Below are 57671 nucleotides of genomic sequence, written 5' to 3' on the forward strand. Positions count from 1 at the left end.
ATCCACAATGACACCGTTTATTACACCAGCGTCCCGGAAAATCTGGACGATGACGCTACGGCGCAAACCGCCAACACCTTGGCCGCTATCGATGTGCTGTTGGAGCGAGTGGGTTCGGACAAGAGCCGGATTTTAGACGCCACCATTTTCCTGGCCAACGGCGATGATTTTGCCGCCATGAATGCCGCCTGGGATGCCTGGGTGGTTGCAGGCAGCGCGCCGGTACGTTGTACCGTAGAAGCGCGTCTGATGAATCCTAAATACAAAGTTGAAATCAAGATCATCGCGGCGCTGTAAAACAAAAACCGCAGGTCATACCCTTAAACCAAGAGTAGATACCTGCGGTTTTTTATTTGGCTGTTAAGCCAGTTTGATAATGACCATCCCCGTCAGTAACAGGGCCAACCCCATCCAGCCTTTGGCATTAAGCCGTTGACCGAACAGGATCCAACCGGCGGCGATAGTGGCCGCGATACCGAAACCGCCCCACAATGCATAAGCCACCGAAAGATCGATCCCCTTTACCGCCTGCGCCAGCGCGCTGAACGCCCCTAATACCGATACCAGAGACAGCAGCCCCAGCCAAATTTTGCTAAAACCGTTAGACATCTTCAGAAAGATGTTGGCCACAATCTCCAGTACGATGGCCAAAGCCAGAAACCCAATATGGTACAACTCAAGCTGTTGCATGGTTGTCACCTCGTGGGCTGACCTGTTTTCGTGGCTTGCGGGTGCCAGATTTCACCAGCAGGATCCCGGCAATCAACGCCACCAGACCCAGCACTTTCAGCGCAGAGATTGGCTCATCAAACAGCATCACGCTAAACAGGGTAATAAACAGGATACCGATCCCTTCCCATAAGGCGTAAGCAACGCCCAGGGCCACGCGTTTTACCGCTAATGACAGCATGATGTAAGACAAGGTGATCATCACGTACATGACGATGTGTCCGGTCATACCGCCGCTGACGCTAGCGTATTTCATGGACAGGGTGCCGATAATTTCGGCGGTAATGGCAAAGCCTAAAAAGATCCAATAAATCATAATTTTTCTCCCAAACGGCGAATCACGCACGCTAAGGCGTATTTATCCCAATCTATCTCATCAAACAGGCGCACGGCGGCGCTTGAGATATAGAAATCTCTGGGGATAAACCTACCCAAACGTATTAAAGAAGTTTGCCCGGCAACACCAAACGACGGGATGCGAACCCAGTCATCAGCACCGGTTAAGGGAGAAAGACGCTATAGCTCGCTGCACCAGTGATGCTCACTGGCAAGAATGGCAGAAAGGAAAAGTTGGCAACAAGATGTTCTGAGAGGCGTTCCATTAAGTTTCATCATAATTATTCTCTATCTTCAGCCGCACACCGTGCGATTTGCCCAATATCCTCATGAATGTAAAATTTTCAACTGCATTAGTTTTACCATAGCGAAAATCAGAAAGCAAACCGCCGTTTTCACATTTAGTGAAAAAAAATGAGTTATAAATAAGAGCCTTAATGTTTTTAAAAATTAAAAAAAGGCTCGGGTTTTCACCTGAGCCTTGTGAGAATTTCGCTAGCCGGCAAGTTCGGCAGATTCAGGCACCACGCACCTTAGCGCAGGATCTGTTTGATGCCTTCCAGCAGCAACGCGACCTCTTCGGCACGGGTCTCTCCACTGTGCGGATCGATGATGGAACTGTAAACATGTGGCATTACCTTGGCGACTCCGGCGTCAAGGCAGGTTTCCAGTATTGGCAGGAAGTTTCGCGTATCGATCCCGCCGGTGGGTTCGATCATGGTCATGCCATTGCGCACGCAACTTTCTGCCAATGCGCGCAGTTCTGCCAGCGACGATAAGCCGCCCATCGGGAAGAATTTGGCCGCGTGACCACCCAGATCGAGGATCATACGCACCGCGCTGTCACAACTCACCACGGCAGGCTCGCCCTGGCTGCTGTGAACCCCGGTGGAAATGATCACCTTCCCTGGCGTGCCGGTCGGCGAGATCAAGGCATTAATGCAGGTATTGCTGATGCCACGGGCCGCCAATGCACCTGCTGCAAAACCACAGCCGGTGAAAGTTTGGTTGACGTGTGCGGGCGCGGTGGCCGCCGCAATCATTGCCGCCTTATAAAACTGTGCCGCTGACCCCGCCCCCAAGCCAACGGAAATCGCCGGGATGTGCTCCATCCAGCGCTTCACCTCGGCCACGCCCTGTTCAACGTTGGTGAACTGCGCCGAGATCACACCGATAGCAGCATGTCCTTCGGCGGCATGGTGTACCTGTAATGCGTTAGGGATATCTTTGGCCAGCACGTTGATGGCCACGCGTCCCCGGTAAAAATCAAGCTGTTGCATGTTATCCCCTGGCTTGTTGCACAATTTCCGTCAGCCGCGCCACAATCAATGCAAAATCGTCGTCGCGCAGCGCCCGTGGATCGAAGCTGAAGATGCCTTGATTCAGCCAGTAATGACGGGTGTAAATCGCCACCTCGCCAGTGCGCAGTTGCTCTTCCACCTGATAGGCGGTTAATCCTGATCTGGAGGCGTCCACGCTTACCCGCACCCGATAAATCGCTCGCCCGGCTTCATCCTGTTCGATCTCCGCCTGTAGGCCGGGCAACGCGGATATCTGCTGTGCCAATTCGCGCAGCGCGGGTAATTGGCGGCTCCAGTCCGGCTGATGCTGCTGATAATGATCCAACGCCATCACCAGCCCCACCATGTTCTCTTTACCGATCTTCATCGCTCGCGCAATGCCGTTATGCTGAGCTTTGCAACAGGCGATCCATTGCCGGTCGCCGGTAACAAAACCAGAGGTCGGTGCATCCAACGCTTTAGCTCCGCTATACACCACCATGTTGGCCCCGGCTGCCACATAAGCCCGCAAATCTTCCTCTGCGGCCGCATCAACAATCAGCGGCAACCCGGCATCACGGGCCACGGCGACAAAATCGCTCAGCGCAACCATGCCCTTTTGCACACAGTGATGCGACTTGACGTAAAACAGTGCCGCCGTCTGCGCCGTGATGGCTTTTGCCAGTTGCCAGCGGGCAGCCAGATTGCTTTGCCCCACCTCTACCACCTTACCTCCTCCTAGCCGGATAGCGGTGGTGATCGGCGCGCCGTAGTCAATATTGTGGCCACGCAGCATGACGATTTCATTCGCCAAACCTTCACTGCACGGCATCTGCGCCACCCGCTCCGGCTCCCCTTGGGTGATGGCTGCCGCGACCGCAATAGCCACCCCGGCGGAAGCGCAGGAGGTCACATAACTGTCTTGCGCACCGGTATGCTGAGAGATGAGTTCGCCAACGCGATCCACCAGCGCATCAATCTCCACAAAGGCTGACGCCGCCTCGGCCGTGGCCGTCATCACGTCTTTCGGCACCGAAGAAACACCAAGGATGGTCATCTTGCCGCTGGCATTGATCACCCGTTTCAGCCCGAGCCGTTGATAAATATTCATCGTTGCTCCGTTACAAAATGCCTAGCAGGGAACACACCACGCTCAGTACCACCACCGAAAGCAGAATGGTGGTATAGCGCGGCCCTTTTTTGACCAGATAGAAGTAGATTGAAAACACCGCAGCCAGCGGCAACAGGCCGGGGGCGATGGAGTCCAGGATCTGTTGCACCACCACTTCGGAGCCTTCCAACGCGCTGATTTTCAGCGGCGAGGTGATCTTGACGTAGCTGGCAGACAGCGCCCCCATCATGATCAGCCCGAGCACGTTGGCCCCGTAGATCAGCTCTTTTATCTTGCCCCCTTGCAACAGCCCGATGATTGACTCCCTTCCCAGCGTGTAACCTTTGTGGGCCAAGCCGTAGCTGATCGCCATGGTGATCACGGTATACAACACCACCGGCATGATGCCGCCCATGGCGCTGCCGTTAGCCGCGAAGGGTATGAAGATGGCGATCAACAGCGGCATGATCGCCGCCCAGACCACCGAGTCACCAATCCCGGCCAGCGGCCCCATCAGGCCGGTTTTAATCCCGGTGATGGACGAATCGGAAATCGGCTCGCCACGGGTCTTCTGCTCCTCCATGGCAATGGCTACGCCCTGGATCACCGCCCCGAAAGTCTGTTCGCTGTTGAAGAAGTTCAGGTGGCGTTTCAGCGCCTCAACCTGCTCTTCTTTCTGCGGATAGAGCTTTTTGATAATCGGCGTCATTGAGGCGCAGAAAATCAGGCTCTGTAAACGCTCGTAAGAGTTGGAGACTTCGGCTCCCAGCCAGTAAATAAACCAGGCCTTGGTGATGTCCCGCTTGGTCAGCACGTTGGTTTGCCGTGCTCTTTCTACCAGCTCGTGTTGCATGATATCGCTGATCATGATCAGGCTCCTTCACCTTTGGCCATGTTTTTAACCAAGAATGCCGCACAGGTACCGAAGATGGCCATCGCCATGATGTCGACCTTGAGATACAACACCGCGAAGAATCCGGCAATAAAGTAAGGCAGCAGGCTTTTCTTGCCGATCACCATGATGGTGATCGCAAAGCCCAGCGCTGGCAGGATGCCGCCCATGATTTCGAACGAGTGGGTCAGCCAGTGTGGCATCAGCGCCAGGAATTTCTCGACCACGCCCTGGCCGAAATAGTTGGCGGCAAACACCACCGGGAAGCGGATCACCAGGCCAAGCAGTGCCGGATACAGGAAGGCACAGCGCATGATCCCGCTGATATTGGCCTCTTCCGCGTGCTTATCGGCCATATGCACCCAGACGGCGTTCACGGTACGGCGTAACTGGTCAACGAACACGCCGATCACCCCAAACGGGATTGCCAACGCGATCGCCAGATTGGGATCCATTCCCGCTTTCACGGCAATCGGCAGCGCGATACAGGCCGCCAGCGCCGGATCTGAAGGGACGTTCCCGCCCGGCGTAGAGGTGACGCCCAGATACACCAACTGCATCCCGGCACCGATAATCATCGCCGTTTTCATGTCTCCAAGCAGGAAGCCGACGAAGACCGCGATGGCGATGGGTTGAACCAACATCCCCGAGAGGGTGTAGCCCAAGCGCAGGCGGGCAAACCAGTAATACAGCCCCATACAGATGGCAACGGTCAAGTTATCCATGTTATTGCTCCTAATCGATCAGATGCCGAATATCAGAACTTCTTCAAAATATCTGCCAGTGCCTGCGGCTTGTCTTCCGGGATGGTCTGGAAAAATACCGTCACGCCGCGTTGCTGCAGATCGCGCAGGATCGTCACATCAGCCTCATCCAGCGTAATGTTCTGGAATACCGCTTTACGGTTCGGCCCACCACCCAGGCCACCTACCTGAATATTTTTGACGTCAAACCCGTCAACCACCGCTTGTTGCACCGTAGCCAGGTTCGGGAACAGCACCAATACGTTGCCCTCTCCCAGTTGGTTCTCCCGCCAAGCAGCCGCAAAGCTCTGGTTGCTATAGCAATCCACTTTCACATTCGGCGGAGCGGCCATCAGATAGATGCTTTTCATAAACGGATCGGCTTCCAGCTCATCACTCACTACCGCGATACGGTTGGCTTGTGACTGCCCAACCCACTTGGTGACGACCTGGCCGTGGATCAAACGGCTGTCAATGCGACATAAAACGATGTTGGCCATGATTATTTTTCCCCTGATGTTATTGATTTAATTTGTTTAACTACATCGAGGCAGCTGTTGCGCCCCAGTTCAACCAACTCATCGAGATGGTTGAGAAGATTGCCCTGTTCGCGTAAATCGATGGCGGCCAGCAGCATGGTGGCGTTCAGGCCGGAAATCACACCGATGGCGTAGTCACGGCTCAATCGTGCCGCCACGTTGGAGGTAGTGCCGCCGATAAAGTCGGTGAGGATCAATGAGCCCTCCGGCATGGTTTTTACCTGTTGTTCAACGCGCTCATGGAACTCCGCCAGCGTGTCGACCGGCATCAGCGCGATATCGAACACCCCACTGGTTTCGCCAATCACCATGCGGACGCTTTCGCGCAGTTGTTGGCCCCAGCCACCGTGGGTCAGTAGTAAAATCTGTGGTAATGCAGCCAAAATGGCCTCCTGGCAATCTATTGAAAGTCATTGAAAATTTCCGCTCCCTAGAGATATAGCAATGCCTGTGCCAACTTTGTGGCACGCCGGGAAGAGGTCAGTGGATAGTGGGCCATCAAGGCCCACCAGGGTGGGGTTTAGCGGTAGAGGAGCTCGTAGATATAAAAATATTCCGCATCAGACAGGCGGATAGAATAGGCACGTTCAATCGGCGAAAACGCGTCTTTGATGACAGAAAACGCCTGCTGGTCGATATCCTGCTGAGCATCCAGGGCAATCTGTAACGGTTTGTGGCTTAAAACGATACGCTCCACCATGCAACAGCAGTGGATCAGGAAGCGAAGTGTCACTTGCCTTGAGGGCTGTAGATCCAGTGTGCGGCAAATCTGATGCAACACCGCTTCGATCTCTTGCAGAATACGTTGGGGATTGAGCACGGAAATATGGTTGATGATGCTCTCCAGCGTCAGCGCGCTGATGAAGCGCATTGAACAACGCTCCACTTGCAGTTGGCGTTCGGCGCTGCCAAGGTCCGGGTTTAACAGGCTGAGCACCAGTTCCGGCCCCTGTTCGGAGAACAGCTCTTCCAACGCGATAAACGGGATATCCGGCAAACCGGGCTGGAAGGTGCCCACGATCCCCACCAGCCGCTCGTTACCGCCTATCGCCTGACGCAACCGCTCTAGGCTGCGCACTTCGTTGTAATCCACCAATACCATGCGGGTATCTTCCGCCATCAGCTCACCGAAGCTTTCCTCCAGCACTTTTTTGATCTTCACCGCCGTGCCCATCCCGGTGATACAGGAGATTGCCAACACCTTGCCGGTCTCATCTTCCCGCTGGTCGTAAAGCTGGTGGGCAATCCCTTTGCTGGCCATCAGTTCCATCAAGGGGACGAAATCACTGGTTTCATAGGTCAGATCCAACCCAATCTCCAGCAACGCCCCCATGGTGATGTTCTGGATCAGCAGCACATCGATATGGAACAGTTTGCTGACGGTGCTGGCAAAGTGCACCAACGAGCCGATATCCACAATCAGGATCAAACGCTGATAGCGTTTTTCCCGCAGTGTCGCGATCAGTAATTCCAATGTGTCATGCACCGACTGCTCGAACGGCATATCGATGGCGGTAAACAACTCACATTCCAGCACCCGATTGACATAGTGCGCCATGCTGCTGGCCGTGGTAGTACCGTGGCCGATCAACATGGCACCGCAGTCAGGGTTAACCTCCTTGCGCTGGCGGAAACTACGGCACTCCTTCAAAAACAGGCACAGGTAGACGATTTCCGTCGACGGGCACTGGATGTGGAAGATTTCATTGATTTTACGACATAGCTGGTTGGCGTTGTCGTACTCATCCTTGCAGTAATCCAGGATCAGGCTGGAGGAGTACAGGTTAGGGATTAGCCCTTTCTGCACATAGGAAAGCAGTGCCAGCAGGTGTTTACGCAGATGGCCGGCCATATTCTGTGGCAGCGGGAAACCCAACACCTGTTCAATGCAGCCGATTAACAGGGTGATGCGTTGCTCAACCTGGCCGCCATAATAGCGTTCCTCGCTTTCCCCTCCGTTGCGGCTGTACAACCCATATTCAAAAATGGTGCGTAGCTTGTTCTTCAGGATTGACAGGGTTTCCTGCGGCGGCACGTTGCTGTTGCGCAGGTTGACGTATTCGCGCGTCAGATAGGTGTAAAACAGATCGCTGTCCTGCTCGCTGCTCAAGGCGCTCAGATGCTGCTTGAGCTGCTCCATAGGCTGTGAGCTGATGTCCAGATACTCCTGCTGACCAAATAGCGCATCCACCAGCAGGCGGCTGCTTGCGCTGGCTGAGTGCGGTACGTCCATCAGCCGCTTATCCAGCAGCAACCTTGGGCTACTGTGTCCCATCCCACTGGCCCAAGCCTGGGCACAAAGGAATTGGATATCGCTTTTGAGTTGGCCGATGTTGCCGCTCAGTGGCTTCTCCAACAGATAGAGCAGTAATCCCTTATCCAGGCGGATAATACGGCCAATTTTGCGGCTCTCGAGCTGTAAGAAACCGGTAATGATTTCTACCTGTTCCTCCAGCGAGCGTTCCCGCAGCGCCGGTATGGCAATCGACACCTGAATACGCCGCAGGAAAGTGCGTAGCAGCGTTGAGTCTGGGCTTTCGGTGGTAGCACAAATCAGCCGTACGCTGATGGGGCGGGCTTTATCGCTTGAACCCAGTGGACGATATTCACCTTTATCGAGGATCGAAAACAGTTTCTCTTGCCCTTCGTAGGGCAAGCGATGAACTTCATCGAGCAACAGAAAGCCACCGTCCGCCTGTTCGATCAGGCCACGTTTGCTTTCGATCGCGCCGGTAAACGCGCCCTGTTTATGACCAAACAGATGGGACGAAAGCAGCTCCGGGTTATGGGCATACTCGGCACAGTTGAAATACACCAACGGGATTTGGCGCTGTGGCTGTTGCACCGTGGCGAATTGGTGCATCACCTCGGCAAAGAAGGTTTTCCCCACCCCGGAAGGCCCGGTAAGCAACACATGCAATCCACCGGGATAAAGCACCGCCGCCTTGCCCTTCTCTACTGACAGCCGCAGACTGCGGTCATAACCAATTACCGTATGAAAAGGGTCATCACTGGCTGGCTGCGGCAAGGCTTTGGCGGGTAATAGATCCAGCAAGTCTTTGGCTTCCAGCCTGTCATCTGGCAGCGACTGCTCAATCAACTGTTCGCAGACTGCCCTGTGCAAAAACAGCACGGGACGGGATTTAATCTTGATGACCAACCGATCACCGTGCAACTCGTTGAGATCTTTACTAACAGAGTTACGCGCCAATCCCAGGTTGAAAGCGATGGTTTCCGCGGCGAAACCGCCAGCACTTTGTTCCAGCGTTTCCCGGCTAAGCGTAAGGGTAAGACGTTCCAGCTCCTGGCGAACTGCATCTTTACGTTTCATTTTAACCTGTTGTTATTATTAATTATAAAGAAGAAAAAGACGGTAATTGGCAAGTTTACGGTCCATCTCGCCACAGGTCATCCTAATACAGGGGTGTGGAAGACGGCCACAGCGAAATGGAGTGTTGTGGCATTTGCAGGCAAAAAAACCAGGTTTCTGTCTGAGCCTTTGGACAACTTCAGCGACTTTTAAATGCGAAAAATTCAGGTAGCATGCGCCTTAACAAGTGATAGAGAGTTCCCCTAGCTATTCGACTTGCTATATTCCATGCACTCATGGAGTGATATTTACCCTTGAGGGAATGTTATTGCCATTGCTCCTTTCATCAGAACCCCAATCGTCAACAATTATAGATACTGATTATATTTAGAAGGATTACCCCTTCTTTCATCAATACAAAAAGCCAGCATTAACTACCTGCGGAAGCCCTTATGGTGGGATATACAATTTTCCAAGCGGACCTTGGGAATAATTATGGAAACATCTATTGACTTTTCAGTTTAATCGCTGTAGCTTTTTCATAAATGATTATCATTAGCATTTAATATTTTATACTATTGCAGCAAAAGAAAGTCATTAAATACGCGATTGGACTTATAACATCGGCAATTTATGGTTCTACAATGGCATCTTTTTTGTATGTCACCATTCACAAGGATGGAGTCTACATGAGAGCATTAACGGGCATTGAACTATCATTCCTCCATGATTATGAAGGTAATAACTCATATGATCCGACATCTTTTATTTTCGATATTACAAGCACAATAGGATAATCACCTACGGCAATTTCATTAGCAGTCGAATTTCAACAGAAACGGCTGCCTAGGTGTATTTTCAGATGATGGAAAAATGATAATAAGGAAATTAAAATGATCAGCCTCTCTGCACTTAATGAGTGTCTAGTTCCCTTTACGGCAAAAAAGATAGATACCCAACTACTTTGGAGCAATGTTTTAGACGATGATGAATTGGCAGAACTGAAAACGGCAGCCAGTTATCTTATCAAAGATAATAAACAGCATTCTCTTTTCGATACCTGCACCCCGCTTTTAGCAGATGAAAAATTATTTTATGCCGAACGCTACGGCGGAGGAGCTATCTCACGCAACGGCGGCGGTGCTCGCTGCGGTTTCGATGGTCGCTGGCAGGTTAAAGGCATCGGTGCCAATGCATTGGTCGGTAGAGGGTCCAAACAGGTCGATGGTGAACTAACGTTGACGGGGGCAGTGCTAGAAGCGCTATGGGGAAACTTAATGGCCAAGTTGCTTCCATATGGTGCTGTACCCAATAAAGCGATATTACTGGCTGACAATATCAGCGTTAAAAATGCGCCATCGGCGTCGTCAACGGTGCATGAGCGTCGGGCTTTATTGGTGCGCGAACCCGTGATTCGCCCCGCCCATTTTTGCCGCGCTCCGTACTACCAACCCCATGCAGCAATGCTCTCGCAGCCAGCGGATGCTATCCGAGTGGAGAAATTGATCGCGGTCGTTCCCTCTCTATTACCGCGCCCTTTGACGCTAGATGAAGAACAATGGCTTACGTTGCCGCAAGAAGAACGGGCCTTATATGGCCTTTGCGAACTGGCCCAACGTCTTGCTACCCAGATCGCCTATTGTCGCAGCCGTCATCTGGTGATGATGACATCGCCATCCAATTGCGATATGCAAGGTCGACTGCTCGATTTTCACGGCATGCGCAGCGTGTTTCCCGGTGAACGACAAGAGGCTGGCCGCAGCTATATTCAGCACAAAAAGCTGAACGAGGATGCGCCGTTACTGCTGCAAGGCGTACTGGATCTTGGCTTTTATCTGGCCAAGTACCGATTCGGCCCAGAATTTCTTGCTGCAACACAACAGGGTATTAATGCTTCTTTCAACTTCACCTATGGGCAGACTTGTTTGCTAGAGAACCTCGCAATAGCGGGTTTTGATAAAACGTTTTTACAAACTTTGATACTTACCGATGACTTGATAGCCTTCGGCGCTCGCCTGCAAAACATATTTGACTTGTCCGCTGGCATCTTCACCCAGCGGCAAGGTCTGGGCCAGGGAAATACGCATCCGGCTATCACCCTGCTACACCAGTTGGTCGACGCTTCCGCAAACGGCGTTTCTACACAAAATTCTGCGACAGTGGAGGAGCGATTCTCGCAAACTTTCCATCAGCTATGTGAGAAATATCTCCACGAATCGCGGTCAAAGGGCAAAAGCAGTACTGAACTGCATAAAGAGATGAAAGATACTGTCAGCAGGAGGCTGGGTTCTCGTGCCTTTATGAACCGTGAAACCATCTATCAGGAAATAGCAGGTTGGCACGGTGAAACAGATAAGATCACCGAACAATTGCAGACATACCAAATGCGCTTCGAGCGCCAGGCGATAAATGTGTTGCAATAATAAGTCTAAGGAGAGATTTAGTGAGCTTTGTCAAAGAAAACTGCCACGCTAGAAGTGAATTCAACCAATATGAAAACTTAGGTTTTGCCCTTAGTTGCATGCTGATGAATAGCAATTACAGTTTGTATCATGTCAAAACACTGCAACTATGGACTCAACAAGCCATCAATCAGAACCAGTTCAAGATCCTGTTCGATCATCTGGACAACCCTTTAGGATATATTACCTGGGCCTATTTTAGAGAAGATACATTGGCACGTTTCATCAGCGAACCATCATTCATCCCCCATAACTCCGAATGGAACGAAGGAGGGGCACTATGCATTTTGGACTTTTGTTGCCAACCTGGTAGTGCCCGACTGTGCATGGACTATCTTGCAGGCATAGCACCGATAATAGATAACGACACCGTTTTTTGGCGTGCAAAAAGATCCGGAAAGCTGATGGTTGTGAAAAAATAACAACGACAAAGTCGGGGGGAGGAGCCATGATCAAAAATAAATTACTGGATCCGCAGGTTGGGTTTTATTACGGCAACAAGGTCAGCAACGACAAGTCTATTTATAACATCGCTGAATATGTTGAAATAAGTCACCCGCTAGATATCGCGCGAATGAAGGACGCCATTGATTGGGTGTTCAGCCAAACGCCAACGCTTTATACAATGTTTGCAGAAGATAATGGGGTTCCTTATCAATGCACCACAGTGTGTAACGCTGTGGTGGAGTTAGTGGACCTATCGCATCATGGCGATAGCATGGCCGTTGCTCTTGCGCTAATGGAGGAAGATGCCGGGCAGCCATTTTTGTTGAATACACCACCACTATTCAGACAAAAAATCCTGTCGCTGGGTGAAAACCATTTTCTATGGTACTTCTGCAGTCATCATCTGCTGCTCGATGGCTATAGCGCCTATCTGCTGATTCATCAAGTCGCTGAAACCTACAGAAATTTGCCCTTGCAGCTACAGAGGTTATCCGAAACTCCGACACTCGATGAACTGCTCAAAGCAGAGTCCGAATACAAAATTTCAGCGGGCTATCAGGCGGACAAACAATTTTGGCATAAGACCTGTTCCCAGCTACCAGTCCCAACGACACTAGCTCGTACCAACATGCCGTCGGGGAGGGTTATCCGTCACACAGAGTCTTTTCTGTGCTCGGCTAGTCTCTTCTCACTGCAAACCAACCAGCCTTCCTGGATGGCGAGGATCCTGGCTGCTGTGATGGTCCATCTGTATTTTTGCACTGGCGAAAACGCACCGGTGATCGGCATCCCCATGATGGCGCGCAAGGGGCATCTTGCACGCCAAGCATTAACCTGCCAAACCAACGTACTCCCGCTGGCCATAGACATTAAAGAAACCACCACCGGGCTACAGTTGGCGCATGAAGTAGAGCGCAAACTTAAACAGATCAAAAAACATCAGGCATTTCGCTATGAAGAGATAAAAAGCATGCGGGGCAACGCCAGCCACTCGCCGTTGTTCAATATAGTGGTCAATATCATTCCCTTCGAGGCATCGGCTTCGTTTTCTCCCACGCAGCGCAGCGTAGTACGCAACATACGCTCGGGAGGCGCTCAGGATCTGGTATTCAATTTACGTCCCGATATCAATAGCCAGACACTTCGCTTGGAAATCGACGCCGACTCGGGGCTTTATGATCGAGCTAGCCTGGCACGACACAGCCTGGCGATACAAAAACTGTGCTCATTGCTGCACAGCGAACAAGAAAACGCCTCTGTTCGACAACTAAGGCAGCATTTCCCACTTTCTTTGTACGGTAAAGAACACGATAGCGATGTCGTTGATGTCATGCAACGCATTGAACGCACGGCTACTCATGCACCACAGAGCCTCGCTATTTGTACGCCGGAACATCCTTCAAAGTCTCTTAGGGAACTGTCTTACGCGCTTTTGCAGCAGCAAGTGATCATCTGGTCCAATTTGCTGGCCTCTGTCCGCTCAACAAATACGGCTCTGTTGATCGACCTACCCAAAGGGCCAGAGGCCGTGATCTTTATGCTGGCTTCACTGCAATTGAATATGCCGTTCGTTAATCTGAACTCGAACGCCGATGACGCAGAATATCGCCGTTTGCTAGAGCAATTTGACGATGCCATTTTGATAACCGAGCGCACGTTGAATCGCCATTCACTGCTCCGCGCCTCGTTCCACTGGCAAAGTTTGGCGCTGGCTGTACCAAAGGATTACACGCATTGCGCCCTTTTCCATCGTCGGATGCCTGCCAACAATACCGAGTTTCCCGCCGGGATCGGCTATATCATGTTTACATCCGGCACCACCGGGGTACCCAAAGGTGTTATCTGCGGCAGATGGGCGCTTAACGTTTTCACCGCCGCTGCAATCGAACGCTACAACATTGAAGCGCACGATCGCGTCTTGCAATTTGCTCCTTTGCATTTTGACGCCAGCATAGAAGAAATTTTTATGACGTTAGCAGTTGGCGCCAGTCTGTATATAGCTCCCGACGCCTCAGCGCACAGTTTTCCTGACTTGTTAGAATTCTGCGCAACGCATCGCCTTAGCCTGTTGGATCTCCCCACCGCCTATTTTAACGAGTTACTGTTTGCACTCGGAGGAGAACTGCAATTGCCGGCAACGGTCAAAACAGTGATCGTCGGAGGGGAAAGCCTTTCGGCGCGCGCCAAGGAGCTCTGGTTCTTACAGCCTCCCTGCGGTAGGCGGTTAATCAATACCTATGGCCCGACCGAGGCAACAGTGGTGGCTACAGCCGCAGAGGTCAAAAACGATGATGCCGCCATTACAATCGGCTCCCCGCTCAGCGGCGTATTCGTAGCGATCGTCGGCGAGAATCTCGCAACGGTTCCACTGGGGTGCAGCGGCGAACTGTTAATCGCCGGGGCTACTGTCTGCTTGGGGTACCTAAATCAGCCAGCACTGAGCGCGGAAAAATTCGTGACGATTGAGATGGGCGATCGACAAATACTCGCCTATCGCACCGGTGATATCGCCTGCTTGGATCAGGACCGGCAGCTATTATTCCTTGGGCGCAAAGTTCACGAAACAAAAATCGCAGGCAAGCGAGTCAACATGCGCGAAATAGAAGCTTGCATCGGCAGGCTCCCCGACGTTGTCGAAGTCGCCGTGTTGGCAAAAAGTGGCGACACTGGCGCAGTACTTTACGCGCATTATCACAGCCCGCAACCGCTGGATGAGCTTAGCCGACGCACGCTGTTCGGGATGCTGCCCAACTCGCACATTCCCAAAAGCTTCATACATCATCAAACGCCACTGGTAAAACTGCCTAACGGCAAGATCGATTATCGCACGCTTGAACGGCACTCCGTGGAATCAACGCTGAAAGATGAGTTGCACTCAACGACGTTCAACGCATTAGTCCAGGAAATTTGGCTGAGGACGTTGGGCAGTGAAGATGGCGATTTTTTCACTCTCGGCGGTGAGTCCTTGCAAGCGATAAAAATCATTAATGCACTTAACGTTTACTGTCAGTTCGATTTGAACCTGCGGGATATCTTTGAACACCCGAGCCTCGCAGAATTTTGCCAACATATTACACAGCTGGCACTCTCACGTTATGGGCTAAGTCAACACCATCTGGATATTCGCTGCGCCATCAGCCGCTGTCTATCCGTCAATGCGAACTCGTCGACAAGCCCCGTGCTGTTTTTCCAACAGCCCGAAGGCCCAGACGAACGCCGTTTGCTGGAGACCCTCCCCTCCGAACATAACGCGCGCATTCTCACATCGCAGGAAGATGCTCATTGCTATACAGGGCAATTGCTGGCCGCCGCAGTATTTAACGTGCCGGAAGCACCTCTGCAATATGCAAGCTGGCTCAACACCCTACCTCCATTGTTGCACGCACTGGCGGGGAAAGTGCAAAAAATGATCTTTCTGTGTAACGCTTCAAGCAGCACCAAGATCACGCAAGATCTATTGAACGGATACCGGCACGAAAAGCTGCTGTTGCTGCGCAAAGCCGATCACAGTCTTAGGTTCATCGATGATGGCTTAGTCGAACTGATCGCCCTTTCAGCACAGTTGGGATACTTTCCCCATATTCGATTTGATACCTCCAATGAGAGGCTGCGAGGTTGCGTATTTAAGAGTCTTGGCATCGACGATGGAGAGAGTACCGATCACCAAACCGCTTTCGCTGCGGTACAACAAAGGAACCCTGGGGTACAACTTTGCGACTTGTCTTACTGGCTCAATTTAATTGCCGCGAACAGCAAGCAGCAGCCATGTCATGGACGCAGTGACAAGCTAGACGTCCCCCCCCTTAGGGAAGGAGTGAGTTTATGAGCGTAGCAGGCCTTATACATCTGATGAAAATGGCAAAAAAAGGGGCCAACTTCGGCAAGCTATCGCCACAGCATCTGGAAATCGGCAATATCTCCGATGCCGAAATCAATGCCGCGCAACCAGACATAGCAGCATTTCTGTCTACATGCACACCGGCTAAATCCGCGCAGGACGAAGGGAAAAAACCGAACTATCTCGTCAACCGTTATGCGGGACAATACCTCTGGCTATACGAAAACTTCACGAAAAATAGCCCCATGTATAATATCCCGATAGCCAAGGAGATCATCGGAACCTTTGAGCCCGCACGCTTGATTTCCGCGTTGAAAAAAATGCTTAAACGTCATGCTGCGTTATGCGGCCACTATCAACTTGACGGTGAAAACATCGCCGTCGATATCGTTTCCCCCGATACGACCATTTTTGAACATTGCCTGCAAGATATCAACACGCTTGATGAAGAGGCGCAGCAAAACAGCGTGATGTCCGCTCTGGAAGCACAATGCAGCGTTCCGTTCAATCTTGGCGCAGAATTCCCACTGCGTTGCCGTATCCTGAGAAAAAACGCGCAGCACCACTATCTGTTTTTGACCTTCCACCATTGCATAGTGGATGGCTGGACTGCCAACTTACTGGTTGACGAACTCAGCAGTGACTACTGTTCTGATGAAGAACATCGTCCTCAGTATGACGACAGCCATGCTTTTTTCCGCTTCCTTGAAGATCCTTTTCTAACCGTCGCAAACGTTAATGAGAGCCTTGCGTTTTGGCTCGATGAGCTGCGCTATGCTCCGGAAAAACACTCATTGGGCTATGACATCGCCATTGCTGCAGCGGATAAAGCGCAAAACATCGTCAGAGAATCGCTGGCGGGCGATTTGCAGCAAGCTTTGGCGCAACAGGCTAAATTCGCCGGTACGTCACTGTTTACATTGCTACACACAGCCTTCGCTCTGCTGATCGCCAGGGAGTCGGTTTCGGAACGCGTGGTCATCGGCAGCCCTGTCGCCAACAGAAACGAACCGGCATTAAACTCTGCCGTCGGCAGTTTCGTTAACACTGTAGCTCATCAATTTCATATCACTACTGACGACAACTTCAGTACTTTATTGCAAAAATGTGCCGGTAAATTTGCCCACGCATTTAAGCATCAGGGACTGCCTTTCTCCTATTTGGTTGAACAATTGAAACCTGCACGCGGCAAATTTCATCCCATTTTCCAGATCATGTTCGTTTGCCAACATCGCAAAAACAACGAACTGATTTTTGGTTCAGCGCAGGTTGATACGCTGCCGAGAAATTATGCCCCGCCTAAATTTGATCTGGTGCTGGAAGTCATCTCCACCATGGACGGCATTCAATTTGAATGGCAATACAACGCCAAGCTGTTCGCACCTCAACGCATCAAAGCATTGTCGCAGGCTTACGCGCTACTGCTGGAGCAAATTTCACACGATCCCATGCAAGCCGTCGGCCGTTACTCCCTAACGCCAACTGACGATATCGCGCAATTGCGCAAGCTTTCTATGGGCGCGGAGATGCCGGAGTTTCTTCACCAAAACCTTTCGCAGCAGCTGTGGCGCGCCGGTAACGAACATGCAGCCCTGCCAGCATTGATCGAAGGTGAGCGCGTGTGGAACTACAATGAACTGCTGCATCATGCTAGTACAGTCGCATATTGGCTGGAAACTCATACTGTTCAGGAAGCACTGATCGCTATCGATCTCCCTCGCGGTGCGCTGCAGGCCATCGTGGCGCTCGGTATCCTTCTGTCAGGCCGCACTTATTTGCCTCTCGCAGAGGGACTGCCGGACGCACGCGTCGCTGACGTTATCCGGTTGTCGGGCTGCAATTGGGTTATCAATACCGCATCACATCGGCACTCTCGCTATCCGTTGGATACCCATTATCAGGATCTGGATACGATATTTTCCACATTCCACTTGCATGATGAATTTCATTTCACTCCAGGGAAAGCGCATGATCTCGCTTATGTCATTTACACCTCGGGGACAACAGGAACGCCGAAAGGCGTGGCAATCGAGCATGGTGCCGTCACCAACACCCTGTTAACTATGAACTGGCTGTTCCATGTTTCTCCTCGGGACAACATATTAGCCATCGCGGATTTGGCTTTCGACCTGTCGGTTTACGACCTATTCGGCAGTTGGCTAGCGGGTGCCACGGTCATCAGTTTGTCGGCGCAAGACGCAAAAGAACCAGCCTCATGGCTGATCGCAATACGGCAAAACCAGATTAGCATCTGGAACTCTGTCCCCGCCATATTGCAAATGCTGCTGCAATATTGTGAGCAGGAAAACATCGCTTCCTTGCCTGAATTGCGACAAATCTGGTTGAGCGGAGATCGGATTTCGCCACGGTTGATCGCACAAGCGCACAGACTATGTCCCAACGCGTGCATCACCAGCTTGGGCGGTGCGACTGAAGGGGCGATCTGGTCGATCTATCATCCTCTTACGCGAGATACACAATACAGAAAAGCAATACCTTATGGTGTAGCTCTGCCCAACCAGAACATGTGGATATTGGATGAAAATCATAAGCCGTGCGGCTATGGCGCAACAGGTGATATCTATATCGGTGGCACTGGGGTAGCACGCGAATATTGGCGCGATCGGCAAACCACCTCCGACAGTTTTATTGCGTGCTCAGAGCTCGGTGGCCGTCTGTACCGCACAGGCGATCGCGGTCGTTGGAATCGCTGCGGCTATATCGAATTTCTTGGCCGCGAAGACCAACAGGTTAAATTACAAGGATTCCGTGTTGAACTGGGCGATATCGAGTTCGTTATTAAAAACAACGCACTGGTTTCGGAAGCATGCGTAGTATGCTGCAACGATCCAGACAGTGGCATACGTCACCTAGAAGCTTATATAGTATTGACGCCAGAGGGAAAATCGAGTGCGCAAGCGGAAGTGCAACTGCGAGAACATGTGGCCTCCGCGCTACCTGCCTATATGGCGCCAACGCGATACCACGTGATCGAACACTTCCCACTCTCCCGCAATGGGAAATTGGATCGTTCATTATTATCCTCGAAAGATGCTCTATTACAGGCACAACCTGGCCCCATCTCTCCAACGATCACGGCTGAGTTGCAGCATCTACAAATGCTACTGGCAGAAACGCTGGGTTGCGAGCCCAATCAGATAGATCCCAACGCTAATTTCTTCGGCAATGGCGGCAGTTCGCTGTCCGGCATTACCTTCTTGGGGAAAATTAAGCGAGCCTTAAACGTCGAACTGACGCTGGCGGAAATTCTTGGCTACCAACAGTTAACGTCTCTTGCCGAACGCATTCATCAGAATAGCCCGTTAGCGCTGTCGGTACTGTCCGAGACGGTAAACAGTCCTTCACTGCCTACACTGTATTTGGTACATGGTGCTGGTGGACAAATTCACCAATACAGCAGATTGATACAGAAGTTGTCTCCTTATGCCAACGTCAGAACGATCGCCAGTCCGGGATTGGCGGGGCCAGGAGACAGCGTCTCCGTGACCATGCAGCAGTTGGCTGCCGCGCATTTAGCTAGCATTCCACAAAGCGAACGTGCATCGGCAGTGATCGCAGGTTGGTCGTTGGGCGGTCAATTAGCCATCCATATGGCGGCCTTAGCCACACAGCAAGGCGAGTCATTTGCGCATGCTGTCGTCATCGACAGCAGTTTACCGTCGTCGTCCCCGTCGAAGAAACGTCACTTTAGCGTCGCACAGTGTTATCTAAACCTTTTCGATTCTCTCGGTATAGCTCGTCGTTTATACCAGCCTGGAAAAACGCCACCTCAGAGCAATGCTATCGACGAAGTCAGGGGGCACTTCGTTTTGAATCAGTCTGTCCTTGCTGAAAAAATTACGCTTGAGCATGCTGAAGCCTTTTGTTTGGCGATAAAAAAATCGTTCGAACTGACTGATAGCGCAGGTGAACTACCGAAACTCAACATTCCGTTGACGTTATGGCTTAACCAGGAACGATTACGTAAACAACCCGACCTTTCACAGAAGTGGAGAGCACAATCATCTCATAATGTTAGTATCACCTGTTGCGCAGAAACGCATTACAACATTCTTGACAGCACATTGCTTCATAATATGTTGAAATCTCTATTGCTCAATTTGCAATGTCTGATAGAAAAAATGCGATAGAGAATATACCAAATATTTAGCAGCTATTTTTATTTTACACATTTGGTTTTCAACATTATCAAATACTATCTTATAACAGGAGGTGTACCAAAAAAAATTAATCCTATCCGCATCTGATTTTGCTTGGTTTTTGCTTAATTAGATAAAATCGAACATTCGATATATCTAATCCTTATGTAAAAAACAATTCAGTCAGAGCATTGCAACATGCGGGTTATGCACACCAACCCACGAAATAACACACTAAATATAGAGAGATTAACATGAAGGAATTAGATAAGGAATTTCTTGAAAACGTTTCTGGTGGTTACAGCGGTATTCTTGCTGGAGCATCTGGTTTAGGCAATAACAGCCCAAGCACAAATGCTGGCACCATTATAGGTTCAAGAGTACCTAGTAATAATGGCTCTTCAAATAACAGCCACTTTAACCAGAACTGAACATTTAACCATTGAGAATGCCCTCCTTGAAGGAGGGCATTATGACAAATGAAAAAGCTAAGCGATAAAATAGCCACACTGCGAGAAAAAATTTTTTATAGCTATGAAATCAAACCTAATGAAATAAAAGGGAAACACAGCAATGAACTATTAATCCTATTAGATATACTTAAAACCGTTTACGCTGAAATAATATCTAAGTCATCGTACAACAGTAAAGAAGCCAACATAAACTCCATCGCCGAAACATTTAGCCATGCAGCTATCGCTTATGAGTCAGGGATCGCCAGCAATATTTTGAAAAGTCTTATTTTTATCGATGAGTTACTTATTTCTATAGAAAATAATTTTCATGGCATCCCTATGTACATCCTGAAAAAAAAGCTATTAGCCTTATACCAACTCGCGTTTAACTCAAATAAACACAAAAAATTAAACAACAAATTAATTCACTTTATCTGGATTGGTGAAATATCAAAAATGCAACTCAAGCATGTTGAGTTATGGGCAAAGCGTAATAATGACTATCGTGTTATGTTATGGATGGATCCCAAAACACTCTTAGCAGGTGAGCTATTGAAAGCAAAAAAAGCAACATTGCGTTCCGATGAAACCTCAAAGGACGAAGCATTGCGAGTACAACGCCAATGTTGGTGCTTTTCACAGGAGAGAAATATATTTAATGACGAAATAATAGCAGAATATCTTACTGATGTATCAGGTAAAAAATCCCTGAGCCGTTATATAAATAAAGCACGTAAGGAATTTACTAACATCAAGTCAAGCTATCGCAACATAAAAATAATGGATATTAACACCCTAACTAGTAAATATAAAAACAGGGGGAGACTTAAAATTTACAATTTTGAAATATTCTATAGAACTAATCTCGCTGCAGCATCGGATGTGATAAGACTACTGGTTCTATCAGAGTTCGGTGGAATTTACATTGATATCGATACGTTACCTAAAATAAACATTGATTTCCCACATACTGACAGATATTTAACTGATAATAATCTGCATGATCAACACAATGAAAAAATAGAGGCAACAAAAAACACAATGGCATTTGAAAAATTTTGGCAGATAGAAAATAAAGAAAGGAAAACGTTTGAGAGCAATGATTGCTTCGATAATTCAGCATTATTCAATGCCATAAAAAAGGATTTATGCAGCACTGGAAGCAACAGTGTATTCTGCAGTTTGAAAGAAATAAGAATCCCTTTCGATATACCTCTACTCAGTAGACATAAAAAAAATATCAATGTGTTTTTTAGTAACGTTATAGTCACCAACAGTAATTCAACAACAATAGACCTATCGCTAAAAATTATAAATGAAAATTATAGAAAAATATTTAGTTTGGTAGAAAAAAACATCCAGAGTGACTTTATTTTCAATTATGCTCTTGATGGATACAAAAACAATTCGAGGGTAACGTTGAATATCTCAGGCCCTGGGGTTCTACTAAGAGCAATTTTCTTAACAATTATTGACACCTTAGAATTACCACAAGATATACCGGAGTCTGCATTATTAGGCTTTTTAAATACTCATTTATCCTTCACCGAACAGACGATGGAAACAGAGTCAGGCCTAGCTTCATCGTGGATGGAATAGAAAGCAGAGTCGAAAAATGACGACCCTGCTTATTTAGGTTATTTACTATTTAATTTATCTAATCTTTTTTCACAATAATCATATGCGAAGAAAGCGACAACGAACTGTAAGACCATCAGAACTAAAAACATAAAACCTCCATTTCCTATTAATGGAATAGAAAAGATAACATTTTAAAGATAATAGTTCAATAAATAAACCATAGAAAATATGTTACTTAGAACACTTACATACGTTTAAATGTATTATAGATAATAGCCAAGCTCAGCCGTTATTGGCCAACAAGCTCAATGCCTCACCCGCAACACTGGCTAGCATAAATGACACCGCTTGTATTATCAGGATTATGTGAAATTATTAATGCATAGGATTTCATAGCTTTACGCCATCTTAAATTAACATTTACACATAGAGATAAAAGTATTTGATCACACCATACCTATTTTCACACTAACGTAATGACTCTGTCCGCTGAGGCAATCGTCGAAGGGCGATGCGCGATGATAACGCGGGTAATATTCATTTTCGCAATAGCATCATTGATATGCACCTCATTTTTCAGATCCAAATGGCTAGTTGCCTCATCCATAAACAATATACTAGGCCTGCGATAAAGTGCACGCGCGATCAACAATCGCTGCTTCTGTCCACCAGATAAACTGCCCCCCAACTCCCCAATTAACGTTTCGTATCCCATTGGCATATTTTGAATATCGTCATGCATATTGCATCGGCGGGCACAAGCCTCAATACGCTGAAAATCCCACTCAGCATCAAATCCCGAAATATTTTCAGCAATCGAACCTGCCAGCAACTTGTCATCCTGCAACACACAGGCAATACACTGGCGATAATTATTCACACCGATATTGCTGATATCCAAGCCATCAACCAGAATCGCGCCTTCATCCGGCGTCAGCAATCCGCACATCAATTTCATCAACGTGGTCTTGCCCACACCGGATGGACCGACGATCGCTACACTTTCACCCGCCGCGATGCTGAGGTTTAAGTCGGCAATAATAGGCTTGGCTAGACGATCGTATTGATAACGTAGACTTCGAATCTGAAGTTCCACCGCCTGGCCTTTAGCAAATAGCTGGCGAATTGGCATTTGCTGTTCCGGCGGCGATAATACGATATCCGCTATCCTTTCATTATGCAAACTTAGCATACGCAACTGGAGCATCATGTCGATCAGGCTGCTGGCACGGTCAGAAAATTGGCCTCGATAAGCGTTGAAAGCAACAAACATCCCGAGCGTCATTTGATTGTCGATCACTAACGCAGCCCCTAACCACAGAATGATCACCTGATCGCAGGTTGCAATAAACGCGCCAAGCCCGCCAAACATCATATTCAGCTTGGTTAACTTGATGCCAGCGTTAATCGTTTCCACATTCAGGTTTAACCAAAACTGTGCCCGAGTCTCGGATAATCCCAATGCTTTTAAGGTACCAATGCTATACAAAGTCTCCATAAAGTGAGAACTTGCCCGCGCGCCCTTTACCAGTTGCTCTTCCGACAGTTGCCGATGATATTGGTATGTCGATAGCCGTAAGATGATGTATACCGCCGTGAAGCCGAGCACCACCCACACTAGCCAACCGCCATAAAGCAACATCATAATAAACACGCCTACTGACATGATGCCATCGATAATACTGCTGACGATGCTGGTGGTGAAGGTGGTTCTGATTGTATCCAGCGAACCGAAGCGGGATTGAATATCACCCAGCTTGCGCTTTTCGAAAAAAGAAAGAGGCAGTTTCAGCAGATGATCGAAAACCCCCGCCTTCCACTGTACGTCTATCAGCGCCCCCATAACAATGGAAATCCACGTTCTCAGCATGGATACGCCAGTACGGAATAAAATGAAGCTCAACAATCCTATGCATATCAAAGCCAAAAGGTCATGATCACCAGCCAGGATGACATGATCCATCACCAACTGCGTGCCAACCGGCAGCAACAGGTTGATGGCTTCAATCACTATCGAAAGACAGAAGATCTTAAACAATGCCCCCTTGAGGCCGTGCACGTTGGCCATGAGCTTGCGAAAACGTAACCTGCTCTGCTGTTTGATTGGTTGAAATTCGCTGTCGGGCCACAGTTCGAGTGCTACCCCGGTGAAGTGCCGCGAGAGCTCATGCAATTCCATCACCTTACGCCCGAAAGCCGGATCGTGGATCACTGCTCGTCCGCGGCTGATACTGACCAGCACAACGAAGTGCTTCATATCCCAATGGAGGATACAGGGCATTTTCAACACCTTAAGTTCGTCGATGTTCAGTGACAGTGCGCGCGATTGTAACCTCAGTGCATTTGCTATATCGATCAATGAGGCCATCGTTGCCCCACGTGAAGAAAAGCCGTAGCGGTTGCGTAGATTGAACAGGTCGATTTGCAACCCGTGGTAATGACACACCATCGCCAAGCTAGCCAAACCGCATTCAGATGCCTCCGCTTGCAGGATCTGCGGCACCTTTCTACCAAGTGCCAAGTTCAATCTTCCAGTCAGCGTCGCGAAATAAGAATCAGTCATTTATCGGTCCCATCAGACTTTTTTTCATATCGTAAAAAGGCGAAAACATCCATTGATACAAGGGCCTTTTCTCCAGGAAAAGCGTCGACTGGGCATACATACCGTTAGTCAACTGCAGCACTTTGCCCTGATAACTGATGTGCGTTTTTTCCAGCGCGATGATGGCCTTGTAATAAGATGCCGTCTGCGCGGCCGTTTGATGCACGGGGGAACTGCTATAAGTGGACATTTCTTGAACGGAGGCAGGAACATAAGCAATGCTTTCGATCTTGCCGGGAAATTGTCCAAATTTTTCGTAGGGAAAAGCGTCATAGCGAATGTTGATGGCATCATTCGCAGAGACATAGGGTACGCTACTGTTCGGCAACCACAGCACTAATTGATAAATCGCATCGCTACGAGGGATAATCTGCACCAAACTATCGCCACTATTGACCATTTGTCCTGGCGTAACGCTTAGAGATTCGATACGACCATCGGTTGGTGCGTTAACTATCAACGCTCCGCTGGCATCTGCTTCAGCCAATTGACGCTGTAAATCACTACGCTGAAACTGGTACTGAGAAATCTGGTTATCAAAATCCGCAGCGCGCGTAACAATATCACTTTCCAGAATAGTTATTTGCAGTGATTCCTGGATATGCTGACTATACAAATTTTGGAACAGACTCTGTTGCTGATAAAATGAATAGGTCTGCCCGTTAAGCTGATCTTTGGTTATCAAGCCGCGTCGTTGATACTCCTTATATGAGCGCATGTTATCTTGAGCAAAATCAACCCCTTCACGTGCGTTATTCAGCAACTGTTTGGATTGCGAATGGGCCGTTTGATACTGCTGCTTTTGCTGGTGTAGATTCTCCAACGTCATACGTTTATTGTCTTGTAGCTTCAAAATAATGCTATCGACATGCTGTACCTGGTTTTCCAGCGCCAAACGCGTATTGGCGCTGACTTTGCCGGTATCCGTCACACGGCTGACATCTAGTTGATATAGGCGCTGACCCTTTTTGACCACATCGCCAATGCCGACAAAACGCTCTGCGATGAATCCCTGTTGTGGTGCAAACACGTTTACCGAGCGAGGAAAGGTAGTTATTTCTCCATACACATTGATGCGGCGGGTGTAGCTACCCAATATAAGGAAGGCAAGAAAGACAAGAAGAAACAATAACGATAAAACGCCGAAGCACCAAGCAGGCATACCCGTTATCAATAACGCTTTGCCAGCCCATTTGGCACGTTGATGTTCTGTGACTTCCTGTCTGAATAAATCCCGCATAAAATCTATTTACCGGAAAAATATTTCAAGCCAATCCTGACCCGAAAATATATACGTTAAGATACTGCCAGAAATGTACCCAGCGGGTTAGACATGCTGACTCATTTTGCAAACAGCATCGTAAGGATAATCATTCTCATTATCATATATAGCAATCTGCCATAATTCAATCTTTTTCACGCCCCATAGCTTTAGGCCCTGCTTCATCAGGGAATCCATTCAGTAAGTTGATAGCAACCACCGCAAAATGTGAAGTTGTGGTATTTACAGGCAAAAAAAATGCCAATCACAGAGGATTGGCATCAGCAGGAGCGAACGCGGGTTTAGGCGGTAGCACCTTTGACGGCTTCACGCGCCAATTCGGTGATGCGAGCATAGTCGCCGCTTTCCAGCGCATCCGCAGGCACTAACCAGGAACCACCGATGCACAGCACGCTTTTCAGTGCCAGATAGTCACGGTAGTTGTTTGGCGTGATACCGCCGGTTGGGCAGAAGCGCACCTGCGAGAACGGCCCGGCAATGGCTTGTAGCGCCTTGACGCCACCGTTGGCTTCCGCTGGGAAGAATTTAAACTCGCGCAGGCCATAATCCATCCCCAACATCAGCTCGGAAACGGTGCTGATACCCGGGATCAACGGAATGCTGCCTGCGGTGGCGGCTTTCAGCAGATCGGCGGTCAGACCAGGGCTGATGGCAAACTGTGCACCGGCCTCGGTCACTTCTTGCAACTGCTGTGGATTGATCACCGTGCCCGCACCAATGATGGCATCAGGAACTTCTTTGGCGATCGCACGAATCGCGTCCATCGCACAGGCGGTACGCAGCGTCACTTCCAACACACGCACGCCACCCGCAACCAGTGCTTTGGCCAACGGCACAGCGTGTTCCAGTTTGTTAATCACAATCACCGGAACTACGGGGCCTGCCGTCAGGATCTGTTCTGCACTGGTTTTCCAGTTTTTCATCGTCATTCTCTCCATTACTTTCGGTTGGTGTTGGCACGCCCCTGCCACAGGGCTCCGCATCGCTGCAGATTCCGATCGCACCGCTAAAAGCCAGCAGACAGGCTGACGCCGGTCACCTAGGCTAATTCTGTTGACGTGTTACCAGCCCCTCACCCCAGGCCTCTCCGATAATAAATCGGTCTCAATCTACCTCTGGCCTCAGAAAGAACACCAGGGTAGCGGAGAGCTCGATCGGTTCCCTCTCCTTTTGGGAGAGGGTTAGGGCGAGAGAGGGAGCTGGTTAACTGCTGCTTATTCGAATTCGTTCCACGAACGGCCATCGCGAGTGATCATCGCGACGGAAGCCACCGGCCCCCAAGTCCCAGACTGGTATGGCTTAGGTGCTTCGTTGTCCGCTTTCCAGGCATCCATGATTGAGTCAACCCACTTCCAGGCTTCCTCCACTTCGTCACGACGCACAAACAGCGCCTGAATACCGCGCATGGTTTCCAGCAGCAGACGCTCATAGGCATCGGCCACGTGTTCCTGGTTAAAGGTTTCCGAGAAACTCAAATCCAGCTTGGTGGTTTGCAAACGATGTTTGTGATCCAGCCCCGGCACCTTGTTCAATACCTGGATTTCGATCCCTTCGTCCGGCTGCAGGCGAATGGTCAGTTTGTTCTGTGGCAGTTGTTGATAGGAGTCACGGAACAGGTTCAGCGGTGGGTTTTTAAAGTACACCACCACTTCTGAACATTTGGTCGGCAAACGCTTGCCGGTACGTAGATAAAATGGCACCCCAGCCCATTGCCAGTTGTCGATATCGACGCGGATGGACACAAAAGTCTCGGTGTTGCTGCTCTTATTTGCCCCTTCCTCTTCCAGATAGCCCGGCACTTTTTTACCCTGCACGAAGCCTGCGGTGTACTGGCCGCGCACGGTGGTTTCCCGGACATTGGTCTGATCGATACGGCGCAGCGAGCGCAGCACTTTCACTTTCTCATCACGGATACGGTCAGTGGTCAGATCCGCCGGTGGTGACATGGCGATCATGGTCAGGATCTGCAACAGGTGGTTCTGGATCATGTCGCGCATCTGCCCGGCCTGATCGAAGTAACCCCAACGCCCTTCAATACCTACCTCTTCCGCCACGGTGATCTGCACGTGATCGATGGTGCGGTTATCCCAGTTGGAGGCAAACAGGGAGTTGGCAAAGCGTAGCGCCAGCAGGTTCAGTACCGTCTCTTTGCCAAGATAGTGGTCGATGCGGTAAACCTGGGATTCGTTAAAGTACTCAGCGACCTGATCGTTGATCACCCGTGAGGATGCCAGGTCAGTACCAAGTGGCTTTTCCATCACCACGCGCGCCGGTTCTTTATTCAGCTTGGCCTCGCCCAGGCCCTTGCAGATGGCACCAAAGGTGCTTGGCGGCATGGCGAAATAGTTGATGGTGGTACGATGTTTCTGATCCAGCATCTTGCCCAACTCGGCGAAGTGCTTGCTGTCGTTGACGTCCAGATTGCAGAAGTCCAGGCGTGCGCTCAGCGTGGCCCAAAGCTCATCGTCCAGCTTTTCTTTCATAAAGGTGCCCAGGGCTTCCTTGACCACCTTGGTATAAGCTTCTTTATCCCACTCGGCACGGCCTACCCCGATGATACGGGTATCCGGGTGGATGTGACCGGCTTTCTCTAACTGGTACAGGGAAGGCAGCAGTTTACGACGCGCCAGATCGCCTTTTGCGCCGAAAATAACCAGGTCACAGGCCTGGGCTGTAGAGGTTACCGCCATGTTCATCTCCTCGATGCAGGATATTTGTAATTTTCTTACATTACTAATGTACTCTCTTTCGCTACGGCCAGTAAACCCGGATCAAAAGCAGAAAAAAAGCCCTAGAAACTACGGCGTTATCCCTGACGTAGCGCTAACGCTGCTGGCAACGGGGGAAACTGTAATTTTCTATCTTTTTTGACACTCTTTTACCATTATGAAAGTTAGACACAGGTCATGTTCTGGTGAAAAAAGCCAGCTTATCCCTTGTCGACACTGCCAACGCTTACCAGCACGTAGTATATTTTCATTAAACCGGATTGATTTCTCCTTTGATTGAAATCGACATACCCTATGGTTCACCAGTGACAGCAGGTGTCCGGCAGGTATAAACCATGAGTGACTCTCGTTATATGAATACGCTGGAAAAAATCCAGAACCATCTGGAGCTCCTGAGCAAATCGGAAAGGAAAGTCGCCGAGGTGATCCTGGCCTCCCCACAAACCGCTATTCACTCCAGCATCGCCCGGCTGGCCAAATTGGCCGATGTCAGTGAGCCGACCGTTAACCGCTTTTGCCGCCGCCTTGAAACCAAAGGATTCCCCGATTTCAAGCTGCATCTGGCTCAAAGTCTGGCCAACGGTACGCCCTATGTAAACCGCAATGTCGAAGAAAACGACACCGTTGCCGCTTACACCAGTAAGATCTTTGAGTCGGTGATGGCCAACCTGGATACAGTAAAGGCAAATCTCGACATTACCGCAATCAATCGTGCGGTTGATCTGCTTACCCAGGCAAAAAAAATCTCGTTCTTCGGCCTGGGAGCCTCTGCTGCCGTGGCGCACGACGCCATGAACAAATTTTTCCGCTTCAATATTCCGGTGGTCTATTTTGACGATATCGTCATGCAGCGCATGAGCTGCATGAACTCCGTCGAGGGAGATGTCGTTGTATTAATCTCCCATACCGGGCGCACCAAGAATCTGGTCGAGATGGCGCATCTGGCACGAGAGAATGACGCCACGGTCATCGCCATCACCTCGAAAGATACACCGTTGGCCCAGGCTGCGACCCTCCCCCTACTGCTGGACGTGCCGGAAGATACCGATGTTTATATGCCCATGGTGTCCCGAATTGCACAGTTGACCCTGATTGATGTGCTGGCCACTGGATTTACCTTGCGTCGAGGGGCTAAATTCAGAGATAACTTGAAGCGGGTCAAGGAAGCGTTGAAAGAATCGCGCTTTGATAAAGGGATCGTCCCCAACAGTTTCGACTGAAAACGGATTTAAAAACCGCCGGTCAGATCACAAGTTGACCCGCGGGATTATAGTTGTACCCTGATAGCTCGTTCATACAGATAACCCAGATGAACATTGGGTAGGCGAAAAACGTCGGCCCCCTCATCCGGTTTCGTTATCTGACGTTCAGCAACACCAATACTTGCGTCACAAGTCAACGGAGTAATACATGACCAGACGGCTCAGAAGAACCAAAATCGTTACCACACTGGGTCCGGCTACCGACCGCGACAATAATCTGGAAAAGATTATTGCTGCTGGTGCGAACGTAGTTCGGCTTAACTTTTCCCACGGCAATGCAGAAGACCATCAGGCACGGGCAGATAAAGTGCGTGAGATTGCGGCAAAGCTGGGGCGTCATGTCGCTATCCTGGGCGATCTTCAAGGGCCAAAAATCCGCGTTTCCACCTTTAAGGAAGGCAAGATTTTCCTTAACATCGGCGATAAATTCCTGCTGGATGCCAATCTGACCAAGGGTGAAGGCGATAAAGAAAAAGTCGGTATCGACTATAAAGGCCTGCCTGCGGACGTGGTTCCTGGCGATGTGCTGCTGCTGGACGATGGCCGCGTACAGCTGAAAGTGCTGGAAGTTCAGGGCATGAAAGTGTTCACCGAAGTCACCGTAGGTGGCCCGCTGTCGAACAATAAAGGCATCAACAAACTGGGCGGCGGCCTTTCTGCCGAAGCTCTGACCGAAAAAGACAAAGCCGATATTCTGATCGCCGCCAAAATTGGTGTCGACTACCTGGCCGTCTCCTTCCCACGTACCGGCGAAGACCTGAACTATGCTCGCCGCTTGGCACGTGACGCAGGCTGCAACGCCAAAATCGTGTCAAAAGTAGAACGTGCTGAAGCCGTATGCAGCGACGAAGCGATGGATGACATCATTCTGGCTTCCGACGTAGTCATGGTTGCCCGTGGCGATCTGGGCGTCGAAATCGGCGATCCGGAGCTGGTGGGCATCCAGAAGAAACTGATCCGTCGCGCCCGTACACTGAACCGTGCGGTGATCACCGCCACGCAGATGATGGAATCGATGATCACCAACCCGATGCCGACCCGTGCCGAAGTGATGGACGTGGCGAACGCCGTGCTGGATGGTACCGATGCGGTCATGCTGTCTGCCGAAACCGCTGCGGGCCAGTATCCAGCCGAAACGGTAGCCGCCATGGCGCGTGTTTGCCTGGGCGCAGAGAAAATCCCAAGCATCAACGTATCCAAGCACCGTCTGGACGTGCAGTTCGACAATATCGAAGAAGCCATCGCCATGTCGACCATGTACGCCGCTAACCACCTTAAAGGGGTTACCGCCATCATCGCCATGACCGAATCTGGACGCACCGCGCTAATGATGTCGCGTATCAGCTCCGGCTTGCCGATCTTCGCCATGTCACGCCATGAGCACACGCTGAACCTGACGGCGCTGTATCGTGGTGTTACCCCGGTCTACTTCGGCAGCCACAGCGATGGCGTTGCCGCCGCTAATGACGCTATCGCCCGTCTGCGTGATAAAGGTTACCTGGTGTCTGGCGATCTGGTGCTGGTTACCCAAGGTGACGTCATGAGCACCGTGGGCACCACCAATACCAGCCGTATCCTGCGCGTAGACTGATTTAGTTATTTCGACACGCTGTTATAAGCCAGCCGGTTACTCTACCGGCTGGCTTTTTTAATACCTGGATAACGTTTTCCGTCTCCCAGGTGCTGACCTTTGAGCTTTTCTTCCATTCCTTTACATAGACTAAAAAGCAGTTCATCAAGCCATCTGTGCGCTAGCTATCATAATTAGTAGCAACAGACAGCTTGAAGAGGTGATAAACTTTAATAAGTATTGGATTAGACAAAGGTTAATCAAAGGACAATCAGATAAATGATACACGCATTTTTTGAATTCCCCTTACTGCCAGCCAAGGTGACCGACGTCAGCAAACTGAAGGAAGTCATTAACAGCGATAGCTCGACAAGTTTCGTCATGGCACCTGAAGTCGCCAAATTTGTCAAAGACGCACTGGTCATTAACACCACCATCGGCAGCTTTAAAAACACCCGTTTTCAGTTTGCGGATGGCACCTATATCGCCTTTGACAGCAAAGGCAAATCCACGCTGTTCCACTCGGATAATCCACCAGATTGGGCGCGGACCAAAAGAGAATATTCACGCACGCAATGGCTTACCAATCATGGTCTGCTCGATGCCCCCGCCAAGGCACTGATAGCCAAAATGCTGGAAATACCGCTAAAAGAGCGGCGCGAGATTGCCGACAATCTGTTTAATCTTGACCTCGACAAGCTGATCCCCTCGGTTGGTGCAAGATCTTCCGCAGGCAATCGCAATGGTAAATCAACCAAACCCAAGATTTCGGACTTGGGTTCGGTGGAGTATTTCCTTAACTTCTTCGCCAGACTGCACGAATGCGTGACGACCGACACCTTCCCCACCCTGCAAAAGCTGATGGATCTTGGCGAGCAAGTTTCGGTTAATCAGGCCCCAACCAGCGTCAAGCAAGCCGTTAGAACCTACTATAAAGCAGTGTGTGGCGAGCAGATCCCTAACAACAAGGTGGTTGAAAAGGGTTACCCTGAACTCTACTGCATGCGGATCAAACCCGCGATTGAAGCGGTTGAGGCGGTTGGCCTTGATAGCTACTATGCCAAGTTATCAGCAGCGATTGGCCTGGCAGGTGACTGCACCATAGCAGACTTTGATTTTCACTATCAGTAAGTCATAACATAGTCAGTTGCGCTGACCGAGGTTTTGGAAACGGTCCGGCGCAACGTGACCTACTAGTCTCCAGACTACCTCTCTCATCTCACACGGCTTCCGTCCCTAGTACACCTAATCTGCCAGACCTTCACAAAATTCATTGCCCATGGATATAATCCACACCTGTTAGCAATCACCATCCCAGCGTAATACACCTCACTTGAAACGCCTTAAGTCTTCGATCGAAAGTCATCAAGTCAACACCTTTATGTAAGTCATTTAAAATTGATAACAGTCAATAAAAAGTCTTTATCAATACATAGAATAGCCAAAATAAAGACTATAAACACAAAACAAAGACTGTGATTGTTTATGCAAAGTCTATAGAAGCAAGAAAGACTATGGATGGTCATATCAAGCTCCCCAACCTTAATGACTTAATGATAGGTAGTAGAAATGACCATCCAGAAAACCCTGCTTGCTTCTTTAATCACGCTGGCCGCAATTAGCGGTATCGCCCATGCGGATAGCTTCGCAGGTGCGTTGACAGAGCTGCAAACCATCCAATCAGGCATGAGTCAGGAAGAAATAAATCAGAAAATTCAACGCTTCATCGAGCGTGCTCCTGAAGGCACAAATATTAAAGGAGTGTTAGAAGACCTCGGCTTAACCTACACCAGCCCGACGGTAAATACTCTCCCCCATCAGGCGCTGATTACCCCCCATCTCGATGCGCCAGTGATTGATCGCTCTTCGCACCTGGACAGCAACGTGACGCAGGAACAGCGCGATACCGTCAAAGCTGCCGCAGAGGAGAGCGCCACCTATCAGCACAACAATCCCGAAGGCATCCCAACACATCAGGCCGCTCCGGCCACGCATCTGGATGGCATCCATCAGGCGCTGATTACCCCCCATCTCGATGCGCCAGTGATTGATCGCTCTTCGCATCTGGACAGCAACGCGACGCAGGAACAGCGCGATACCGCGAAAGCTGCCGCAGAGGAACTCGCTGCCTATCACCACAACAATCCCGAAGGTAATCCGACACATCAGAATGCCCCAGCTTCACATCAGGACGATCGGCAAAACGAACAGAGCACATTAACCGCCGGAAAATATGCCTCGGCTAATATCCCCCGCGACGGTATTGATGGTAAGAACGGTGCCGATGGCAAAGACGGACAATCCATCACTGGTAAGAAAGGGGCTAAAGGCAAAGATGCGGATATGACACTGGTTAACGCCAATGTCGTTGCTCTGCGCGGTGTACGTAACGAACAGGCCGCACAGGGTGCTTACATTCAACAAAATAGCGCCAACGTTGCTCTTAACCGTTCCCGTATTGCCAGTAACAGTGCCGCGATCAATCAGAACTCGCATGATATTGCCGCCAACCGCAAGGATATCGATGAAAACACCAAAGATATCAAACGAGTCGGTGCGATGGCGCAGGCGGTCAGTTCGCTGCATTATAACCGCAATGAGTCTGGCTACGCCGTTGCCGCCGGGGAATATGATGGTGAAGTCTCCATCGCGGGTGGTATGCAATTTAGTACCTCACAAGACAGTGCCGTCACCATGCAAGTTAGCTGGGATGGCAACGCCACGGGCGCCGGAGTCGGTTTCCATTCAAACTTTTAAATCGTAAACCTCTCCAAACCCTCGGGTGCTTTTGGCATTCGAGGTCAACACTGCCAAATTTTTGTTCCCCCACCTCCCCCGCTTGCGTACCATCAGTCGATATCCGCAATTTTGGAGAGTCATTCATGCTGCACCAGCATCACCGGCAACACACTCAGGGTTCGTTGGATCTCGATAACCAGCAGTTGGAAAACCTAAGCGAGGAAAGCCTCAGTGGATCCTCCTTGCAAAAAATCAGCCTGTACAATAATCGCCTAACCAGCTTCCCAGAACGGATATTTCACCACCACGGCCTGAAAGTGCTAAATATTTCCTGCAACCAGATTGTCCTGTTCCCCGCTGAAATCGGTATGTTAAACCAGTTGCAGATGCTGGATTTTGGCCACAATCAGGCAGCAACAATTCCAGCCGAAATCGGCGAGCTGCGTGAATTAAAATATCTGTATTTGAGTGATAACGGCTTTAGCCAGTTGCCAGATTCGCTGCGCCAACTACAAGCATTGTGCTACCTGAATCTGACGGATAATCAACTGACAGAGCTCCCCTCGGCGCTATGTGCTCTGTCCTCGCTACAAGAGTTGCGTCTTTACAATAACGCCATCACCGCGTTGCCCTCAGAGATCGGTATGCTGGAGCAACTACGTGAATTGCACCTGATGAAAAACCGTCTCACTACCCTGCCCAGCGAGATCGCTCAGCTGTCAGAGTTACAGGTGATGGATTTGGAAAACAACGCCATTGCGTACTTACCCGATCAATTCTGCCAGTTGCCCAAGCTGACCACCCTCAACCTGCGTTTCAACCAGTTATCCCGGCTACCTGAAGACTTTGGTGCATTGAGTTCACTGGTTTCATTAGACTTGCGTGCAAACCGATTAAGCGAATTACCGGCCAGCATGGCGCAAATGAAAAATCTGCGGCGACTGGATTTGCGTTGGAATGATTTCGACCATTATCCTGCGGTGCTTGAACCGCTGATCCAACAGGGCTGTATGGTGCATTGTTAAGAGTCTGCCCAAAATCCACAGCGGTTGATGAATATACGGCGCATAGGTGCTCTGGATCTTGGCATCTGAAGCCAAAGTGATGGATACAAAGAGAAAGGCCCCGAGTCGATAACATCAACCCGAGGCCAATTCTAACGCCCACATAACGTGTGGTTAGCTATTACCTGCCGAGAGGCAAGGAGCTGGTCCGTCGTTGCAGATTGTCAAAAGTTGCTGAAATTGTAAGAAACGAAAAGGCTAGACTGTACGGGCGTTACACGTGCTGAGTCCATTTAGCAGCACGTGTAACTCCCCTGGAGTACGAGTCGGTTGAAGTGGAGAACTGCCTTAACGATATAAATCGTCCCGCGAGTAAGGTTCAATCTCACCTTCCTTGCGCGTTTTCAGCAGCTTCAAAATCCAGGTATATTGTTCCGGATTAGGACCCACCAGGTTTTCCACTTCTTCGTTCATGCGGCGCGCAATGCGAACATCGTCGGCTTCGGCCAGATCATCCATCGGCTCACGGATATAAATGTCCAGCATGCTGGTTTTACCGTCATAAACCGGGAATAGCGGCACGATCGCCGCTTTGCAGACTTTCATCAGGCGGCCGACCGCAGGCAATGTGGCTTTATAGGTCGCAAAGAAATCCACGAATTCACTGTGCTCGGCACCGTGATCCTGGTCGGGCAGATAATAGCCCCAATAACCATGGCGCACCGAACTGATGAAAGGCTTGATACCATCGTTGCGGGCGTGCATGCGGCCACCAAACTTGCGGCGCACGCTATTCCACAGATAGTCGACCAGTGGGTTGCTCTGGTTATGAAACATCGCCGCCATGGGTTGCCCACGCGCAGCCATCAGCATCGCTGGCACATCAACGGCCCAGCCGTGCGGCACCAGGAAAATCACGTTGCGGCCTTCCTCACGGATTTTATCCAGCACGTCTTCACCGTGCCAACGCACGCGCTTGAGCACCTTTTCCGGTTTGGTACAGGCCAGTTCTGCCATCAGGATCATCGATTGCGGCGCGGTAGCAAACATCTCATCGATAATATGCTCGCGTTGCTGTTCTGGCAGTTCCGGCATGCAATAGAGCAGATTGATACGGGCGCGGCGTCGTGCCCCTTTCGCAACCTTGCCAGCCAGTTTACCAATCGCACCCAGTAATGGGTCTCGCATTCGAGCAGGGACCAGAGAAATACCGGCCATCAACCCGGTTCCCAACCAAACGCCCCAGTAGCGCGGATGATAGAAGGCTTTATCAAATTGTGGGATGAACTCTACGTTCGATTTCTTCTCGTTTTGCATGACCTGCTCTTTATTCAACGCACCTGCTCGGAAGATATAAACTATATACCTAGTTGCAGTCAGGCGGGTGAGCCAGGTTAAAACCATCACCGTTCACTGACAAAATGCAGCTATCGTTATCTCGAGCAGGCATTAATAAAAAAACATCGGCCCGAAATCAGGCCGATGGGAAATCATAAGGGATAGCGATGGTTAATCCAGCTGCAGCTGCGGCACCACTTCCTTCACCTGTGCCAGATAATCGCTGCGATCTTTCCCCATCAGCCCTTCAGAGCGAGGCAATTTAGCCGTCAATGGGTTAACCGCTTGCTGGTTAGTCCACATTTCATAATGCAAATGTGGGCCGGTAGAGCGGCCGGTGTTACCGGAAAGTGCAATGCGATCGCCACGTTTCACCTTCTGCCCTGGCTTGACCAACAGCTTTTTCAAGTGCATATAGCGCGTGGTGTATTGGCGGCCATGACGGATCGCCACATAGTTACCTGCCGCGCCACTGCGCTTGGCGATCACCACTTCACCGTCACCCACCGCCAACACTGGCGTGCCGACCGGCATGGCGAAGTCGACGCCTTTATGCGGTGCAATGCGCCCGGTCACCGGATTTACGCGGCGTGGATTAAAGTTGGAAGAAATACGGAACTGCTTCATGGTCGGGAAACGCATAAAGCCACGTGCAAGACCGGAACCCTGACGATCGTAGAACTTGCCGTCATCGGCGCGGATAGCGAAGTAATCTTTGCCGCTGCTACGCATACGTACGCCCAACAGTTGGCTTTGCTCGCTCTTGCCATCAAACTCTTCACGCGACATCAACACCGCGAACTGATCGCCTTTGCGCAGCTTGCGAAAATCAAGCTGCCATTGCAGGGCTTTGATCACCGCATTGATCTCGGCACGGGTCAGGCCAGCCGCCGAGGCACTGCTGACAAAGCTGCCGTTCAGCTTGCCGCTCAGCACGCTGTTGCGCCATTCACCCTTCTGGGTTTCCTTGGTTTCTTTAAAGGAATTGCCTACGCGATCGTAGGTACGGGTTTCACGGCGTGAAACCTCCCAGGTCAGGCGCTTAAGATCGCCATCTTCGGTAAGCGTCCAGGAGAGTTGCTGGCCGATTTTCAGGTTACGCAAATCGCGGTTCTGCGAAGCCAGCAGCGAAACATCCGACATTTCGATGCCGTACTGGGTCAGAATACTGCCGAGCGTGTCACCGGTAGAAACCACATATTCATGCACACCCTCCTCTCCGGCGACCTTCTGGTCCAGCTCATCCTCAGGGATGTCATCATCGGGGGTAGGTTGGTCGGCATCAATAGGTTCACTGGCTTCGGGCTGCAATGCCCTTAACTGGTTGGCTTCTAACTCGACGCTTTTAACGATAGGGTTATGTTCTGGGTGATAAACGGAAGGCCGCCAAACAGCGACGGCCAACGTAACGACTGTCAACGACCCTAGCATTACGCGATGGGGCCGAGGCAGGTTGTTATACGCCAGAGTGATAGTTCGGACTATCTTCTGCACTCAATAATATCCTCATAATCTTTACTTCAGGCAGCTCACGTACTGGTTGGACAGCTCTGTCAGGAAGTTCCCGTAGCTGTCTTTCCCCAGTTCGATGCCGGTGCCCAGCGGGTCCAGCGTTCCAGAACGCACAGTGGTACCCTTGGCAACGGCATTAATTACGGCCGGTCTGAATTGTGGCTCAGCAAAAACGCAGACTGCTTTCTGCTCAACCAACTGTGTTCGAATTTGGTGTAAACGCTGTGCGCCAGGTTGAATTTCGGGATTAACGGTAAAATGGCCCAGTGGGCTCAAGCCGAAGTGTTTTTCAAAGTAGCCATAAGCGTCATGAAAAACAAAATATCCTTTACCTTGCACAGGCGTTAGCATCTTAACAAGATTTTTATCAGTTTGCGCTAGCTGATCCTCGAACTGGCGCAGGTTTGCGTCTAATTTGTCCTTCTTTTGCGGCATAAGTTCCAATAATCTGTCGTGAATCGCGATCGCGGTCACTTTTGCCACCTCTGGCGACAGCCAAACGTGCATATTATAGTCACCGTGATGATGGTCATGTCCATCGTCGCCATCCGCATGACTATGCGCTTCGGCTGCATGATCATGGTCATCGTCGTCATCGCCTTTCATCAACAACGGCTGTACCGCAGGCAGTTCACCGATCGCCAATTGCCTATTCGCGGGCAGCTGCGTCAGGGATTTGGTCAGAAAAGCCTCCATATCTGGCCCGACCCAAAGCACCAGGTCGGCGCTACGCAGCCGCTGAATGTCCGACGGGCGCAAGGCGAAGTCGTGGGGCGAGGCGCCGTCCGGTAATAAAATCTCGGTAGGCGTGACCCCATCTGCAATAGCGGATGCGATAAAGCCCAGCGGGCGGATAGAGGTCACTACGGCGGCCGTTGCATTGCCCGCCATCACCAAAGCCGCCGCCAGCAGAGTGCGTTGCAGCCATTTATTTTTCTGTACCATCATCAGTAATCCCGTCGTTTTCAGCAAAGAAGCGTGATATTATAACATTCGGTTAGTTCTGCAAAATGTAATCACGATATGTCTACACTGGCAACGCTAAAAAATATCTCTGTTTCTTTTGGTACCCGGCGGGTACTGACAAATATCTCTCTCAACCTGCAACCGGGTCGTATTCTGACGCTCCTCGGGCCTAACGGGGCCGGCAAGTCAACGCTGGTTCGCGTAGTGCTGGGCTTAATTGCCCCAACGGAAGGCACGCTGGAACGTCTGCCTGGGCTGCGCATTGGCTATGTGCCGCAAAAGCTGCATCTCGATGCCACCCTGCCCTTGACCGTCAACCGCTTTATGCGGCTCAAACCCGGGGTAAAAAAGGCCGATATCTTGCCCGCGCTCAAACGCGTACAGGCTGCGCACCTGCTGGAACAGCCTATGCAAAAACTGTCCGGCGGCGAAAACCAGCGGGTGTTACTGGCACGAGCGCTGTTGAATCAACCGCAGTTGCTGGTGCTGGATGAGCCCACGCAAGGGGTGGACGTTAACGGTCAGTTGGCGTTATACGACCTGATCGACCAATTGCGCAAAGAGCTGGGCTGCGCGGTGCTGATGGTTTCCCATGACCTGCATCTGGTGATGGCCAAAACCGACGACGTCCTGTGCCTGAACCAACATATTTGCTGCTCCGGCACGCCAGAAGTGGTGTCAATGCACCCGGAGTTTATCGCCATGTTCGGTAACCGGGGCGCTGAGCAGTTGGCGATCTATCGCCATCACCATAATCACCGTCACGACCTGCAAGGCAGAATTGTGCTGAAAAAAACCGGGGGCCGTGAGGCATGATTGAACTGTTATTGCCCGGCTGGCTGGCCGGTGTGCTGCTGGCTGCGGCGGCGGGCCCGTTGGGTTCCTTTGTGGTCTGGCGCAGGATGTCTTACTTTGGCGATACGTTGGCACATGCTTCGCTGCTAGGCGTTGCCTTCGGCTTATTGCTGGACGTCAACCCGTTTTACGCTGTGATTGCCGTCACGTTGCTGTTGGCTCTGGTGCTGGTTTGGCTGGAGCGCCGCCCGCAGCTGTCGATCGATACGCTGCTCGGCATTATGGCGCATAGCGCGCTATCGCTGGGTCTGGTGGTGGTCGCGCTGATGTCCAACGTGCGCGTAGATCTGATGGCATATCTGTTTGGGGATTTGCTGTCGGTGACGATCAGCGATATCTGGATGATCGGCACCGGCGTGGTGATTGTGCTGCTGGTGCTCTGGTGGCAATGGCGCGATCTGCTGTCGATGACCATCAGCCCGGAGATGGCACATGTCGATGGCGTTAACCTGCCCCGCGCACGCACCATCTTGATGCTGGTCACCGCCTTGACCATCGGGCTGGCCATGAAATTTGTCGGCGCGCTGATTATTACGTCACTACTGATTATCCCGGCGGCAACCGCACGGCGTTTTGCACGTACTCCGGAACAAATGGCCGGTTATGCGGTATTGGTAGGGATAATTGCGGTCACCGGTGGGCTGACCTTCTCGGCGTTTTACGATACGCCAGCGGGGCCTTCGGTAGTGTTAAGCGCAGCGGTGCTGTTTGTTCTGAGCCTGTCGAAAAAGCAGCAGGCTTAATCTCATTACGCCAGGGGCTCCCCTGGCGTAAATCCTGGATTTCTACTTCTCTTCCCGCTCGATACCAAAGTGCTTATAGGCATGATTGGTCGCCATTCGGCCACGCGGAGTACGCTGAATAAACCCCTGTTGGATCAGGAAAGGTTCGATCACGTCTTCTATCGTTTCACGCTCTTCACCGATTGCCGCCGCCAGGTTATCCAACCCCACCGGGCCACCGGTAAACTTGTCGATGATCGCCAGCAACAGCTTGCGGTCCATATAGTCGAAACCTTCCGCATCGACGTTCAGCATATCCAACGCCTGCATGGCCACTTCGCCATTGATCACCCCGTTGGCACGAACCTCGGCAAAGTCGCGCACGCGGCGCAGCAAACGGTTGGCAATACGCGGTGTACCGCGGGCGCGACGTGCCACTTCATGCGCCCCATCGGTAGACAGATCCAGCCCCAGGCAGTTGGCACTGCGGGAAACGATATGCTCCAGATCGGCCACCTGATAGAACTCTAAACGCTGCACGATGCCGAAGCGATCGCGTAATGGCGAGGTCAAGGAACCGGCACGCGTGGTGGCTCCAACCAGGGTGAACGGTGGCAGGTCGAGCTTGATTGAGCGCGCCGCCGGGCCTTCACCGATCATGATATCCAGCTGATAGTCTTCCATCGCTGGATACAGGATCTCTTCCACTACCGGCGAAAGACGGTGGATTTCGTCGATAAACAGGACGTCATGGGGCTCCAGGTTGGTCAGCATTGCCGCCAGATCCCCAGCCTTTTCCAGCACCGGACCAGAAGTGGTACGCAGGTTAACGCCCATCTCATTGGCCACGATGTTGGCCAAGGTGGTTTTACCCAACCCAGGCGGCCCGAAGATCAACAGATGGTCCAGTGCATCGCCGCGCTGTTTGGCAGCCTGAATAAAGATTTCCATCTGCTCACGCACGTGCGGCTGGCCAACGTACTCCGTCAGCAGCTTAGGACGGATCGCACGATCCAGCACCTCTTCTTCATTGAACGGCTCGGCAGAGATCAGGCGGTCGGCTTCAATCATGGTCTACCCCTTTCCGGCCTACAGTGCGGCACGTAATGCTTCGCGGATTAATGCCTCGCAATCCGCACCCGGCTTGGCAACCTTGCTGACCATCCGGCTGGCTTCCTGTGGCTTATAGCCCAAGGCCACCAGCGCAGAGGCCGCTTCGGCTTCAATATCCATCTCCGCCGCTTTGGCCGCACTGGCCGGCAGGGGGATTTCGCTGCTGTTGTTGAACAGATCGCCGTTCAGGCCTTTGAAGCGGTCTTTCATTTCGACGACCAGACGCTCGGCAGTTTTCTTACCCACGCCTGGCAATTTGATCAATGTAGTGATCTCTTCACGTTCTACCGCGCTGACAAACTGCTGGGCAGACATGCCTGAAAGGATCGCTAGCGCCAGTTTTGGCCCCACGCCGTTCACTTTAATCAGCTCACGGAACAGCGCTCGTTCTTGCTTATCATTGAACCCATACAGCAGTTGTGCATCTTCACGCACCACGAATTGGGTAAACACGATAGCCTCTTGCCCCAGCTCCGGCAGCTCGTAAAAGCAGGTCATCGGCATATGCACTTCATACCCGACGCCATTGGTTTCAAGTAACACCAGCGGTGGCTGCTTTTCCAGAATAATTCCTCTGAGACGACCTATCATTACCCCTCCTGAATGGATCCCTGCACGTGGCGCACTGCCACGCAGTATTGATACAGCTTATACCATAAAAAAGGCTGGATGAATATCCAGCCTCAGATTACTGACATTTAGCAACACTGCCACATTGTCAACGGCTCTAACGCAAACGCCCGCGCGCCAGATTCAACCGCCCTTCACTCATACGCAGCACGTTCTGGCTGAGATGGCAGTGGGTAATGGCGATAGCCAACGCATCCGCGGCATCCGCCTGCGGATTGGCAGACAGCTTCAGCAATGAGCGAACCATATGCTGCACCTGAGACTTTTCCGCCGCACCGGTACCGACCACCGTCTGCTTCACCTGGCGCGCCGCGTACTCAAACACTTCCAGGTTTTGATTGACGGCAGCAACGATCGCCACGCCCCGCGCCTGCCCCAGCTTAAGCGCCGAGTCCGGATTCTTGGCCATAAACACCTGTTCGATAGCGAAGAAGTCCGGTTGAAACTGGGTAATGATTTCACTCACGCCAGCATAAATCAGCTTCAGGCGCGTCGGCATATCATCCACCACGGTACGAATACAACCGCTGGCAACATAGGTCAGTTGGCGGCCCTGCTGGCGGATCAGGCCATAGCCGGTGACGCGCGAGCCGGGATCGATACCCAGTATGATCGCCATTGCTACCACCACCCTGCATTGATTGTTGCCTGGCGTTGCCGGTTGGCAACGCCATCATTCACTTGCATTACAGCGTTGCAGCGATCTCGTCGGAGATCTCACCGTTATGGTAAACCTCCTGCACGTCGTCACAGTCTTCCAGCATGTCGATCAAGCGCAGTAACTTAGGCGCAGTTTCCGCATCCATATCCGCTTTGGTGGACGGGATCATGGAAACCTCGGCCGAGTCTGCCTCAAAGCCTGCGGCGGTCAACGCGTCTTTCACTTCACCCAGATTTTCCCAGGCGGTGAAGACGTCAATGGCACCATCGTCATAGGTCTGGATATCTTCGGCACCCGCTTCCAGCGCGGCTTCCATCACGGTGTCTTCATCCAGACCCGGTGCGTAGGTGATCACGCCTTTTTTGGTGAACAGATAGGCCACGGAACCGTCGGTACCCAGGTTGCCACCACACTTGGTGAAGGCATGGCGCACTTCTGCCACGGTACGGTTACGGTTGTCACTCAGGCACTCGATCATTACCGCGGTGCCGCCAGGGCCGTAACCTTCATAGATGATGGTTTCCATATTGGTATCATCATCGCCGCCTACGCCACGGGCGATAGCACGGTTCAGGGTATCGCGCGTCATGTTGTTAGACAGCGCTTTATCGATAGCCGCACGCAGACGTGGGTTCGAACCCGGATCGCCGCCGCCCAATTTGGCGGCAGTCACCAACTCACGGATAATTTTGGTGAAAATCTTACCGCGTTTGGAATCTTGTGCAGCTTTGCGGTGTTTGGTGTTGGCCCATTTACTATGACCTGCCATAAAAAATATCTCCAAAAAGAACTACTGGACAGAATGGATCACAAACTCTTCAATCGCCTGCTGATTACTCCAGGACTTGGTCAGTTTGACCGCCTCGGACGCCTCAAGCCATTGGTAAGCATGATGTTCGGTCAAGACCGGATCGCGCTCATCAGGTAACGCCAGACAGAACCAGTGCTCTTTATTACGCGTGGTTCCCGGCGCATAGCGGTGTCGCAAATGGACAAAGAGTTCAAATTCCACACAGCGCTGGCAATCGAACAACGGCAGCCCCTCTGCTGCGATATCGATGCCAATCTCTTCCATGACTTCGCGCTGTGCGGCATGCGGCGGCGATTCGGCGTCCTCAAGGCTGCCGGTCACCGACTGCCAGAACTCCGTATCATCACGCCGCTGTAACATCAGCACCCGGCCACTGGATTTTGCATAAATCACCACCAGAATAGACTCGGGCCGCTTGTAATTCATCACTCGCTCTCTTGTTCGGCTGAGGCTTTCTTCACTACGCTGATCGCCAGCTCCTGCAACGAAGCCGGGTTGGCGAAGCTTGGTGCATCGGTCATCAGACAGGCTGCTGCGGTGGTTTTCGGGAAGGCGATAACGTCACGGATGTTCTCGGTACCGGTTACCAACATCACCAGGCGATCCAGACCGAAGGCCAAACCGGCGTGCGGAGGCGTACCGTACTTCAGCGCATCCAGCAGGAAGCCGAACTTCTCGCGTTGTTCTTGCTCATTGATGCCAAGGATACCGAAGACGGTTTGCTGCATTTCACTGCGGTGAATACGCACGGAACCGCCACCCACTTCATAGCCGTTCAGCACCATATCGTAGGCATTGGCGATAGCTGAAGTAGGATCTTTTTGCAGTTCTTCCGGGCTCATATCGCGCGGTGCGGTAAACGGATGGTGCATCGCCGCCAGGCCGCCTTCGCCGTCTTCTTCAAACATTGGGAAATCGACCACCCACAGTGGTGCCCAACTGTCGAGCTTGGTCAGGCCAAGATCGCGGCCAATTTTCAAGCGCAGCGCGCCCATGGCGTCGGTAACGATTTTAAAGCTGTCGGCACCGAAGAACAGAATGTCACCGGTTTGCGCATTAGTGCGCGCCAGGATCGCTTCCAGCACTTCGGCACTGAGGAATTTGGCAATCGGGCTTTGCACGCCTTCCATACCCGCAGCACGATCGTTAACCTTCAACCATGCCAAACCTTTGGCACCGTAGATATTAACGAAAGCGCCGTATTCGTCGATCTGCTTACGGGTCAGCTGTGCGCCACCCGGAACACAAATCGCGGCCACGCGGCCTTTGGCATCGTTCGCCGGGCCAGAGAACACTTTGAACTCAACGTCTTTGACCAGGTCGGCAACGTCCACCAGCTCCAGCGGGTTACGCAGGTCTGGCTTATCGGAACCGTAACGGCGCATCGCTTCGGCAAAGGTCATGATCGGGAATTTACCCAGATCGACGCCCTTCACGTCCAGCCACAGCTCATGCACCAGTTGCTCCATCACTTCACGCACCTGCTCGGCGCTCATGAAAGAAGTTTCCACGTCGATCTGGGTGAATTCCGGCTGGCGATCGGCGCGCAAGTCTTCGTCACGGAAGCACTTGACGATCTGGTAGTAACGGTCGAAGCCAGACATCATCAGCAGCTGTTTGAACAACTGTGGGGACTGCGGCAACGCATAGAACTTACCTTTATGCACGCGGCTTGGTACCAGATAGTCACGGGCACCTTCCGGCGTGGCTTTGGTCAGCATGGGGGTTTCGATATCCAGGAAACCGTGGCTGTCCATAAAGCGGCGCACAAAGCTGGTGATCTTGGCACGGGTTTTCAGGCGGTCGGCCATTTCCGGGCGACGCAGATCCAGGTAGCGATATTTCAGACGCGCTTCTTCGCTGTTGGTCTGGTTCGAGTCCAACGGCAGCGGTTCGGAGCGGTTGATGATCTCCAGCGCGTGGGCAAACACCTCAACTTCGCCTGTCGCCATATCCTTGTTGGCCTGGCTTTCCGGGCGCGCACGCACGGTACCGACGATCTGGATGCAGAACTCGTTACGCAGTTCGAAGGCTTTGTCGAAGGCCGCTTTCTGATCCGGATCGAAGAACACCTGCACGATGCCTTCGCGGTCACGCATATCAATAAAGATCAGGCCACCCAGATCGCGGCGGCGGTTGACCCAACCACACAAAGTGACTTCCTGGCCGACGTGGGCCAGATTCAACTGCCCGCAATATTCAGTACGCATACGCTATCCTTTTGACTTAAGCCGATTCCGCCGGAGGTTGGCAACAGTTGCTGTTTCCGCACGGCTGTTATCTGACGAATTGTTATTTATCACCCGGTTTGAAGTCTGTTGCATACCAGCCAGTACCCTTTAACTGGAAACCGCTGGCAGAGATCAACTTGGTCAGTGCGGGCTGCCCACACGCCGGGCATTGAGTCAACGGCGCGTCGGAAAATTTTTGTAGTTTCTCTAATCGATGTTGGCATGAGCCACATGCATATTCATAAATCGGCATAGATCGCTGGATTAAAGATTGGTGAAAAAAGGCGGTCATTATAAAGGAAATTCATGCGCCAGATAAGAGCGAACACGGCATTGTTGCAACGCTAAATGGTACCGAACGTTAAGAAACAACACATCGGTTAACAAATTTCCCATTAACTGGCAGCAGTTTTATCACGTAGCCTATGTCCCCGTCGTCTTTCATATGCCAGTAGCATAACCTTAAATCCACTTTACCCCTGAGATGCTCCCAATGCTAAAACTTGATGCCCAAACCACCGCCCTGGTCCTGATCGATCTGCAACACGGCATTTTACCTTACGCCGCTGGCCCGCACAGTGCCAGCCAAGTCGTCACCCATGCGGCCCATCTGGCAGGACGCTTTCGCGCGCTGAATGCCCCCGTGTTTCTGGTGCGCGTCGGCTGGTCTGATTCCTTTGCCGAAGCGCTCAAGCAGCCAGTAGATAAACCTTCACCGTCTCCGGTCGGCGGGCTGCCAGCGTCCTGGTGGGAATTCCCCGAAGCGCTGGCGGTACAAGACAGCGATGTGTTGATCACCAAACGTCAATGGGGCGCATTCTATGGTACCGATCTGGACCTGCAACTGCGTCGTCGGGGTATCAAATCGGTGGTATTGGGCGGTATCGCTACCAATATTGGCGTGGAGTCTACTGCTCGTGCAGCCTGGGAACATGGCTACGAGTTGGTGATTGCCGAAGACATGTGCAGCACCTACAGCGCCGAGATGCACCAATTCGCCTTCGATAATATCTTCCCGCGTATTGCCCGTGTGCGTAGCACCAGTGAGATCCTTGCCGCGCTATAAGCCCGGCGTAACTTGAAAGGCGGCGCAGATAACGTTAACGTTGTTGCCAAAATGTAAAGCAGGGAAGATGACCGTTGATTTATATTGGATTACCGCAATGGCAACATCCGGCCTGGAACCGCATCGGCCTGCGCGATCTGGCGGACTACAGCCGCTACTTCAACTGCGTGGAAGGTAACACTACCTTCTACGCGTTGCCCAAGGCGGAAATTGTCCATCGCTGGCGCGATATGACCGGCGATGATTTCCGTTTTTGCTTTAAATTCCCGTCAGCGATCAGTCATAAAGCAGCACTGCGCGGCTGTGAAGCCGATATCAAGGCGTTTTATGATTGCCTGCGCCCCCTTGAAGGGCGTATCGGACAGCTGTGGTTGCAGTTGCCCGCCGCCTTTGCACCCGAGCATCTGGGCATTCTCTGGGCTTTTCTTGATGCCTTACCGCCGGAGTTTACCTACGGAGTCGAGGTCCGCCATCTGGAATTTTTCGCCAAGGGTGACGCAGAACGCCAACTGAATCAGGGTTTGCACCAACGAGGTATTAACCGCACCATCCTCGACAGCCGCCCACTACACCATGCCAAACCACACAGCTCGGCGATCCGCGATGCACAACAGAAAAAACCCAAGCTGCCGGTGCATGCAGTGGTAACGGCCAACAACCCGTTGATCCGCTTTATCGGCGGTGACGTGCTGGCGGACAATCAGCGCTGGTTCGAGTCCTGGCAACAGAGGCTACCTGACTGGGCGCAACAACATCAGCCCTACCTGTTTATTCACACGCCAGATAACAGCGATTCACCGCAGCAGGCACAGAAAATCTGGCAAGGGCTATACGGCATAATTCCGAATTTATCGATGCCTCCGGGCTGGCCAGAGCAAGAAGCCTTGTTTTAACCTATTAATCTGATGGGTCCCATCGGATATTTCCTCGCGACAGTCGCGATGATGGCAGTTATGATGCTCGTTGCCAGATTTGGTTACGAATGGAGTTAAGAATGGTAAGCGCGCTCTATGTGGTGCTTGGCGCATTGTTGTTGATCAAACTCTCTTATGACGTGGTCAGGTTGAGAATGCAGTACCGGGTCGCCTATGGTGACGGCGGGTTCTATGAGCTGCAAACCGCGATACGCGTACACGGTAACGCCGTGGAGTACATCCCGATCGCCGCCATCCTGTTGGTGATCATGGAGATGAACGGTGCCGAAGTCTGGATGGTGCATCTGTGTGGCTTGCTGCTGATGGCAGGCCGACTGGTTCACTACTACGGTTTACGTAACCGTGAAGTCCGCTGGCGCCGTTCGGGTATGGCGGCTACTTATATTTCTCTGATACTGATGGTGATAGCCAATATCGTTTATCTGCCGTGGGACATTATCTTCAGTTTGCACTGATATCCCCTCTGCTCAGGCGGCCACGCCGCCTGCTTCTGCCTGCGCCGCTTTTCTGTTAGTATACGCCCCTTCGAATTCTGACCTGATTTGCCGCTATGCCAAACCGCGATACTCTTTTTTCCGCCCCGATCGCCAAACTGGGCGACTGGACCTTCGACGAGCGCGTTGCTGAAGTCTTCCCAGACATGATCCAGCGTTCCGTTCCGGGCTACTCCAATATCATTTCGATGATTGGCATGCTGGCCGAACGCTTTGTCCAGCCATACAGCCGGGTGTATGACCTGGGGTGCTCGCTCGGCGCGGCCACGCTATCGATGCGCAGGAACATCAGCGTCGAAGGTTGTCAGATTATTGCGGTCGATAATTCCCCCGCGATGGTAGAGCGCTGCCGCCGCCATCTTGATGCGTTTCGCGCCGATACGCCAGTCGACGTCATTGAGGCGGACATTTTAGACATTACCATCGAAAACGCCTCGATGGTGGTATTGAACTTCACCCTACAGTTTCTTGAACCGGCCGATCGGCTGCGCCTGCTCGAACAGGTTTATCGCGGGCTACGTCCGGGCGGTGCCTTGGTGCTGTCAGAGAAATTCAGCTTTGAGGATACGGACGTCGGTGAACTGTTGTTCAACATGCACCACGACTTCAAACGAGCCAACGGCTACAGCGAATTGGAAATCAGCCAAAAGCGCAGCATGTTGGAAAACGTGATGCTGACCGATTCGGTCGAAGCGCATAAAGCGCGCCTCCGGCAAGCCGGTTTTGAACATGCAGAAGTCTGGTTCCAATGTTTCAACTTCGGCTCGTTGATCGCCCTGAAATCAGGAGAAACCGCATGATCGAGTTTGGAGACTTCTACCAGCGCATCGCCAAAAGCCCGCTGAGCCACTGGCTGGATACGCTGCCGGCACAAATCACCGCCTGGCAACGAGAATCGCTGCATGGCAAGTTCAAGCAGTGGTTCAATTCGGTAGAGCACCTACCTTCCCTCACGCCAACCCAGTTGGATTTATTGCATGGCGTGCGTGCCGAGATGGAACAACCGCTGTCACCTGGCCAGCTCGAAGGCATTGAGAAAATGCTGCGTACGTTGATGCCGTGGCGCAAAGGGCCTTTCTCACTTTACGGCATCGATATCGATACCGAATGGCACTCCGACTGGAAGTGGGATCGGGTGCTGCCTCATATCTCCCCGCTGGCTGGCCGGACCATTCTGGATGTGGGCTGCGGCAGCGGTTACCATCTGTGGCGCATGGTCGGTGCCGGAGCGCATCTGGCGGTAGGTATCGATCCGATGCAGCTGTTCCTGTGCCAGTTTGAAGCGGTACGTAAACTGCTGGGAGGCGATCAACGCGCCCATGTGTTGCCGTTGGGTATTGAACAACTGCCCGAGCTGGCCGCGTTCGACACCGTTTTCTCGATGGGTGTGCTTTATCACCGCCGCTCCCCGTTGGATCACCTGTATCAGTTGAAAAACCAGCTGGTCTCCGAGGGCGAACTGGTGTTGGAAACGCTGGTTGTACCAGGCGATCGTCATCAGGTATTGGTGCCGGGCGACCGCTACGCGCAGATGCGTAACGTCTACTTTATTCCGTCTGCCGAAGCGCTGAAGTGCTGGCTGGAGAAATGCGGATTTGTGGACGTCAGGATTGCCGATATCTGCCCAACCAGCACCGAAGAACAGCGCCGCACTGACTGGATGACCAGCGAGTCACTGGCCGAGTTTCTCGATCCCAAAGATCCGAGCAAAACGGTTGAAGGCTACCCGGCACCGATCCGCGCCGTGCTGATCGCCAAAAAACCGTAAGCCTTAATCAACTCACTATATAGGGGCGTAGCAATGTTACGCCCTTTTAGTTGTATTGTTATTTTCTCAAAGCCTGTAGCAGATCCTTTTCAAACACTCCGCTGGATGAACACTCGAAAGGCTTGACCTTGTCGTTGCCATCTCCCGCCACTAGCCCCGCAACGCCATTGACTTGCACCATCACGTTAGTCCCTTCTCCAGCGCTAAAAATCTGCACCAGGATCCGGTAGGCCACATTCAGATTAGACGGCCCTGGCTGGTCTGAACAAACCAGATACAGGCTGGCCAGCTCGGCATCATTGCCCGTCGTGCCAACGATCCCCAGATGCGGGTCGACAACCGTGGCCTTTAACCCTTTCTGCGCAAAAATTGCCTCGGCACGAGTTAACAGCTCATCCGGCTTACGGTTACCTATCAAGGTGGGCTTCGCACCAGCAGTCGGCTCACCAGCGGCAGTTTCAGCCACACTGCCGGGCTGGTTACCGGTTTTAGTTGGGCCATACACCGAAACACAACCCGTCAATGCCAATGCCAGCAATAAAATTAAATATCTCATCATTCACCTGTAATACAGCGTGGCGCAAGCCGTTAACGACATGACAAGCCCAACAATCAGTAAATAACGCATCTCCCCCTCCTCCGTTAACGATAATAGGCCGCAACACAGCCCGATAATGAACAACAAACCAGCATTAACCACACAACATAAACTCTCATGTATCCTCCTGACCAAAAGCGGTTGATCTTGTTTCGTGCGGCTTGAGCACCAGCACCGACAAACGGTATCGTCTCGGCGGTTACGTGTCGCTTCCTGTCATGTGTGTCAACGCTGGCAATACAATCGCGGGAAAAACCAATCGGGGCTCAGCGTTCAGGGTTGAACGCTTTCACTGGTGTGGTAAACTGGACAAAATCCAACAAATTCATAAGGATGGTTAATGATAAGCGTTGACAGGCTGTTGATGGCATTGCTTACCATCATGGCTGGCATATGGCTCGCCGTCATATTCAATATCGGCGGCACCGTGCAAATGCTCTCGGCCATTTTTCACTGGGTGGAGAGCCTGCGATAAGCCACCGCTGCCAGTTACATTTTATCAATATTTAAACTTAAGGCAGTGACTCATCGTTAACTAGAGTTAAAGTGTTGGTATCGCGCCAACACCAGTGAAGTATTGAACCTGTTTGCCCTGAGCACCTCTACCCTGTTCAGGGCTTTTTTTGCGCACAGAAGCAAAAAGCCCCGAATATTCGGGGCTTCAAACAGGGCTCACACCGTTGGGCCATTGCTAACGCTCTCAGCATGCGGCCCCTACTATCTCACTAGGCTGGAGTGAGCATGGCCAACGCGTTCTTCATCGCCTCGACCGTTTCACCATCCACGCAGTAGTGGCTGAATTCGTCAAACTCATTATCGGCACACATGGTGACACCCGCCTTACGGTAACGCATGGTGGAAGGTACCGTATGCCCGGCCGAGCTATGCAATTCCTGAATACCGATATCCACAAACTTATGCATATTGCTCAAACGGACACCTGCACCGGCCATGATCACCGGCCCCTTGCTGGCATGCACCAAGTCGCGCAAGAGCGGCAAGCCCAATTCGGCATTCTGCTGCTGCCCAGAGGTCAGAATGCGTGCCACGCCTAGCTGCGTCAGTTGCTCCAGCGCCACCATCGGGTTTTGACACATATCGAACGCGCGATGGAAGGTCACCGCCATATCACCGCTTAATTTCATCACCTCGCGCATCCGCGTAAGATCGATATGCCCTTCGTCGTCCAACATGCCGATTACCACACCGGCAAAACCCATCTCGCGGATTTGCGCCACGTCGTTCTTCATAATCTCGAAATCGACGGAGCTGTAACAGAAATCGCCCCCACGCGGCCGCACTATTGGATGAACGGGTATCGTTACCCGCTCCCGTGCCAGCCGTAACGAACCAAAGCTCGGCGTCAACCCGCCCTCACTCTGGCTGGCACACAATTCTATGCGGTCAGCGCCCGCATGCTCTGCTGTCATGGCACAGTCGACGCTATAGCAACAAACTTCCAGCTTCATTATTGTTACCCCCAGATAACGGTCAAAAATGCTACAGCAAACGTTCACCCATCGCCTATAAGCCACAGGATGAAAACCTGATAAAAGTCTTAACGGCACAAGGTGCTAACTATGGCACTCAATTTTGATGAATGGATCGATCGCAGTCACAGTGGCGGCGTTAAGTCTGATAAATAACGCGAACGCATCATTTTTCCCTGTAAGCCCCCATTCGAAACCGGCAACGAACGAAACGCTACGGTTTCGCCCGTTCACTGGCCACGATGTCACGAATATGATGCGGATGGAATTTGATGGTGACATTACTATCGGTGATCGCCAGAGTCGGATTGGCCAGGCGTTCGCCCTCACCTTTAGGTGAGCTCTGCTTAAGTTTGATGCCAGGTAGCAGCAAGGCTTCGTCCGCCAGATGTTCCAGGGCGCGAGCATACAGGGTAGAGGGATCGCCGCTTAGCACCAGCTCTACATGTTCCCATCCTTCATGCGGATAGCGCTTCTCACCGGGGTATGGCAGCTCGATACAATCAATCTGCCAAGGGCCAACCTTCAGTGGTTCATGGAGATCAAACAGGCAAATCGGCCTGCCGTTAATCATCGTTTCCGAAAGCAGCGATCCGCATTGCAGCAACCCCTGCCGCCAACGATCGGCGGTGCTGTTCTGATGGCAACGCAGCGAGATATGGTCTGCGCTGAATTTTGCCAGCTCAAGATGAAGCCGTTGTGCAAACTGCTCCAGCGCCAGTTCAAAGCGAGGTAAATCCAGCGTCAGGTCGTTAAGTTCGGCGATCGATGACAAGGTAGTCATAAGTTTCTCAGGCTCTCCAGGATCTTTGGCAGGCCAATAATCTACACGTCGAATCGCCTGGAGGCTATGGATCAGAGAATAAAAACCTAACGGATGGACATAATGCTGTTTCTTTAGCGCTAGTGCCTATTTTAGGCCGAGTTATCCTTCAGGAAGCAAGAAATGATCAAGAATCATCTTAGTCCGCACTTAATTAAGCCACCATTAAAACCCTTAAGTTTCCCTAACGATTTGTCGTTTTACGCTTTCTCAAGGCCAATGTATAAAAATCGCTTGAAATGAAATTTACACCCCTCTCAAACACCGAGGTAACACAATGTTTTTATTATCAAAAAAAGATAATCATGCGAACAATCCTAAACAGCATTCTTATAATTGATTAGGTGACGTTAATAAGTTAGGTTAGGAGAGCATTTGATTTTGGATAAATAAACATGACCCTGTTAGGTATATCCCTTGTTTTAATAGCCATTGCTGGCTACGCGATTTATCGCCATTTCAAAACTCGCCAGAATAGTGTGTTACGCTCTGGACGAGGCAATAAAAAGCGTTAAAGCTACCATTAATCCGCTCCCATCAAACCAATGACCGCGGACGGTTTGATTCACCTGCTTACCATTTTGGCCTTCTCTTTTCCCTATCTTTCACCATGCCAGCCCGCGTCAACTACTGACGCGGTGCCGTCAATCGGTTACAATTGCAGGCTGTTTTGTGGTTGAGCGTCGTCTGCGATGTGTGGCGTCGTCCCTGCTGGACTGCAAGTTGTACGCCAAGGCGTTTTGCAGGCCAACAGAGTAAAACCACCTTTTGATCCGGAGGGCGTACTGCACGGCCCTCGTTTGTCATTTAAGGTAACCCGGTGAATATTCAGGCTCTTCTATCAGATAAGGTCAGCCAGGCGCTGATTGCCGCAGGTGCGCCTGCAGATTGCGAAGCTCAGGTTCGTCAGTCCGCGAAAGCACAGTTTGGTGACTATCAGGCCAACGGCGTGATGTCCGTTGCCAAAAAACTTGGTATGCCGCCACGACAACTGGCAGAGAAAGTCGTGCAACTGCTTGACCTGGGTGACATCAGCAGCAAAGTGGAAATTGCCGGCCCGGGCTTTATCAATATCTTCCTGAACAGCGAATGGGTTGCCCGTCAGGCCGATGCCACCCTGGGCGCAGCTAAGCTGGGCATTGCCCCCGTTAAGCCGCAAACCATCGTGATCGACTATTCTGCGCCCAACGTGGCGAAAGAAATGCACGTGGGCCACCTGCGCTCCACCATTATTGGCGATGCCGCTGCCCGTACCCAGGAATTCCTGGGCCATAAAGTGGTGCGCGCCAACCATGTGGGCGACTGGGGTACCCAGTTCGGCATGCTGATCGCCTACCTGGAAAAGATGCAAAACGAGCACGCCAGCGATATGGGGCTGTCGGATCTGGAGCAATTTTACCGCGAAGCCAAGAAAAACTACGACGAAGACGAAGATTTCGCTCTGCGCGCCCGTGGTTATGTGGTCAAACTGCAAGGCGGCGACGAATATTGCCTGAAGATGTGGCGCAAGCTGGTGGACATCACCATGGCGCAGAACCAACTGACCTATAACCGTCTGAATGTCACCCTGACCGAAGATGACGTCATGGGCGAAAGCCTGTACAACGCCATGCTGCCGGGCATCGTTGCCGATCTCAAGGCGAAAGGCCTGGCGGTAGAAAGCGAAGGCGCCACCGTGGTGTTTCTGGACGAGTACAAAAATAAAGACGGCGATCCGATGGGTGTCATCATCCAGAAGAAAGATGGCGGTTACCTGTATACCACTACCGATATCGCCTGCGCCAAATACCGTTTCGAGACCCTGGGTGCCGACCGTGTTCTCTATTACATCGACTCGCGCCAGCATCAGCACCTGATGCAAGCCTGGACCATCGTGCGCAAAGCAGGTTACGTGCCAGACTCTGTCTCGCTGGAACACCACATGTTCGGCATGATGCTGGGGAAAGACGGCAAGCCGTTCAAGACCCGTTCAGGCGGCACCATCAAACTCTCCGATCTGCTGGATGAAGCCGTTGAACGCGCCAGCAAACTGATTGCCGAGAAGAACCCGGATATGCCTGCCGACGAAATGCAGAACGTGGCTAACGCGGTCGGCATCGGTGCAGTGAAATATGCCGATCTGTCGAAAAGCCGTACCACGGACTACATCTTCGATTGGGATAACATGCTGACCTTCGAGGGCAACACCGCGCCGTATATGCAGTATGCCTATACTCGCGTTGCCTCGGTGTTCAAGCGTGCTGGCGTAGACGAAAGCAACCTGACGCTACCTTTGGTGATGACAGAAGAGCGTGAAATCGCGCTGGCAACTCGCCTGCTACAGTTCGAAGAAACCCTCACCGTGGTCGCCCGTGAAGGTACGCCGCACGTGATGTGTACCTATCTGTATGACCTGGCGGGGCTGTTCTCCGGCTTCTACGAGCATTGCCAGATCCTCAACGCCGAAAGCGAAGAGGCCCGTCAGAGCCGCCTGAAGTTGGCACTGCTGACCGCCAAAACGTTGAAAACCGGTCTGGATACGCTCGGGATCGAAACCGTCGAACGCATGTAACATGTAGGGACGCTGCATGCGCTCCCATCTAGCCTTTGTCATCAATCTGAAGAAGGTCGCGTTACCGACTTCTCAGATTGCTGACAAAGTTCTTATCTGACGATCAAAGCTTGACTCTACTAAAGCAACGGACTGGCTTCCATATAAAAAACGCTCACTCATCAGTACCAATATGAACTCATGATCCTTGATGCTAATGACATCCCCAAGGACTTCTGATATGTACCATTGATACTATCATCAGCATTGCGCCTCCGCGCTGTTGGCGTGTATTTCAATAAGCCCAGTCGGTTTTAGCCTAATTGCTCAATTTCGCAGGATAGCTTAGTGTGTTTATCTTTCTCAATAGCTAGGTTGGTGGTTAGCCCGGCGAAAGGCCGGGCTAATATTGCAAAAAGTAGAATTGGTATTTATTTAAAATGGCATTCTGTTAGTCCACGAACCATTATTTAATATAATCCTATCAGTTTACGTTTGTTTGATTAGGCTCTTCTCAATTTCCCCATATGGGGTCAGACGATCCCATGTTACCTCCTACACAAGTTCCGGAACCTGTTGCTACAGAAGTACCTGGACCATAAAATCCACCAGGTAATGAACAACTATAGCCTAACCCATCCATAACTCCGGCCCAAACCCCTGCCGCTCCAGTTTCCCATTGCCCACTGCCACCACCACTGCCACCAACGGACATCAATTCAATTTCATCTGTTATTTCTCTTAAAACTAAATCATGATATTTATTCATTACTTATTTCCCTTATTCGTTTAACAACAGGGTTAATATTATTGCTCACATATTCCATTGTGCTAAGATAAATTATATTTTTTTTATCAAAACCATTACGATAGAACTGGAAGCGTAATCCGGGTGCGCAAACCAGTAATTGAGCATTTTGCTCTATAAGTTTCTCTATATCTGATTCAGTGTCATCCCGCTCAACGAGCCAGTTGAGATTTTTTTTATTTAGATAATCCTGCAAAATTGTAATGTATTTATCTTCTTTGTAAAAACCGAACAAACCGCCACCTGCACCTTGGATAGGAGACCGACCAAATGTCGGGCTGGGCCTGTAAATAAAGTAAATTCTTTTACTTACCATTGTCACCCTCATAATTTAGTGTGTTTGTACTGTTCAAGTATTGATTAACAATCCCCGTGGAAAATCCATTATCCCTAACACTTAGCAATAGCTTTCTTGCCTGTTTCACCATACCAATCTCATTAAGATAAAATGAAAGCGCAGCATCAATATGTAACCCCTCTGAATGAATCATTCCCTCATGGACTTTTTTATTTTTTCTTTTATACTCTATAATTTCTTTGATTGATATTCTACACTTGCATTTCCATTTGAATAATTCATAAATAAGTTTATAGTAAAAACCATTGCTATTATAAGGAATGATAGCATCCATGAGTTCAATCACCTCATAAAATTCTTTATCATTATCCATCATACTTAGTTTTGCTTTCGCCATCAGATCAAGGATGGAAAAGGTATAGGCTTCCATCTTTATATTTGTCATGCTTAACGGTTCTAACTCTTCGCATTTTATTGCTTTCGCTAAGCCTTTATAAATTTCATCGGGTGGAGTCCCCTCGAAGCAGTCTCGGTAGTAAAAGAATTTCCAGCGAAGATACAAAGGCTCTTTAGATAAGTTTTTTAAATTCAGCCGTTTATTTCTATTATATTTTCCTTTGGCTTTTAAAACATCATGAGTATAACCATCGTGATTGATAATAATATCAACACTGATGTCGATCATCCTATTTTTGTCTTTTCGTCTCAACTCTTCATGGACATATCCAAAATAGAAAAAACCTCCGTTATTAGCAAATCCTCTTCGTATATTCTTTGATATATCACCATCATGATTTTTAATTTTAGGACAAATTGCAACAAGGTCTCTATTGTTATGGTTGTTTATTTTTACAAATATCTTTGAAACCTCATGCTTTGAAGAAACAACATATTCATCTGCATCAACAAAAAAAACATAATTAGATATTGACTTGCTTATGGCAAGATTCC

50 protein-coding genes (2 of these 50 only partly in view) are annotated in these 57671 nt (G+C 50.9%); 21 read left to right on the forward strand and 29 right to left on the reverse strand.

All coding sequences use genetic code 11. The features are described 5' to 3' along the window. Positions 1-297: the 3' portion of a RidA family protein gene (locus tag ACKWMY_RS06350; RefSeq protein ID WP_021181167.1), read on the forward strand. 48 nt of this gene lie to the left of the window's left edge; the window shows 297 of its 345 coding nt (coding positions 49-345); its start codon lies off the left edge, out of view; its stop codon occupies positions 295-297. Positions 298-360: 63 nt separating this feature from the next. Here the strand turns inward: ACKWMY_RS06350 and mdtI are convergent, their stop codons facing one another. The 9 genes from mdtI to dagR all read right to left on the reverse strand — a co-directional run bounded on the left by mdtI (position 361) and on the right by dagR (position 8961). Further along, positions 361-690 (reverse strand): multidrug/spermidine efflux SMR transporter subunit MdtI, encoded by a 330-nt coding sequence (mdtI, locus tag ACKWMY_RS06355; RefSeq protein ID WP_024528745.1) that lies wholly within the window; start codon positions 688-690, stop codon positions 361-363. Further along, a complete protein-coding gene (gene mdtJ, locus ACKWMY_RS06360; protein WP_024528744.1) occupies positions 677-1045 on the reverse strand; it encodes a multidrug/spermidine efflux SMR transporter subunit MdtJ in 369 nt (122 codons plus the stop codon). The genes mdtI and mdtJ overlap by 14 nt, the downstream gene beginning before the upstream one ends. 553 nt (positions 1046-1598) lie before the next feature. Continuing rightward, complete coding sequence (dagF, locus tag ACKWMY_RS06365; RefSeq protein WP_409486046.1) at positions 1599-2345, reverse strand: 2-dehydro-3-deoxy-phosphogluconate aldolase; 747 nt, start codon at positions 2343-2345, stop codon at positions 1599-1601. Between the two features lies 1 nt (position 2346). After that, complete coding sequence (gene dgaE, locus ACKWMY_RS06370) at positions 2347-3456, reverse strand: D-glucosaminate-6-phosphate ammonia lyase (protein ID WP_409486047.1); 1110 nt, start codon at positions 3454-3456, stop codon at positions 2347-2349. A 10-nt stretch (positions 3457-3466) separates the two neighbouring features. Continuing rightward, entirely contained in the window at positions 3467-4327 is an 861-nt protein-coding gene (locus ACKWMY_RS06375; protein WP_409486093.1) for a PTS system mannose/fructose/sorbose family transporter subunit IID, read from the reverse strand. Further along, positions 4327-5073 carry a PTS mannose/fructose/sorbose/N-acetylgalactosamine transporter subunit IIC gene (locus tag ACKWMY_RS06380; RefSeq protein WP_021806649.1) on the reverse strand — a complete coding sequence of 249 codons (747 nt, stop codon included), beginning with the start codon at positions 5071-5073 and terminating at the stop codon, positions 4327-4329. The genes ACKWMY_RS06375 and ACKWMY_RS06380 overlap by 1 nt, the downstream gene beginning before the upstream one ends. Before the next feature lie 32 nt (positions 5074-5105). Further along, complete coding sequence (locus ACKWMY_RS06385; protein ID WP_024528742.1) at positions 5106-5591, reverse strand: PTS system mannose/fructose/N-acetylgalactosamine-transporter subunit IIB; 486 nt, start codon at positions 5589-5591, stop codon at positions 5106-5108. A gap of 2 nt (positions 5592-5593) precedes the next feature. Beyond that, on the reverse strand, positions 5594-6013 hold the full coding sequence (locus ACKWMY_RS06390; protein WP_409486048.1) for a PTS sugar transporter subunit IIA: 420 nt from the start codon (positions 6011-6013) through the stop codon (positions 5594-5596). A gap of 137 nt (positions 6014-6150) precedes the next feature. Continuing rightward, a complete protein-coding gene (gene dagR / locus ACKWMY_RS06395; protein ID WP_074028725.1) occupies positions 6151-8961 on the reverse strand; it encodes a transcriptional regulator DagR in 2811 nt (936 codons plus the stop codon). 872 nt (positions 8962-9833) lie between these two features. Here dagR and ACKWMY_RS06400 point away from each other — a divergent pair. From ACKWMY_RS06400 to ACKWMY_RS06425, 6 genes are all read left to right on the forward strand, one after another. Continuing rightward, positions 9834-11363 (forward strand): hypothetical protein, encoded by a 1530-nt coding sequence (locus ACKWMY_RS06400; protein ID WP_308870436.1) that lies wholly within the window; start codon positions 9834-9836, stop codon positions 11361-11363. Positions 11364-11383: 20 nt separating this feature from the next. Next, positions 11384-11824 carry a toxin-activating lysine-acyltransferase gene (locus tag ACKWMY_RS06405; RefSeq protein ID WP_308870437.1) on the forward strand — a complete coding sequence of 147 codons (441 nt, stop codon included), beginning with the start codon at positions 11384-11386 and terminating at the stop codon, positions 11822-11824. Positions 11825-11850: 26 nt separating this feature from the next. Beyond that, positions 11851-15675 carry an AMP-binding protein gene (locus ACKWMY_RS06410; protein WP_409486049.1) on the forward strand — a complete coding sequence of 1275 codons (3825 nt, stop codon included), beginning with the start codon at positions 11851-11853 and terminating at the stop codon, positions 15673-15675. Next, entirely contained in the window at positions 15672-19838 is a 4167-nt protein-coding gene (locus ACKWMY_RS06415; RefSeq protein WP_409486050.1) for a non-ribosomal peptide synthetase, read from the forward strand. Before ACKWMY_RS06410 ends, ACKWMY_RS06415 begins: the two co-directional genes overlap by 4 nt. 263 nt (positions 19839-20101) lie before the next feature. Next, positions 20102-20278: a hypothetical protein gene (locus ACKWMY_RS06420; protein WP_173409193.1), complete on the forward strand. Its 177-nt coding sequence runs from the start codon at positions 20102-20104 to the stop codon at positions 20276-20278. Between the two features lie 48 nt (positions 20279-20326). Further along, positions 20327-21901 carry a TcdA/TcdB catalytic glycosyltransferase domain-containing protein gene (locus tag ACKWMY_RS06425; RefSeq protein WP_409486051.1) on the forward strand — a complete coding sequence of 525 codons (1575 nt, stop codon included), beginning with the start codon at positions 20327-20329 and terminating at the stop codon, positions 21899-21901. A 445-nt stretch (positions 21902-22346) separates the two neighbouring features. Here ACKWMY_RS06425 and ACKWMY_RS06430 read toward each other — a convergent pair whose 3' ends face one another. The 4 genes from ACKWMY_RS06430 to zwf all read right to left on the reverse strand — a co-directional run bounded on the left by ACKWMY_RS06430 (position 22347) and on the right by zwf (position 28457). Beyond that, positions 22347-24446 (reverse strand): peptidase domain-containing ABC transporter, encoded by a 2100-nt coding sequence (locus ACKWMY_RS06430; RefSeq protein ID WP_261160102.1) that lies wholly within the window; start codon positions 24444-24446, stop codon positions 22347-22349. Beyond that, the gene (locus ACKWMY_RS06435) at positions 24439-25725 is read right to left on the reverse strand and encodes an HlyD family secretion protein (RefSeq protein ID WP_308870441.1); all 1287 of its coding nucleotides are present in this window, start codon (positions 25723-25725) and stop codon (positions 24439-24441) included. The genes ACKWMY_RS06430 and ACKWMY_RS06435 overlap by 8 nt, the downstream gene beginning before the upstream one ends. A 323-nt stretch (positions 25726-26048) precedes the next feature. After that, the gene (locus ACKWMY_RS06440) at positions 26049-26690 is read right to left on the reverse strand and encodes a bifunctional 4-hydroxy-2-oxoglutarate aldolase/2-dehydro-3-deoxy-phosphogluconate aldolase (RefSeq protein ID WP_021181159.1); all 642 of its coding nucleotides are present in this window, start codon (positions 26688-26690) and stop codon (positions 26049-26051) included. A gap of 291 nt (positions 26691-26981) precedes the next feature. Next, positions 26982-28457 carry a glucose-6-phosphate dehydrogenase gene (gene zwf / locus ACKWMY_RS06445; RefSeq protein ID WP_021181158.1) on the reverse strand — a complete coding sequence of 492 codons (1476 nt, stop codon included), beginning with the start codon at positions 28455-28457 and terminating at the stop codon, positions 26982-26984. Positions 28458-28849: 392 nt separating this feature from the next. Here zwf and ACKWMY_RS06450 point away from each other — a divergent pair, with 392 nt between their 5' ends. The 5 genes from ACKWMY_RS06450 (at position 28850) to ACKWMY_RS06470 (ending at position 35092) form a co-directional block, all read left to right on the forward strand. Beyond that, positions 28850-29716, forward strand: coding sequence for a MurR/RpiR family transcriptional regulator (locus ACKWMY_RS06450; RefSeq protein ID WP_024528738.1), 867 nt, complete (start codon positions 28850-28852; stop codon positions 29714-29716). A gap of 190 nt (positions 29717-29906) precedes the next feature. Continuing rightward, the gene (gene pyk, locus ACKWMY_RS06455) at positions 29907-31349 is read left to right on the forward strand and encodes a pyruvate kinase (RefSeq protein ID WP_021181157.1); all 1443 of its coding nucleotides are present in this window, start codon (positions 29907-29909) and stop codon (positions 31347-31349) included. Positions 31350-31607: 258 nt separating this feature from the next. Beyond that, positions 31608-32459, forward strand: coding sequence for a hypothetical protein (locus tag ACKWMY_RS06460; RefSeq protein ID WP_308870443.1), 852 nt, complete (start codon positions 31608-31610; stop codon positions 32457-32459). Between the two features lie 438 nt (positions 32460-32897). After that, on the forward strand, positions 32898-34085 hold the full coding sequence (locus tag ACKWMY_RS06465; protein ID WP_409486052.1) for a hypothetical protein: 1188 nt from the start codon (positions 32898-32900) through the stop codon (positions 34083-34085). 125 nt (positions 34086-34210) lie between these two features. Further along, positions 34211-35092 (forward strand): leucine-rich repeat domain-containing protein, encoded by an 882-nt coding sequence (locus tag ACKWMY_RS06470; RefSeq protein WP_409486053.1) that lies wholly within the window; start codon positions 34211-34213, stop codon positions 35090-35092. Between the two features lie 327 nt (positions 35093-35419). Here ACKWMY_RS06470 and lpxM read toward each other — a convergent pair whose 3' ends face one another. From lpxM to znuA, 3 genes are all read right to left on the reverse strand, one after another. After that, a complete protein-coding gene (gene lpxM, locus ACKWMY_RS06475) occupies positions 35420-36388 on the reverse strand; it encodes a lauroyl-Kdo(2)-lipid IV(A) myristoyltransferase (protein ID WP_024528734.1) in 969 nt (322 codons plus the stop codon). Between the two features lie 192 nt (positions 36389-36580). Next, positions 36581-37903 (reverse strand): murein DD-endopeptidase MepM, encoded by a 1323-nt coding sequence (gene mepM, locus ACKWMY_RS06480; RefSeq protein ID WP_024528733.1) that lies wholly within the window; start codon positions 37901-37903, stop codon positions 36581-36583. 21 nt (positions 37904-37924) lie between these two features. Continuing rightward, the gene (gene znuA / locus ACKWMY_RS06485) at positions 37925-38866 is read right to left on the reverse strand and encodes a zinc ABC transporter substrate-binding protein ZnuA (RefSeq protein WP_409486094.1); all 942 of its coding nucleotides are present in this window, start codon (positions 38864-38866) and stop codon (positions 37925-37927) included. A gap of 78 nt (positions 38867-38944) precedes the next feature. On the opposite strand from znuA, the gene znuC reads away from it, so the two are divergent. Next, positions 38945-39703: a zinc ABC transporter ATP-binding protein ZnuC gene (gene znuC / locus ACKWMY_RS06490; RefSeq protein WP_024528731.1), complete on the forward strand. Its 759-nt coding sequence runs from the start codon at positions 38945-38947 to the stop codon at positions 39701-39703. Then, complete coding sequence (znuB, locus tag ACKWMY_RS06495; RefSeq protein ID WP_074028721.1) at positions 39700-40485, forward strand: zinc ABC transporter permease subunit ZnuB; 786 nt, start codon at positions 39700-39702, stop codon at positions 40483-40485. The genes znuC and znuB overlap by 4 nt, the downstream gene beginning before the upstream one ends. 42 nt (positions 40486-40527) lie before the next feature. Here the strand turns inward: znuB and ruvB are convergent, their stop codons facing one another. The 7 genes from ruvB to ACKWMY_RS06530 form a co-directional block, all read right to left on the reverse strand. Continuing rightward, entirely contained in the window at positions 40528-41535 is a 1008-nt protein-coding gene (gene ruvB, locus ACKWMY_RS06500) for a Holliday junction branch migration DNA helicase RuvB (protein WP_024486543.1), read from the reverse strand. An 18-nt stretch (positions 41536-41553) separates the two neighbouring features. Further along, the gene (ruvA, locus tag ACKWMY_RS06505; protein ID WP_021806658.1) at positions 41554-42168 is read right to left on the reverse strand and encodes a Holliday junction branch migration protein RuvA; all 615 of its coding nucleotides are present in this window, start codon (positions 42166-42168) and stop codon (positions 41554-41556) included. A 136-nt stretch (positions 42169-42304) separates the two neighbouring features. Next, complete coding sequence (gene ruvC, locus ACKWMY_RS06510; RefSeq protein ID WP_021181146.1) at positions 42305-42826, reverse strand: crossover junction endodeoxyribonuclease RuvC; 522 nt, start codon at positions 42824-42826, stop codon at positions 42305-42307. Between the two features lie 67 nt (positions 42827-42893). Continuing rightward, entirely contained in the window at positions 42894-43637 is a 744-nt protein-coding gene (locus ACKWMY_RS06515; protein ID WP_021181145.1) for a YebC/PmpR family DNA-binding transcriptional regulator, read from the reverse strand. 21 nt (positions 43638-43658) lie between these two features. Further along, on the reverse strand, positions 43659-44105 hold the full coding sequence (nudB, locus tag ACKWMY_RS06520) for a dihydroneopterin triphosphate diphosphatase (RefSeq protein WP_021181144.1): 447 nt from the start codon (positions 44103-44105) through the stop codon (positions 43659-43661). Continuing rightward, the gene (aspS, locus tag ACKWMY_RS06525) at positions 44105-45889 is read right to left on the reverse strand and encodes an aspartate--tRNA ligase (protein ID WP_024528729.1); all 1785 of its coding nucleotides are present in this window, start codon (positions 45887-45889) and stop codon (positions 44105-44107) included. The genes nudB and aspS overlap by 1 nt, the downstream gene beginning before the upstream one ends. A gap of 82 nt (positions 45890-45971) precedes the next feature. Further along, positions 45972-46202, reverse strand: a complete 231-nt coding sequence (locus ACKWMY_RS06530; RefSeq protein ID WP_021181142.1) for an FmdB family zinc ribbon protein — start codon at positions 46200-46202, stop codon at positions 45972-45974. A gap of 201 nt (positions 46203-46403) precedes the next feature. On the opposite strand from ACKWMY_RS06530, the gene ACKWMY_RS06535 reads away from it, so the two are divergent. The 5 genes from ACKWMY_RS06535 (at position 46404) to cmoB (ending at position 50173) form a co-directional block, all read left to right on the forward strand. After that, positions 46404-46976, forward strand: coding sequence for a hydrolase (locus ACKWMY_RS06535; protein ID WP_065685641.1), 573 nt, complete (start codon positions 46404-46406; stop codon positions 46974-46976). Between the two features lie 77 nt (positions 46977-47053). After that, positions 47054-47869, forward strand: a complete 816-nt coding sequence (locus ACKWMY_RS06540; RefSeq protein ID WP_309048343.1) for a DUF72 domain-containing protein — start codon at positions 47054-47056, stop codon at positions 47867-47869. Between the two features lie 101 nt (positions 47870-47970). Continuing rightward, positions 47971-48366: an MAPEG family protein gene (locus tag ACKWMY_RS06545; RefSeq protein WP_024528726.1), complete on the forward strand. Its 396-nt coding sequence runs from the start codon at positions 47971-47973 to the stop codon at positions 48364-48366. Positions 48367-48461: 95 nt separating this feature from the next. Beyond that, positions 48462-49205, forward strand: a complete 744-nt coding sequence (gene cmoA / locus ACKWMY_RS06550) for a carboxy-S-adenosyl-L-methionine synthase CmoA (RefSeq protein ID WP_024528725.1) — start codon at positions 48462-48464, stop codon at positions 49203-49205. Continuing rightward, positions 49202-50173 carry a tRNA 5-methoxyuridine(34)/uridine 5-oxyacetic acid(34) synthase CmoB gene (gene cmoB / locus ACKWMY_RS06555; protein ID WP_074028715.1) on the forward strand — a complete coding sequence of 324 codons (972 nt, stop codon included), beginning with the start codon at positions 49202-49204 and terminating at the stop codon, positions 50171-50173. Before cmoA ends, cmoB begins: the two co-directional genes overlap by 4 nt. Positions 50174-50231: 58 nt before the next feature. Here cmoB and ACKWMY_RS06560 read toward each other — a convergent pair whose 3' ends face one another. Then, complete coding sequence (locus ACKWMY_RS06560; protein WP_409486054.1) at positions 50232-50732, reverse strand: hypothetical protein; 501 nt, start codon at positions 50730-50732, stop codon at positions 50232-50234. A 379-nt stretch (positions 50733-51111) separates the two neighbouring features. Here ACKWMY_RS06560 and ACKWMY_RS06565 point away from each other — a divergent pair, with 379 nt between their 5' ends. Continuing rightward, a complete protein-coding gene (locus tag ACKWMY_RS06565; protein WP_255519184.1) occupies positions 51112-51246 on the forward strand; it encodes a hypothetical protein in 135 nt (44 codons plus the stop codon). A gap of 250 nt (positions 51247-51496) precedes the next feature. Here the strand turns inward: ACKWMY_RS06565 and cutC are convergent, their stop codons facing one another. Then, the gene (gene cutC, locus ACKWMY_RS06570) at positions 51497-52243 is read right to left on the reverse strand and encodes a copper homeostasis protein CutC (RefSeq protein ID WP_074028781.1); all 747 of its coding nucleotides are present in this window, start codon (positions 52241-52243) and stop codon (positions 51497-51499) included. A 232-nt stretch (positions 52244-52475) separates the two neighbouring features. Beyond that, on the reverse strand, positions 52476-53045 hold the full coding sequence (locus ACKWMY_RS06575) for a VOC family protein (protein ID WP_409486055.1): 570 nt from the start codon (positions 53043-53045) through the stop codon (positions 52476-52478). An 859-nt stretch (positions 53046-53904) separates the two neighbouring features. Between ACKWMY_RS06575 and argS the strand changes: the two genes are divergently transcribed. Next, complete coding sequence (gene argS / locus ACKWMY_RS06580) at positions 53905-55635, forward strand: arginine--tRNA ligase (RefSeq protein WP_024530485.1); 1731 nt, start codon at positions 53905-53907, stop codon at positions 55633-55635. Between the two features lie 493 nt (positions 55636-56128). On the opposite strand, the gene ACKWMY_RS06585 is transcribed toward argS, so the two are convergent. The 3 genes in view from ACKWMY_RS06585 to ACKWMY_RS06595 are tightly spaced (each overlapping or abutting the next) and all read right to left on the reverse strand, a layout consistent with a single transcriptional unit that may run on beyond the window. Then, complete coding sequence (locus tag ACKWMY_RS06585) at positions 56129-56383, reverse strand: hypothetical protein (protein ID WP_139102415.1); 255 nt, start codon at positions 56381-56383, stop codon at positions 56129-56131. Continuing rightward, positions 56376-56738, reverse strand: coding sequence for a nitrogen fixation protein NifS (locus ACKWMY_RS06590; RefSeq protein WP_409486056.1), 363 nt, complete (start codon positions 56736-56738; stop codon positions 56376-56378). Before ACKWMY_RS06590 ends, ACKWMY_RS06585 begins: the two co-directional genes overlap by 8 nt. Continuing rightward, positions 56728-57671, reverse strand: partial view of a glycosyltransferase family 2 protein gene (locus tag ACKWMY_RS06595; RefSeq protein ID WP_409486057.1) — the 3' portion only. Its footprint extends 223 nt past the window's final position; 944 of the gene's 1167 nt are visible here — the last part of the coding sequence; the start codon falls outside the window, past its right edge — the gene reads right to left on this strand; its stop codon occupies positions 56728-56730. Before ACKWMY_RS06595 ends, ACKWMY_RS06590 begins: the two co-directional genes overlap by 11 nt.

Source organism: Serratia sp. J2 (assembly GCF_046269175.1).
GTDB lineage: Bacteria > Pseudomonadota > Gammaproteobacteria > Enterobacterales > Enterobacteriaceae > Chania > Chania fonticola_C.

Bases quoted from the DNA above. Each gene is read 5' to 3' on its own strand.
- lpxM (WP_024528734.1), bottom strand. From the start codon at position 36,388: ATGCAAAACGAGAAGAAATCGAACGTAGAGTTCATCCCACAATTTGAT.
- pyk (WP_021181157.1), top strand. From the start codon at position 29,907: ATGACCAGACGGCTCAGAAGAACCAAAATCGTTACCACACTGGGTCCG.
- cmoA (WP_024528725.1), top strand. From the start codon at position 48,462: ATGCCAAACCGCGATACTCTTTTTTCCGCCCCGATCGCCAAACTGGGC.
- ACKWMY_RS06565 (WP_255519184.1), top strand. From the start codon at position 51,112: ATGATAAGCGTTGACAGGCTGTTGATGGCATTGCTTACCATCATGGCT.
- ACKWMY_RS06415 (WP_409486050.1), top strand. From the start codon at position 15,672: ATGAGCGTAGCAGGCCTTATACATCTGATGAAAATGGCAAAAAAAGGG.
- mdtI (WP_024528745.1), bottom strand. From the start codon at position 690: ATGCAACAGCTTGAGTTGTACCATATTGGGTTTCTGGCTTTGGCCATC.
- ACKWMY_RS06435 (WP_308870441.1), bottom strand. From the start codon at position 25,725: ATGCGGGATTTATTCAGACAGGAAGTCACAGAACATCAACGTGCCAAA.
- ACKWMY_RS06465 (WP_409486052.1), top strand. From the start codon at position 32,898: ATGACCATCCAGAAAACCCTGCTTGCTTCTTTAATCACGCTGGCCGCA.
- ACKWMY_RS06535 (WP_065685641.1), top strand. From the start codon at position 46,404: ATGCTAAAACTTGATGCCCAAACCACCGCCCTGGTCCTGATCGATCTG.
- ACKWMY_RS06400 (WP_308870436.1), top strand. From the start codon at position 9,834: ATGATCAGCCTCTCTGCACTTAATGAGTGTCTAGTTCCCTTTACGGCA.
- ACKWMY_RS06450 (WP_024528738.1), top strand. From the start codon at position 28,850: ATGAATACGCTGGAAAAAATCCAGAACCATCTGGAGCTCCTGAGCAAA.
- ACKWMY_RS06380 (WP_021806649.1), bottom strand. From the start codon at position 5,073: ATGGATAACTTGACCGTTGCCATCTGTATGGGGCTGTATTACTGGTTT.
- ACKWMY_RS06585 (WP_139102415.1), bottom strand. From the start codon at position 56,383: ATGAATAAATATCATGATTTAGTTTTAAGAGAAATAACAGATGAAATT.
- mdtJ (WP_024528744.1), bottom strand. From the start codon at position 1,045: ATGATTTATTGGATCTTTTTAGGCTTTGCCATTACCGCCGAAATTATC.
- znuB (WP_074028721.1), top strand. From the start codon at position 39,700: ATGATTGAACTGTTATTGCCCGGCTGGCTGGCCGGTGTGCTGCTGGCT.
- aspS (WP_024528729.1), bottom strand. From the start codon at position 45,889: ATGCGTACTGAATATTGCGGGCAGTTGAATCTGGCCCACGTCGGCCAG.
- ACKWMY_RS06420 (WP_173409193.1), top strand. From the start codon at position 20,102: ATGAAGGAATTAGATAAGGAATTTCTTGAAAACGTTTCTGGTGGTTAC.
- dagF (WP_409486046.1), bottom strand. From the start codon at position 2,345: ATGCAACAGCTTGATTTTTACCGGGGACGCGTGGCCATCAACGTGCTG.
- ruvC (WP_021181146.1), bottom strand. From the start codon at position 42,826: ATGGCGATCATACTGGGTATCGATCCCGGCTCGCGCGTCACCGGCTAT.
- ACKWMY_RS06410 (WP_409486049.1), top strand. From the start codon at position 11,851: ATGATCAAAAATAAATTACTGGATCCGCAGGTTGGGTTTTATTACGGC.
- ACKWMY_RS06460 (WP_308870443.1), top strand. From the start codon at position 31,608: ATGATACACGCATTTTTTGAATTCCCCTTACTGCCAGCCAAGGTGACC.
- ruvB (WP_024486543.1), bottom strand. From the start codon at position 41,535: ATGATTGAAGCCGACCGCCTGATCTCTGCCGAGCCGTTCAATGAAGAA.
- ACKWMY_RS06440 (WP_021181159.1), bottom strand. From the start codon at position 26,690: ATGAAAAACTGGAAAACCAGTGCAGAACAGATCCTGACGGCAGGCCCC.
- ACKWMY_RS06575 (WP_409486055.1), bottom strand. From the start codon at position 53,045: ATGACTACCTTGTCATCGATCGCCGAACTTAACGACCTGACGCTGGAT.
- ACKWMY_RS06470 (WP_409486053.1), top strand. From the start codon at position 34,211: ATGCTGCACCAGCATCACCGGCAACACACTCAGGGTTCGTTGGATCTC.
- zwf (WP_021181158.1), bottom strand. From the start codon at position 28,457: ATGGCGGTAACCTCTACAGCCCAGGCCTGTGACCTGGTTATTTTCGGC.
- ACKWMY_RS06545 (WP_024528726.1), top strand. From the start codon at position 47,971: ATGGTAAGCGCGCTCTATGTGGTGCTTGGCGCATTGTTGTTGATCAAA.
- ACKWMY_RS06590 (WP_409486056.1), bottom strand. From the start codon at position 56,738: ATGGTAAGTAAAAGAATTTACTTTATTTACAGGCCCAGCCCGACATTT.
- dgaE (WP_409486047.1), bottom strand. From the start codon at position 3,456: ATGAATATTTATCAACGGCTCGGGCTGAAACGGGTGATCAATGCCAGC.
- ACKWMY_RS06530 (WP_021181142.1), bottom strand. From the start codon at position 46,202: ATGACCGCCTTTTTTCACCAATCTTTAATCCAGCGATCTATGCCGATT.
- nudB (WP_021181144.1), bottom strand. From the start codon at position 44,105: ATGAATTACAAGCGGCCCGAGTCTATTCTGGTGGTGATTTATGCAAAA.
- znuC (WP_024528731.1), top strand. From the start codon at position 38,945: ATGTCTACACTGGCAACGCTAAAAAATATCTCTGTTTCTTTTGGTACC.
- ruvA (WP_021806658.1), bottom strand. From the start codon at position 42,168: ATGATAGGTCGTCTCAGAGGAATTATTCTGGAAAAGCAGCCACCGCTG.
- ACKWMY_RS06425 (WP_409486051.1), top strand. From the start codon at position 20,327: ATGAAAAAGCTAAGCGATAAAATAGCCACACTGCGAGAAAAAATTTTT.
- ACKWMY_RS06560 (WP_409486054.1), bottom strand. From the start codon at position 50,732: ATGATGAGATATTTAATTTTATTGCTGGCATTGGCATTGACGGGTTGT.
- cmoB (WP_074028715.1), top strand. From the start codon at position 49,202: ATGATCGAGTTTGGAGACTTCTACCAGCGCATCGCCAAAAGCCCGCTG.
- dagR (WP_074028725.1), bottom strand. From the start codon at position 8,961: ATGAAACGTAAAGATGCAGTTCGCCAGGAGCTGGAACGTCTTACCCTT.
- znuA (WP_409486094.1), bottom strand. From the start codon at position 38,866: ATGGTACAGAAAAATAAATGGCTGCAACGCACTCTGCTGGCGGCGGCT.
- ACKWMY_RS06385 (WP_024528742.1), bottom strand. From the start codon at position 5,591: ATGGCCAACATCGTTTTATGTCGCATTGACAGCCGTTTGATCCACGGC.
- ACKWMY_RS06515 (WP_021181145.1), bottom strand. From the start codon at position 43,637: ATGGCAGGTCATAGTAAATGGGCCAACACCAAACACCGCAAAGCTGCA.
- ACKWMY_RS06430 (WP_261160102.1), bottom strand. From the start codon at position 24,446: ATGACTGATTCTTATTTCGCGACGCTGACTGGAAGATTGAACTTGGCA.